Raw genomic sequence first — 43,374 nt, 5'->3', positions numbered from 1 at the left:
CGTGTAATACAGTAAATGGGCGCTGCGAAGCGCCTTGCTGCGCCCGGAAGGGCTGAAAAATGAAGAAAATGGATCAAATTTCGACGCGGGTCGTTTTTTGAAAAGTACTGACGGCTCGATAGCCGGAAAACATCCGGCTATTTCAGACCATCCCTAGAGATTTGTAATCGAAATAATATGATTAGCCACAACGCTTATTCCACGTCTGGCGAATGTGTGGGTGTATTGCTCATGACTTATCTCATTTGTAGCTATATATAAGTAATCCTACAGGCTAAATGTATTATCGGGTGTCAGCGCAATAAAATTGTGAGGTCAAGTGTTAAGTGGTAGCCTGCTTTTTAAGCAAGATACTTAAAGTTTCGATTGGTGCCACTGACGCTTTATTTCCTGCCACTGGATGTCTGACAACCACTTGTCCGCCACGGGAAAGAAAATATTTTCCTCAGTATCCATATGGTCGTAGTATTTCTTGATGAAGTCATCGATAGTGTCGGCGATTACTCTTGCCTCCTGAGTTGACGCCTCCAACGTCTTGAGCTGTCCAGCAATTCGCTCAAATGCTTGATGATCTCGTTCGATATCCTCGACCCGTTGGTGGATCGGTGCATCAGTTGCTAGCAAGGCCCGCCGAATAAGCTCTTCATTTTCATGGTGGTGCCGCTCTGCATCACCATGCAAGGCTTCCAACTGCTTGAACAACGGCTTGCAGTCATCGGCACCCGCAGATCCATGCCTTATCCTCCCCAGTAATTCTTTGATCTGAGTAATTTGGATAGCCACCTCATGATGATAGGAGTGCAGTTCTTTCAATAAGACGTTCATATTAAATCCTCATTGCTACACCAAATCATCACAGATTTAATTTTATTAACCACCAATTTCCAAGGATGGCCGCGCGTACCAGTGCGCATTTAATCTGTTCATTATAGTCTGGTGCAAAACTATCACCCCCAAAAAAAATTGCCAGCCTTGGAAGATTTTGAAATATCAACTTGATGTTTATATGCGCTGCAAGAAAAAGCAGACTCACCAAGATCGCTTGCTGACTGACCTTGAACAGCTGCTGCCCTGAGCACAATTGGAGGTGCAAGTGGCTTCGTTCTATAGCGACATTATAGGCGCGCGTTGCGCCCTGCAATTGGGTTGCCTAGCAGACCAACTTGCTGGAGCTCAACGCCGCCAAGGAAGCGGCCTGGGCGGGGGAGCAGGGGCGAAGGTTTGCCGTGGGCACCGACGGAGCTCGCTCCCAGACGCAACGTACACGGTCTTGGACCGAGCAGATCCACGGGATCATTTCTTCGTTGCATGCTCAGTGCCCACCGCCCACGTCTTCATCGCCACCAGCCTGGATGGCTTCATCACTCGGCCCGACGGTGACATCGACTGGCTTCTACGACGTGACGACCCGTCCGAAGACCACGGCTATTCAGCCTTCATCGCCGACAAGGACGTGATCGTGATGGGGCGCGGGAGCTATGAAAAGGTGCGGACCTTCGACACCTGGTTCTACGACCGTCCCGTGGTGGTGCTGTCCGAACAGTTGGCCGATTCGCCGGTGCCCGAGGCGTTGAAGGGCAAGCTACGTTTCTCCAATCTGGCCCCCAAGGATTTGATGGTGGAGTTGGAGAGCCACGGCATGCAGCGCGTTTATGTGGATGGCGGGCGGGTGGTGCAGTCGTTCCTGCGCGAGGGGTTGGTGACCGATATGGTGATCACCACCGTTCCTGTGTTGATCGGCTCGGGGCGGCCGTTGTTTGGCGGGCTTGAGCGGGATGTGGATTTGAAACTGGTCTCCAGCCACTGCTTTCCTTCGGGGCTGGTGCAGTCCACCTACCGATTGGTTCCATGATTGGCTGACTCAGGGCAGGGCAGTGGTTTGGACGCCTCATGGCAACAACGTCGCACCTGTGACAGGAACAATGCCTGTACCCAGTGGCGCTAAGCTCGATTGTCTACCTGAGGCCGGGTAGCCCTGGGGCACAACCGGTGGGGCTTGACAGCCCTGGGATACTGAAAGCGTAGCCGCATCCATTGCGGCACATCCCGTCACGACGCAAAGGAAGGTGCTCTCCATGCGCAATGAAGAACTCAAGGCCTTATTCGACCAGCAGGCCGCCAGCTACGATAAGCAATGGGCGGGAATGGCGCCCATCCGTGACGCCCTGTACACCCTGCTCGACGCCGTGTTCGCTGACTTACCGGAAAATGCCCGGGTACTCTGTGTCGGCGTAGGCACCGGGGCGGAACTGGCTCACTTGGCCAAGCATTACCCCGGCTGGCATTTCACTGCCGTTGACCCCTCGGGCGCCATGCTCGATATCTGTCGGCAGAAAGCGATGAAAGAAGGCTTCCTCTCGCGTTGCAGCTTTCATCAGGGTTACCTTCACGCGCTTCCAACCGAGCCTGACCACGACGGTGCTACCTGCTTTCTGGTGTCTCAGTTTTTGCTCGAGCCACCAGCCCGTATAGCATTCTTCCACGAGATCGCCCGCCGGCTTAAGCCGGGCGCAATACTGGCAAACGCCGACTTAGCCGCTGACATCGAATCACCTGCCTATGAGGCGCTACTGCGCAACTGGATGACGCTGATGTCTTCTGCAGGCGTAGAGCCGGATATGCTGGTCAGAGCTCGTGCCGCCTACGCCCGAGACGTGGCTATCCTGCCGGCACAGCAGGTCGCCGGTTTCATCGAGACCGCAGGGTTCGAGGCTCCGGTGCAGTTCTTCCAGGCCGGGCTGATGCATGGGTGGTTTTGCCCGCGTAAGCCAGACATCGTCTTGAGTTAGACATGACTTTGACTTTGACTTTGACTTTGACTTTCAACGCACACGGTCGCGGCTTTGCGCGGCCAGGTCCAGGGCTTTTTGCATGTCCAGCCGCGCCGAGCGACCGACGTCTTTGTCGTTGAGTTGGTAGCGACGCTCCGACGGCAGGATGGGGGCGGTGAGGTCTTCGGCGTCCATCCGTTCGAAGTCGTGGTTGTCGCCGATGGTCATGGCGCTGCGGCGTAGCAGCATGCGCAGTTGCTCGGGTTGCAGTTGCGGGTTGATGGACAGCATCGCCGCCAGCAGTCCCGCGACCATGGGGGTGGCGTAGGACGTGCCGCAATGCACTGCGCCTTGCTGGCCGGCGTTGGTCGTCGAGGCATGGGCGCAAGCGGCGGCGGTGATGTCGACGCGCATGTCGATGTTCGAGGAGCTGCGCTTGACCGCATAGGCCGGGTCGTCAACGGCGACACCGGTATGCTTGCTGCGCTGGTGCCCGCCGACCACCAGCAACTGCTCGGTGATGAAGGAGGAGGGCAGGCGGTATTCATCGCTACCCGAGAACGAAGCGCCATTGCCGGCGGAGTTCACCACGATCACGTCGGGATGTTCCTTGCGCAGCCAGAGGAAGAACTCCTCCAGCAACTCCTCGTACCCGCCCATGGCGATGCCCGAGCGCAGCAGCGAATCGACGTCATCGTCTTTGACGTCTTTTGCACCGACGCGGTGGATGCCCCAGCTCCAGTTGAGCACGCGCACACCGTCCTCCACCAGGTTGACGGAGGCGGCGATGTTGGCGGTGATCCCGGCATCGGAATTACGTTCGACGATGACTTCGAAACCGCCGCTGGTCTTGTCCAGTCCGCGGAGAAAGCCGGTGTTGCCGCTGTCGTCCCAACGCGCGGCGAGAATGCCGGCGACGGTTGAGCCGTGGTTGTCCGGCTTGTCTGCATCGCGGGCGTAGACACAGGTGCGCGGCGGTGAGCAGGCGCCGAGGTAGTCTGCGAAATCCGTCGTGTCGAAATCCACATCACGCTCGATCAGGCCGATGCGCACTGGTTTCGGCTGGATGGGCGGCTGTCGTCCGGGGATGCGTCGTTGGTAATAATTCACCGCGTCGAGAAAGCGATTCGCGGCCCACTCATCGGAGTCCAGGGCTGGCTTCTTCGGTTCTTCAGGATGGGTTGCGGCTTGCTCGGTTTCTTCGGCCGAGGACTCTTCGATGACCACGGCGTCCACGCTGGTCTCGCTGCCCAGACGCAGCACCAGGGCATCACGCTGAACCAAGTCTTTGGCCGGCAGGCGAAGTTGGTACAGGTTCAGCGGCGCGATGCTGCCGACCACCGTTGCCCCGTACTTGCGGGCCAGGCGCTCGGCTTCCTGGCGGCCATCACGGTCTTCCTCGATCAGCACGCTGACCAGGTCGACGTAGGTGGTCAGGCCATCCATGTTCTTCGCCACTTCGTCCGCTCCGGCGGCCAGTACGTGACTGTTGCGCAAGGTCAGCCAGGCGGCATTACTGGCACGCTGACCGTCCTGCAGCCAGAGCGGGCCGCTCTGGTAGTCGGCGCTGTCCAGGCGTAAGCGAAGGTTTTCCTCTTCGCGCTGGATCGCGTCCGCGGGTATCACCTTTGCCCCCAGCTTCAGTTGTGGCGTTCCATCGCCCAACCCCCGCGCCGTCAGACACCAGTGCTGGTGCTGGCTATCCAGCAGGTCGCCACAGCGTTTCAGGCTTTCCAGGCGCAGTGGTTCCGGTGCAGCGGTTGCCGGGCCGGCAGCCAAGGTGAACAAGGTCGCGAGGGCAGTGGATCGTAGGAGCATGGGGCAGGTTTCTTTGCCGAAGTCTTGTTGCTCCGACCGTTATGTCGCTCGCTTCGTTCAGCGGGATAACGCTACCTAGCGATGACGCCTCGTCGTTCAGAAGCTATCGAGGCGCACTTCAACACCTGCTTGCACCGTATTGCCTGTGATGATTGACCGCTGGCGTCAGCCACTGCGATGAGCAACGAAGTTGTTCGGCGAATGGCAATCATCGACGACATGCCTCGTATCCTGTGTAGAATCCGTTTTTTCCAGTTTTCAAAGGATTGAACCCATGATTACTTGCCATGTCAGGTATGTCATTGATCCCTATCAGGTTCCAGCTTTCGAGCGCTACTCCCGTCAATGGATTGAAGGGGTGACCCGAATGGGTGGCGTCCATCATGGCTACTTTCTCCCCGCCGAAGGCGCCAACAACATCGCATACTGTCTGTTCAGCTTTTCCAGCCTGGCCGACTACGAAAACTATCGAAGGAAAGCCGAACAGGATCCGGAGTGCATTGAATGGGTGACCCAGGCGACGGAACAACGATTCATTCTGAGTTATGAGCGTAGTTTCCTGCGCCCTGTCCTTGATTGAGCGGGTGGATGCATTGAATCAATGCCAGATTTCAAATCAGCGCGCAAACCGACATCACAACGACACGGAGTGTCACACCATGAAAACCATTGATCGTGTTTTGCTGGGCTCTGGAATACTGATTCCTTTCTGGCTGCTTTTGGGTGTTGCACTGACTGCGCGGGCCTACCCGGGCTACAGTCATCTGGATCAGGCCATGAGCCAACTAGGCGCCGTGGGAGCGCCGACCCACAGCTTCTCTGCTTGGGTGAACAATTTTGCGCTGGGTGTGCTGTTCGTGCTTTTCGCAGTAGGCGTGGCGAGACGGTTCAAGGCATCGCGGATGGCCTTGTTTAGCGCGGCACTGATTCTCATCCATGGCCTGGCAAGTTTTACGGCCGGCTATTTTTCCTGCGATCAAGGCTGTGCGCCGGTTCAACCGTCGGTCTCGCAACAGAGCCACAATCTTGCGGGGCTGGTGATGTTCATCTCGCTCACTCTGGCGGGAGTGTTGTGGACGTTCCTTGGCAAGCCGCTGCTTTCATCTTCCAGGTTCGCAATGTTCTCGGCGATCTGCGTCGTCCTGGCCATCGTGACGGTTGTGCTGATGGCGACGGCATTGGCCGACGGTCATTTGTTCGGGCTGTACCAGCGAATCAATTACGGGGTTTCGGTGGTCTGGATTGGGTCATTGGCCGTAGCTGCCCTTCAGAATGAGGCCGATGTGAAGGCAGCTTACGTCCGTTAAAGTCCTACATCACACCGAAGAACCTATCACGCTCGCAGCGCCTAGATGGACCTCTGGTTAACGCGTTTGGAGAGCGCTTCGGCGCTTTCCTTGCGCTCGGAGTAGCGATCTACTAAATAGGCTTCTCTACCGCGCATCAGCAAGGTGAACTTCATCAGTTCCTCCATGACGTCGACGACCCGGTCGTAATAGGACGATGGCTTCATACGCCCGGCTTCGTCGAACTCAAGAAAGGCTTTGGGGATGGAGGATTGATTGGGGATCGTGACCATGCGCATCCAGCGACCCAGTACGCGAAGTTGGTTCACGGTGTTGAAGGATTGCGATCCGCCGCATACCTGCATCACTGCCAATGTCTTGCCTTGGGAAGGACGGACCGCGCCCAGTGCGAGGGGGATCCAGTCGATCTGTGCCTTGAACACCGCCGACATCGAGCCGTGGCGTTCAGGCGAGCACCAGACCTGGCCTTCCGACCACATCACCAAGTCGCGCAGTTCTTGCACCTTGGGGTGGTCGACGGGCGCATCGTCCGGCAGTGGCAGCCCGGACGGATCGAAGATAGCGGTTTCGGCGCCCATGAGCGCCAACAGGCGCGCCGCTTCGCGGGTCAGCAACTGACTGAAAGAGCGCTCGCGGGTTGATCCGTACAGTAAAAGTATGCGCGGCTTGTGCTGTGGCTCTGCGCTCTTTTCGAGCTTTTCCGGTGTCGGTACGTCGAAGAGTGACAGGTCAAGATTGGGGAATTCATGCGGGGTTTCGCTGGAGAACTCAGTCATTACGCAGCTCCGATCCGGTCCGGAATATATGGAAAAAAGTATATTCGTATTTCCATATATTTATCGCAAGCCGCAATTGGCTAACCGCGCAAAATTCTGCCGATGGAAACTGATATTCCTTTTGGGAATGCCGTGCATAAAATTAATGAATTTTTATTATCCCTAAGGGAGGCGTAGCTTGATTCCAGGACACGGAGAACTGCGCATTGAAATCATCCTCGTTTAATTCAGCGGAAAAATTTGATACTTCACGGGCCAACGAGTACGGCCGACAGAGCCGCATCGCGCTCGCTGGGTACGACGCCTGCCAGGACCTGGCGGCGTGCATGCTGGCGGCGACCCTTGGGACCGTGGGGGCGGCGAAAATACTGGTGGTGGGCGCCGGCGGTACGGCGCAAGAGATCATTGCAATGGCCAAGCTGGAGCCGGGTTGGCGCTTCACTGCCGTCGATCCGTCCGGGCCAATGCTGGAGGCCGCGAAGCAGCAATTAGCCGCAAACAACTTGCTCGAAAGAACCGCCATGCATCTTGGGCATGTTGAAGACCTGGTCGCCAACGGGTCGTACGATGCTGCCACCTTGATCGGTGTACTCCATCATCTCGATGGGGATGAAGCCAAGTTGAAAATATTACGGTCCATCCAGGCACATCTAAAGCCGGGAGCGCCGCTGATTGTCGCCGGGAACCAATATGCGTATGCCAGCCAGCCGCTACTCCTCGCGGCCTGGGGGCAACGGTGGCGACAGCATGGTGCCAGCCCGGAAGAAGTGACGGTCAAGCTTGGAAAAATTCTTCAAGGCGCCGACCCTCCACATTCCGAGGCGGCGGTTCAAAAGCTGCTGAATGATGCAGGATTCGGCAGTGCTACCCGGTTCTTCAGCAGTCTTTTCTGGAGCGCCTGGTTAACGTGCAAAACGACCTGAGGATGGAACTTCAGCGACGTGGATCAGCTTTCCGGCGGCGTGATGGGGGCGTCACCGGCTTCAGCCGCCAGCTTCAGTCGGTCGGCTTTGCTGATGTATTGAGTCTTGTTTTTGGGGGCCAGCTTGGCACTGGCTTTTTTGGCGTTAGCCTTCAATAACTGGTTTATTTTCTTGCGGCGATTCATATTGTTCTGCTCAGCGTGTCAATGTTCGGATGGTATCAGCTTTCCGTTTTTTCAGGATCTTTCCTGACTTTGGCAATGGGCCTCACACGGCGCTCGATAATGATTGAGTCATTTGGGATCTCCAATCGGATCGCCGTTTCCTCGGTGCGCATTTCAATGAGCGTCGAATTGCCAACACCTCGGAAAATCACCGTCGCATTGTCAAAGCTTTTGTAGTTTTCCAGCGCTGAATCCTTGGGGGCTGGCAACAGGTTGGCGTAAGGCGGTTTCACGAGAATCGTTGCCCGTTCTATGCGTATTTGCGCGAAGCTCATGGCCACTTGCAGCAAGTCCGAGGTCACGCCCCCCATGAGAAGGGGCGTCAGCAGGATGACGCCAGCGATCACCGCCCTGGTTCTCTTCAAGCGTTTCATTTCGGCGTGAGGATTCTGCTCAGGATGCTCGAAATCGACGACTTCAGGTGCCGATGGCTGCGCTGCTTTTATCTTCTTGTTCTGCTCCAGATAGGCGGAGTAAATGATGTACTGAGCAATGGGCAGCAGGATGAGCAGAATGTGTTCCAAGGGGCTTTTGCGGGTTAGGACGTAAATGGTTACTGCCCCGCATAATCCAAAAAATACCAAGAAGAACGTTATTTTTGGTCGCTTGAATTCCAGTACGGGTTTGTCACCGGTGACTTTTCCATGTAACCAGGCGAAGCCTCTAAGCACCGGAATGAAGAGTGGGGAAAGCAATACCCCGGCTGCGGTGACGGAGACTGAAAAATAAACACAAACCAAGCCAAAGCAAAATGCCGCGACCAGAAATAACAGACTGTCTCCGATGGATACGCCCTGTGGGTAGTGACCGTTGCTCAACAGGTAGCTGACGATGCACGTACCACCAATCAGTAATCCGATTTTTGCCGACAGGGAGAGTAGTTTTGTCGCGATATCAATCTGCTTTTCGAGTCCCGCAGTTGCTTCTGCCATCATTGGCTCCTCCTTGATATTACGCAGCAGATGGTCGTTTCCCGGACGCATCTATCCGTAGTTAGCATAGCGATGCTTTCGTTTTTCGTGGCGTGTGAGTGCCCGGAGGGTAGGGACGAGGCTGGCGAATGAGTCGGCACTGCGTCAAACTTTCACGAGGCGCGTTATGACCCACGACATTGCCGTAAACCGTTATGGGAAACTGTCAATGAGCCTGCGGCCCTGTATGACCTGATGATCGCGACACCGGTGCTGGCCTGGTTGATGCTGGAGCGGCTACAGGCTGATCGGCCTGCGGGTGGCGGCGGGTCTGTTCCATCATTACTGGGTGGGTGGTAATACCTTGGCGCGGATGCAGCCGGGGCGAAGCCGCTCTTGACTACTCGGCTGACGGCGATGAGTGCCGCGCTCGAAACGCCTGTCTGACGCAGCCCAATTGCGCCGGTTTGTCAGGTATGTTTGCTCGCACGAACATAACTGACAAATTGGCGTTCCTGTTTCTGTGTTCCCCGCAACTCTTTGAGGAACCTAGTCTCTTTGTCACTTCAGATTGCTCTGGAAGAAGCTCGTCAGCTTATCGAACGGAATGAGGTTGACCCGATCATAAAGATCGACATGGCCAGCCCCCGGTATGATGACAAGTTCCTTGGGTTGACCAGCGAGCTTGTAAGCTTCCTCGCTGAACTCCCTGGAGTGCGCATCGGCGCCAGCAATGAATAACATCGGATGAGGCGAAATGGTCTCGATGTCATTGAGCGGGTAGAAATTCATGAACTTGATGTTGCTTGTCAGCGTCGGGTGCGTGGTCAGGTCTTTGGACGAGCTGGATGGCGTGAACTCACCGCGCGGGGTGCGGTAGAAGTCATAGAACTCACGTTGGATAGGATGAGTGTTTTCATCCAACCGATGCACCGTACCGCTGGTGTAAAGCGTTTCACCGCCCGCGAACTCCACATTACGCTGTTGTGTGGCCTGCGCGATGATAGCCCGGCGCTGTTCAAGCGTTTGGGAGTGCTTCAATCCGTTGCGATTGACGGCTCCCATGTCATACATGCTCACCGTTGCGACGGCTTTGATGCGTGGGTCAATCTTGGCTGCACTGATCACGAAGCTGCCACTGCCGCAGATGCCGATTGCACCAATGCGCTCTTTATCGACCAAAGGCTGGGCGCTGAGAAAGTCTACTGCGGCGCTGAAGTCCTCGGCATAGATATCCGGCGAAACCGCATTGCGCGGCTGCCCCTCGCTTTTGCCCCAGAATGACAAGTCCAGGGAAAGGGTCACGAAGCCTCTTTCTGCCATTTTCGTGGCATAGAGGTTGGCGCTCTGTTCCTTGACCGCGCCCATCGGGTGGCCTACGACAATCGCCGGATTTCTGGCCTTGCCATTGAGTTTCTTCGGAATGAACAGGCTGCCGGCTACGTTCATTTGATACTGGTTCTTGAAGTTGACCTTCTGTACGGTCACGTCGCCGCTGGTATAGAAGTTATCTGCGCCGTTGGACATATCGGCTCCTATTGCTGAGAGCGAACTGATAAGAAGGGTTAATAAAACGATGATCTTTTTCATTGGGGATCCTGTCGATGCGGAGTCATCAGTTTTTGGAAAACGTCACTTGCACACCCCGCCGACCCAGCGCTTGAGCCAGTTTCGCGGTGTCATCCACTTGCCCCAGACGGGTGTAGGCGTAGGCAGAGTTGAAGTTCGTGTAAAAGACGACCAAGGTGTCCGGGCCGTACAGCATCAGGTCGCCATTGCGGATCGTTCCCGGCGGGTTTGCTTCAGTAGGTAGCGCTTGGGGAAGGGGGGCGTATTTCTCGTTATGGTTGAGATCGTTCATCTCCAACGTCAGCGGCAAGAGCGTGACAAACGCGCGGGTAGCCGCGTTGTCGGCCAGGGTGATGGCGAAGCGTTGTTCGCCGACGGTCATCCACATCGCGGTTTTCTCCGTTTTCGAAGATGCCGATGCGGCACCATTCATCGTTGCGTAGCTGCCAAGCACGAGCATCACCGCCAGCAAACCAAGCCGGGCCGATTTCATCGCCGTTGCGCATTTATTCCTGTTCATGGCGTTGATGGTGACTTGGGAACGGTTATGTGACTAGCTAATGAATGCTTAACAAGGCTATAAGCAAGGCTAATTAATTGGCTTAGATGTGTTTCACCATGATCAAAAGAAATCTCAATGACCTGTTGTCTTTCGTCACGGTTGCGCGCGAAGGCAGCTTCACGCGCGCCGCCGGGGCATTGGGTGTCACACAACCTGCACTGAGCCAGGCAATCAACGGCCTGGAAGCACGCTTGCAGATCCGGTTATTGACGCGGACCACTCGCAGCGTTTCGCCGACCATCGCTGGCGAGCGGCTGCTGCAAGCGATAGGCAATCGCTTCGATGAAATACAAGCAGAGCTGGATAGGCTGACGGAAATGCGCGACAAGCCCGCAGGCACCGTACGCATCACCTGCGGTGATCATGTCTTGCGCACGACCTTGCTACCCAAACTTACCGGGCTGCTGCACGACTACCCGGATATAAACGTTGAATTTGACGTGTGTTACGGATTTCGAGACATCGTGGCGGATCGGTTTGATGCTGGTGTGCGCTTGGGGGACACCATCGACAAAGACATGGTTGCCGTTCCGATAGGCCCTCCATTGCGGATGGCTGTCGTCGCTACGCCAGCGTACTTCGCTGCTCACGCCATTCCCAAGGCCCCCCGCGATCTGATGAGCCATCGCTGTATCAACCAGCGCATGCAAACATCAGGCGGGCTCTATGTCTGGGACTTTGAGCGGCGAGGCAAACAGGTAAACGTGCGAGTTGACGGCCCGCTCATTTTCAACACCTCGACTCATATCGTGCAGGCGGCAGTGGCCGGGCTGGGCGTTGCCTACCTACCAGAAGAAGAGTTTGAACCGTACCTGCAAGAAGGCCGGCTGGTGCGAGTGCTGGAAGATTGGTGTCCGCCGTTTTCAGGCTACTATCTGTACTACCCCAGCCGACGACAGTCTTCACCTGCATTTACATTGGTTGCCAATGCATTGCGCAAAGCCATCTAAGAAAGGCGATTGACAGTTCAGTGGGTGAACCAGGACTTTGCGCATCGTCCACCGGGCCAAGTGATCAAGTAGTCGCTTTCAGAACACGTTTCGTCGTCCATGTGCAATCGCCAACCCCCGGGAGTGGCAAGCTGTGAGGATGCCCCGGACCAAGTGCGCCAAAAGACACTGGCCGGAGAGCGAGAATGGCGATCGGATGTGCCACGCTACCGTGACGTGGGCCGCACGCCCCAGCCAAGACTCCGGACGGCTGCCGCTATGCGGCGGTGTCGTTCGAGATGCCGAGGTACGTTTATGCCCGATGAGACGCTTCACCTGCCGTTGATCCACAGCGTGCTTGCGCGCGAAAAGGACACCCCTGGTGCCCTGTTGCCTATTCTGCATGCCATCCAGGCAGGCTGCGGGTATGTCCCCGACAGCGCCGTCCCGGAGATCGCCCACGCCCTCAACCTCAGCCAGGCTGAAGTGCGCGGGGTCATCAGCTTCTACCACGATTTCCGTACCACGCCGCCAGCGCGCCATACCCTGCGTCTGTGCCGGGCGGAGTCCTGCAAGAGCATGGGCGCCGATACCCTGGCTGCGCAGTTGCGCGAGCAATTGGCGCTGGACGATCACGGCACCAGTGCCGATGGCAGCATCAGCCTGCGGCCGGTCTATTGCCTGGGGGCCTGTGTTTGCTCGCCGGCCCTGGAACTGGACGGGGAGCTGCATGCGCGGATCACGCCCGAGCGTCTGCGTCAGTTGGTCAATGACTGTATGGAGGAGGGCGCATGCTGACGCTCTGTATCCCCCAGGATTCGGTAGCCCGTGCCGTGGGCGCGGACAAGGTGGCCGATGCGTTGGCCCGTGAGGCTGAGCGTCGACAACTGCCGTTGACGGTGTTGCGCACCAGTTCCCGTGGCCTCTATTGGTTGGAGCCGCTGGTGGAGCTTGAAAGCGCCGGCGTCCGGCTGGGCTTTGGCCCTGTCACACCGGCCGATGTGCCGAGCCTGCTGGATGCGCTGGCAGGCGATCCCGGCAGCCATCCACTGGCCCTGGGGCCGGTGGAGGAGATTCCCTATCTCAAGAGCCAGCAGCGCCTGCTGTTCGCGCGTGCCGGCATCACGCAACCGTTGTCCCTGGATGACTACCGTGCCCAGGGTGGCTTCCTGGGCCTGGCCCGGTCCATCCAAATGGAGGGCACGGACGTGGTCGCCAGCGTGCTGGATTCCGGCTTGCGTGGTCGGGGCGGTGCGGCGTTCCCCGCGGGCATCAAGTGGCGCACCGTGCGTGATGCCGCGGGGGCGCAGAAGTATGTGGTGTGTAACGCCGATGAAGGCGACTCCGGCACCTTCGCCGACCGCATGCTGATGGAAGGTGACCCCTTCCTGCTAATCGAAGGCATGATCATTGCCGGCATCGCCGTAGGCGCGACGATGGGCTACATCTACGTGCGTTCGGAGTACCCGGCCGCCGTCAGTACGCTGAACGAAGCGCTGCGCATTGCTCGTGACGCCGGTTATCTGGGCGCGAACGTGAGCGGTAGCGATTGCGCCTTCGACATCGAGGTTCGTGTCGGGGGCGGCGCTTATATCTGTGGCGAAGAAACCGCATTGCTGGAATCCCTCGAGGGCAAGCGCGGCACGGTTCGCGCCAAACCGCCACTGCCAGCGATTCAAGGCCTGTTCGGGCTGCCTACCCTGGTGCACAACGTGGTGACCCTGGCCTCGGTGCCGATCATCCTGGAGAAGGGCGCGCAGTTCTATCGCGACTTCGGCATGGGCCGCTCCCTGGGCACGATGCCGTTCCAACTGGCCGGCAATGTCCGTCAGGGTGGCTTGGTGGAGCGGGCCTTCGGCCTGAGCCTGCGCGAACTGGTGGAAGGCTATGGCGGCGGTACAGCCAGCGGTCGGCCGCTGAAGGCCGCGCAAGTGGGCGGGCCGCTGGGTGCCTGGGTGCCGCCTTCGCAATTCGATGCGCCGCTGGACTACGAAGCGTTCGCCGCCATGGGCGCGATGCTCGGCCACGGTGGCGTGGTGGTTGCCGACGACAGCCTGGACATGGCCCAAATGGCCCGGTTCGCCTTGCAGTTCTGTGCCGAGGAATCCTGCGGCAAGTGCACGCCGTGCCGGATCGGCTCCACCCGCGGGGTTGAAGTGGTGGATCGCTTGATCGCCAGCACCGAAGCCGGTGCTCGCCAGGAACAGGTCCTGCTGCTGCAGGATCTGTGCGACACCCTGCAATACGGTTCGCTCTGTGCCCTCGGTGGGATGACGTCCTACCCTGTCGCCAGCGCCCTCAAGCATTTCCCCGCCGACTTCGGTCTGGCGACCACGGAGGCCGACCAATGATCAACATCTTCGACCCCAGCAGCGATATCGACCTGGGCACCCCGGCGCGCGAAAGCGACGTGCAGATCAGTCTGACTATCGACGGGCGCGAAATCAGCGTCCCCTCTGGCACCTCGGTCATGCGTGCCGCGGCCTTGCTCGGCACCACCATTCCCAAGCTCTGCGCCACCGACAGCCTGGAAGCCTTCGGCTCCTGCCGCATGTGCCTGGTGGAGATCGATGGCATGCGCGGTTATCCGGCGTCCTGCACCACGCCGGTAACCGAAGGCATGGTGGTTCGCACGCAAACCTCCAAGCTTGGCACGCTGCGCCGCAACGTAATGGAGCTGTACATTTCCGACCACCCGCTGGACTGCCTGACCTGCTCGGCCAATGGCAACTGCGAATTGCAGACTGTGGCGGGGCAGGTGGGCCTGCGCGAAGTGCGCTACGGCTACGAAGGCGCCAACCACCTGGCCGAGGCCAAGGACGTTTCCAACCCGTATTTCGATTACGACCCGAGCAAGTGCATCGTCTGCAATCGCTGCGTGCGTGCTTGCGAGGAAATCCAGGGCACCTTCGCCCTGACCATCACCGGCCGCGGCTTCGATTCCCGGGTGGAAGCGGCCGGCGGTGACAACTTCCTCGATTCCGAGTGCGTGTCCTGCGGCGCCTGCGTGCAGGCGTGCCCGACAGCGACCCTGATCGACAAAAGCGTCGTGGAGATCGGCCAGCCGGAGCGAAGCGTCATTACCACGTGCGCCTACTGCGGTGTGGGTTGCTCGTTCCGCGCCGAGATGAAAGGCGAACAACTGGTGCGCATGGTCCCGGACAAGAACGGCCAGGCCAACCACGGCCACTCCTGCGTCAAGGGCCGCTTCGCCTGGGGCTACGCCACGCACCCGGACCGCATCACCAAGCCGATGATCCGCAAGCACATCAACGACCCGTGGCAGGAAGTCAGTTGGGATGAGGCGGTCACTTATGCCGCCAGCGAATTGCGCCGCATCCAGCTCAAGTACGGGCGTGACTCCATTGGCGGCATCACCTCCAGTCGCTGCACCAACGAAGAAACCTATCTGGTGCAGAAACTGGTGCGCACCGCGTTCGGCAACAACAACGTCGACACCTGTGCCCGTGTTTGCCATTCACCTACCGGTTACGGCCTCAAGCAGACCTTGGGCGAGTCCGCCGGCACTCAGAATTTCGACTCGGTGATGAAGGCCGACGTCATCCTGGTGATGGGCGCCAACCCCACTGACGCGCACCCGGTGTTCGGTTCCCAGCTCAAGCGCCGCTTGCGCCAGGGTGCACGGCTGATTGTCATCGACCCGCGGCGCATCGACCTGGTGGATTCGCCTCACGCCCGTGCCGAGCTGCACTTGCAGCTGCGTCCGGGCACCAACGTGGCAATGCTCAACGCGTTGGGCCATGTGATTGCCACCGAAGGCTTGATTGACCAGCCTTTTGTCGAGGCACGCTGCGAGGCGGCGGACTTCGCTCGCTGGCGCGATTTCGTCAGCCTGCCGGAAAATTCCCCCGAGGCCCTGGGCCCAGTGTGTGGCGTGCCTGCCGAGCAGATCCGCGCCGCCGCACGGCTCTACGCCACCGGAGGCAACGCGGCCATCTACTACGGCCTCGGTGTCACCGAGCACAGCCAAGGCAGTACCTCGGTCATGGGCATCGCCAACCTGGCCATGGCGACCGGCAACATCGGTCGCGAAGGTGTCGGGGTGAACCCGCTGCGAGGACAGAACAACGTTCAGGGTTCCTGCGACATGGGCTCATTCCCCCACGAGTTGCCGGGCTATCGGCACATTTCCAACGAGGTGGTACGTGCCGAGTTCGAGCAGGCTTGGAACGTCACCCTGCAACCCGACCCGGGCCTGCGTATTCCCAACATGTTCGAGGCGGCCCTGGACGGCACCTTCAAGGCGCTTTATTGCCAAGGCGAGGACATCGCCCAAAGCGACCCCAACACCCAGCATGTGACGGCCGCGCTGTCTGCTTTGGAATGCGTGATCGTCCAGGACATCTTCCTCAACGAGACGGCCAAGTTCGCCCATGTGTTCCTGCCGGGCAGCTCGTTCCTTGAGAAGGACGGCACCTTCACCAACGCCGAACGCCGCATCTCCCGCGTTCGCAAGGTGATGGACCCGTTGGCCGGCAAGGCCGATTGGGAAGCCACCATCGCCCTGGCTGACGCCCTGGGCTACAAGATGCATTACAACCATCCTTCGCAAATCATGGATGAAATCGCGCGTCTGACGCCGACTTTCACCCGCGTCAGCTACGCCGAACTGGATCGTCACGGCAGCCTGCAATGGCCTTGCAACGATGAAGCACCGGACGGTACCCCGACCATGCACATCGACCAATTCGTGCGCGGCAAGGGACGCTTCATGCTCACCGGCTACGTGCCCACCGAGGAAAAGGTCAACAGCCGCTATCCACTGCTGCTGACCACCGGGCGCATCCTCAGCCAGTACAACGTCGGCGCTCAGACTCGGCGTACCGACAACGTGGCCTGGCACGAGGAGGACCGCCTGGAAATCCATCCGACCGATGCCGAGAACCGTGGGATTGTCGACGAAGATTGGGTGGGTATCGGCAGTCGTGCCGGGCAGACGGTGCTGCGCGCGAAGGTGACCGAGCGGGTGGCACCGGGCGTGGTCTACACCACGTTCCACTTCCCTGAATCGGGTGCCAACGTGATCACCACCGACAACTCCGACTGGGCCACCAACTGCCCGGAATACAAGGTGACGGCGGTCGAGATCGTGCGGGTCAGCCAGCCTTCGGAATGGCAGAAGCGGTATCAGGCCTTCAGTGATGAACAGGGACGCTTGCTGAGGGAACGTCGTCATGCCGAGAAAGCCGAGGTGCGTCGATGAGCTCTGACAGCTTGATCAAGATGGCCAACCAGATCGCTCAGTATTTCGCCAGCGAGCCGGATCACACATTGGCGGTGAATGGTGTTCGCCAGCACATCAAGAGCTTTTGGACGCCGGCCATGTGCCGCGATTTGGCAGCCTGGCAAACGAAACACCCTGATGCTGTCCTGCACCCGTTGGTGTTGGCGGCGTTAACGGAGTTCAAAGAAACGGCTTAGCGGATGTCCTGCTGAACCTGCACACAGCCCCGGCCGGCGCCCTCGTCAACGACGAAGGGAGCCGACCGGGGTTGTGTGCATTTCAGTTATTGGTTATTGACGGTGATGTAGGGGTCCCACGTGTGGGTCTGGCCAATCTGGTTCAGGTCACGGTCCAGCAAAACGAAGGTGATGGTGTACCAGAGTTTCCCCGGATTCTCAGCCGTCGATTGCCACATGGTATAGATCACATCCGTTTTGGAAATGCCGCCGGGGGCAGCCTTGTTCAGATAGGGCACCACACCAGGGATGTTGAAAGAGTTCGGCTTCGACATGGTGCCCTTGTAGTCACCGCCCTGGTGAGGGTCGCCGCTCTCGACATCCTTGATCAAGGCGATGCGATCGAAGTTGCGCGACAGTGTGGTGGCGCGCCAGCGGATGTTGTCGCCGGGCTGTACGTCGAACCACAACTCGTTGCCGCCTTCGCCGGTGTTGCCGCTGGCATGGCTGTCGACGGCATCGCGGGTCACCAGCATGGAAATCGCACCGCCTACGTCGTTGGGGTGGGCGAGCAGGTAATCGGCGTCAACGTTGACGAGCACATCAATGGTTTGGGTCGATCCAGACATGTTGTTGCTCCTTGAGGGTAATGACGTTGGCGACCGCCCTGGTAAAGGGTGTCCGGCCACCCGGTCCCTGGGTGCGGTCTAGGGAGGAACGATAGGTGATGGCTTTGTAGTGTCAAATTTCGAATTCTTGACGCTGGCGAAACGAAGTGCAGCGCAGCACAACCAAGGCTTTGATTTACCTTTGTCGTGGCCGATCTCTTAATGGGCTTTTGGATGTTTTCTGAGGATATCAGTGGGTAAAGGCGCACAATCATTATCGGTGATTACTTCTGATCCTACGGAACACGGGAGGAGTTACCGACCGCGGTTCCGTTGCGGGGCTGTTCCGCCGTCCAGTGCGGCAATGAAGTGATGCATCAGGGGGCGCTGTACATCTTCTCGATGGATCGGCGCTCAAGGGGCCATAGCAGCAAACCATTCAACGTGTCCAGCAGCGCTTTGCCAGTTGGTACGCTCGAAGACGCTACAAGCTGTCCCGGTGTGCAGAGTGTTAACGCAAGTCATCACTGGCTGGGCGATATAACAACGGTCGTAGGTACTAGCGGAAATTTTCAAATTAAAGTTATAAGATGACCTTGAACGATTCGCATCGATCAAAAAAACGCATTGACATTTAGCTATATGAGGCTAGGATGAATCCACACGATAAATACATAGAGCAATCCAAAGCGTTTGCGGGTGAACCTCGAATCCTAATCCTTCAATGGCTTAAGGAGCCCCGTGCGCACTTCTCTCATCAAGTTACGGGTGATCCCGCGGCGATCGGTGTGTGCGTAACATTGATCACTGAAAAACTCGGTATGAGCCAGCCAACGGTGAGTCGGCACTTGGATCTATTGAGGCAAGCAGGGTTTTTGCGTGTGAACAAAATTGGCAAATGGGCATTTTATTCAAGAGACGAAACTGCAATCGATGAATACAAGGCGTGGCTGACACAGCAAGTCTGATGGAAATGGAGTTTGTTTAGTATGGATAGCGGCGTTTTTGGCGGACTTATGGTCATGTTGTGCTGGGGGGTTTCAGACTTTATTCAAAGTCTGATGATTCGTCAGTTAGGTACCGCAAAAACAATGCTGGTTCGCAATATATTTACCTTTGTGGTGGCCTCCCTCTTGGGGGCATATTTGATCATTTCACACCAGCTCAGGTTCGACGCCAACGCCGTGTTGATCATCACCTGCAGCTCTGCCGCCTATGTATCCGGCTATTATTTCTACATGCGAGGGTGTGAAGTCGGAAACTTGTCCTTGGTTTCTCCGATTGCTTCTACCTATAGCTTGGTTACTATCTTTTTCTCCATCATTTTCCTACAAGAAAGGTTAGCCCCGGCTGCCTGGATTGCCGTGTCCATTATTTTTATTGGCATTGTCATGACATCCGGCAATATCTTCCGGTCACTGCGTGGCGGCTCGCAAGGATTCCTCCAGGCCATCTTGGCCATGGCCGGCTTTGGCGTGGCCTTTTTTATCCTTGGTTTTTCCGCAAAGACACTTGATGTCACGAATGCTTTCTTTTATTCGGCATTAACTCAGGCTGTTCTTTTTGCTTCATTGGCACTGATCAGGAACGGCAAGCTGGAAAAAGGAGACGTGACTCGGCGTCGCGGGTGGATTTTCTTTGCGCACTCTTTATTGGTCAATGCAGGCTGGGTGTTTTATATATTCGCCTCCAAGATGGGGGATCTGTCGTTAGTGACGCCTATCAGCTCGGTGTACTCCGGTGTTACTGTGTTGTTAGCTATCGCGATCTACAGAGAGATAACGACGGTGGTGCAGAAGGTTGGAATAGGTACCGTTCTGGTTGGTGTCTTTTTACTAAGTTACAAATAATCGAAACTTATCCTGTTGCCACTACTCGCTTTAAAGAATGACTAATATTGCTGTGCTGAATGCATCGGCTGGTCATTTGGTACTGCATGCATAACCCATTTAAGTTCTATGTACCGATTGCGGTAGAAGGAGTTCTTGGAATGATGCAGCTGTCAATACACCCCATCAATTACTCATCCGTTCCACTGGACCTTGTTGCTAGAATCGATACATGGGCGAATCAGTACCCCGAGAGAATAGCAATAATGTCTCGAGGACAGCCGATTGCCTACGCTGAACTTTCAAGCCGAAGAAAGGCGCTCGCCAAGCACCTTGTCTGCGAAGGCTTTGGATTGGGGAGCAAGATTGGGATCTACTTGCCCAGGGAACCTGATCTGATCGTCGCGCTGACAGCGGTCCTGTCGATAGGGGCAATCTTTGTTCCGCTCCCCCCGGATTCGCCGTTACAGCGTAATGAGCTTATCGCCACGCTCGCCAACCTCGATGTCGTGATTAAATCTCAATCGGTTGATCTTTCACGATGGCCGGTGGGCGCTTTTTTAGATATTGAGGACGTCGATTGGAGCGATTCGACGCTGCCCTTTGACCCCGTGGTCGATGATGCTTCGCTTGCCTATATGTTGTTCACGTCAGGCTCAACGGGTCTCCCAAAGGGCGTGATGGTCCGTCGGCAAAATCTTGCCTATTTTTTATCTGCGATGAATGAGGTGATCAATTTTTCGGCATGGGGCGCGCTGGTTTCCACGACGACCTACGGCTTTGATATTTCCATCCTGGAGTTTTTTCTGCCCTTGGCTCAAGGTGGAACGCTGTACTTGGCCAGTGAGCAACAGGCCAGGGATGGACAGGCGATCGCGACATTACTTGATCAATGCGACCGTGCGCTGCTTCAAGCCACCCCAGCCACCTGGAGACTGCTGATAGCAGCAGGGTGGCCCCGCACCTGCGCCGTCGGAGCGCTGTGTGGCGGTGAAACATTGCCCGTCGAGCTGGGTAAGAAAATCTTTCAGTCGGCGCGGGCGGCATGGAACCTTTATGGGCCGACAGAAACAACGATTTGGTCTTTCTGTCACAGATTACAGGCCGACGATTTTACCGGCTCTGCCACAAGTATTCCCATAGGCCAGCCATTGCCTGGCACTCACTTTCGATTGTGTCCGTCAGATGACCCCTTAGAGTCCGAATTGGTGATTGAGGGGCCTGGGGTCAGTGCCGGTTATTTCAATCGGGACGATCTGACGGCGGAAAAATTTCAGACAACTGAAGCAAAGAGCGGCACTTCAGTGGCTTACTACACCGGCGATCGGGTTCGCCGGCAGCCCGATAACTCCCTGGTTTTCATCGGACGTAAAGACCGACAACTGAAGTTGAACGGTTACCGTATCGAGCCGGGCGAGGTCGAGGCCGCCCTTGATAAGTCCGGCCTCGTCAGTCAATCGGTCGTCACCCTGGTGGAGCACGCTCATGATGACCACAGGCTGGCCGCCTATGTCGTGCTGGATGGCAGTGTGTTGGGGCAGCAACGCGATGCGGATGCCGGGGTCTGGCTTGACGTGTGGGAGGCGGCTTATCTGTCGGCGCAGAAAAATGAGATCGCCAGTGCCGAAAGTGGTTACACCTCAAGTTTTTCCGGCGAGTTGATCCCGGACAGCGATCTGCGTGAATGGGTGCAGGCGACAGCTTCTCGTGTTCTGGCTTTCTCAGACCAATCAGTACTGGATGTAGGCTGCGGTATCGGGATGACTGGAGCCGCACTGCTGGAAAGAGGCGTCCGGCGTTATGTGGGCTGCGATGCTTCTGAAGCGGCGATTGAGTCCGCGCGACGACGGCTGGAGGCGGGCGGTAGCAATGCAGCCGCATTCGTGCTGGTTAAAATGGCGGCCCATGAGCTTGATGCGCTGGGTGAGGCACCTTTCGACGTGGTACTTCTGAACTCCGTCATTCAGTACTTCCCAGGCATTGATTACCTTGTCGATGTACTTCAGAAAGCATCCGCGTTGTGCAAAGACGGCGGCGTGATTGTGATCGGTGATGTGCCCTACGAATCCCTGAAACACGTCTTGTCCGCTGCCGCGAGTCGTACCCGCAAAAAGTTACAGCGTGCACTCCCGGTGATCGGAGAAGGGGAGTTGTGGCTCGATCCTTTGCAAATCAAGCAAGTGGCCTACACGCTTGAGCGAATCGTCAACGTAGAGACCGAGTTGCGAGCAGGACAAGGTAGCGATGAAATGACTCGTTATCGTTACGACGTCATCATAAGGCTCGACACGGATGAGCGAACGATCTTAAAACCGGTGACACGCTACTCGTATCAACATGAGCGTCTGCACGAGCAAGACCTGAGTCAATGGTTGGCATCCGCCCCTTCGGCGTTTGTGCTGACAGGTGTTCCAAACGCTAGAATCAGCCTGGACCTCCAGCTTTCCAGAAGCGCTCCCTCAAACATCCCAGACGAAGCTTGCGACCCTGAATACATTCGCCGCTGGGCCGCCGACCGCCATCGTCAAGCCAGGGTGCGCTGGAACGAGAGTCTCCCCGCGGGAACGATGGACGTATTCGTGGGGCCGCATAACAGCCTGGATCCCACGTTTGAGCCTCGCCCTAGCGTGGGTGGCGAGCGGGCTGAGCAAGCCTTTGTCAGGGAAGTCGATGACCTTGCTAGCCGGCAAGATGTCATCGAGAAACTCAAAGATTCCCTCCGAACCCATCTTCCCTCGTACATGATTCCCGCCCATTTTGTTTTCCTGGAGCACTTTCCGCTCACGTTCAACGGAAAGCTGGATGTCGCAGCACTCGAGCGGTTAGCACCTCAGGTCCAACCCAGGCCATCGCACGCAGACGATCCATCGTTGTCGGTAAAACAACGCCTGACGCGAGTATGGTCCGACATCCTGATGACCCCTTCGGTACATCCCATGCGGAGTTTTTTTGCCCAGGGAGGCTCCTCTCTGCTCATCGTAAACCTGACCAGGACGTTGAACGATGCCTTTGGCTTGAAGCTTCAGGTCACTGAGCTTTTTGAAGACAACTGCATCGATGCCCAAACGCGTTTGATTAGCCGAAAACTGGGATTGGATGACGCCTCGTCCTCGAAGTTGACCCCTTCTTCCAGTACGAGCCGCAGGAACGCAGCCATTAAATCAGCGGCTCGTAAACGCCAGAAGCAGCTATAGGCGCCGCGTGGCTAAGTCACCATCAATTTGGGAGAGAACAGGATGAGCGAGATCAGATATCACGGAAATGAGATTGCCGTTATTTCCATGGCTTGCCGATTCCCGGGCGCCGACTCCATCGAGCAATTCTGGGAAAACTTAACATCGGGTCACGAGTCCATTGAGGCTGTTTCTCTGGGCTCTTTGCTGGAAGCTGGTGTTCCGGCTGAACGGGCTAATCGGGAAGACTACGTTGCCATGACGGCCCGTCTGAATAATGTCGATCGGTTCGACGCTGGTTTTTTCGAAATGACAGCACGCGAGGCAGCGATTACCGACCCCCAGCATCGACTGTTACTTGAGTGTGCCTGGGAGGCGTTGGACGCCGCGGGATTGAGTAAGGACCGTGAGGCATTGAACATTGGCGTGTTCGCTGGCGCAGGTCACAACGGTTACCTTCACACCAATGTTATGGGGGAGAAGGACGCCTGCGAAACCGGCTTTTTGGACAGCAGTGCCGGTTTCATGAGTTTGTTGGGTAACGATAAGGATTATCTGTCGACGCGGATTGCTTATAAGTTGGGGTTGCGTGGTCCCGGTCTAAACATCCAGACGGCGTGCTCGACTTCGTTGGTCTCGATTCATATGGCGTGCCAAAGCCTGCTCCTGGGCGAGTGTGATGTTGCATTGGCCGGGGGCGTGACCGTTCTGGTGCCCCATGCCTTGGGTTATGTCTACCAAGAGGGGATGATCCAATCGCCAGATGGGCACTGTCGGGCGTTCGATTCCGCCGCCCGGGGCACGGTTTTTGGAAGTGGCGCCGCACTGGTCACTCTCAAGAGGCTTAGCGATGCACTGGAAGCGGGCGATCCCATTCAGGCTGTCATTAAGGGATCGGCCATCAATAACGACGGTTCCAACAAAGTCAGCTTCGCCGCCCCCAGCTCCCGAGGACAAGCCCAAGTCATTGAACGGGCACTTGAGAATGCGCAGGTGAGCGCCGCGACTCTCGACTTTGTAGAGGCCCATGGTACAGGCACCCCATTAGGCGATCCGATTGAGTTCAAAGCGCTGATGGATGTGTTTACACAGCACGGCGCCAAGGCAAACACCTGTGCATTGGGTTCGGTGAAAACCAACATCGGCCATCTCATCGCAGCCGCTGGCGTGGCGGGTTTTATCAAGACGGTGTTGGCTCTCAAGCACCGGACAATTCCCGCCACGCTGCACTTCAAGAGCGCCAATAAAGACATCCATCTGGACGGCAGTCCGTTCTTTATCAGCACCAAAACCCTTCCATGGCCGACCACCGATTCACCCCGCCGCGCAGGCGTCAGCTCCTTTGGGGTGGGCGGTACGAATGCCCATGTTGTTCTTGAGCAGGCCCCCCTGACGTCGGCGCCTTCGCTGAACGAGTCCGGCGGCCCCTACCTGCTGGCTCTTTGCGCCAAGGATCGTGGCGCCCTGGCAGACCTCATCGACCAGTACCGCGAATTGCTCGAACGCCCGACTGTGTCGTCGCTGCGTGATATCTGTTACAGCGCCCGTGCCGGACGGGCAGAATTCCCTTTTCGATACACCGTGTCGGCTCGAGGGTCAGAAACCCTTCTGACAAAACTCCAACAAGAAGACAACGATATTCACTGGGTCGACCCTGCCAAGGAGACCGGGCTGGTGTTCGTGTTCACGGGGCAAGGTGCCCAGTTTCCAGGCATGGGCAAAGATCTCTACCCGCATAACGAGGTGTTTCGAGCTGCGATTGATCGTTGCGATGCGATTGCGCAAACCTGCATGGGAATATCCCTGCGCACGATCCTTTTTCCTGCACCAGGCGATGAAGCTGGGCTTATAGATCAGACACGCTATGCGCAACCTGCCTTGTTTGCGTTGGAGTATTCCCTTGCTCAGGTTTGGCTGAGCTTTGGCGTTGTCCCCGATATTGTGCTTGGGCACAGTCTCGGTGAGTTTTCGGCAGCTTGTGTGGCGGGTGTGTTCAGTCTTGAAGACGGTATGGCCCTGGTCGCCGAACGTGGGCGCCTCATGCAGTCGCTCCCCCTGGATGGCGGAATGTCAGCCGTCTCGTTGAACCACGACGAGGTGAGCAAGTTGCTGGCTCAGCATGCCATTGATCTGAGCATCGCCGCCGTCAACGCCCCGGGCAACGTGGTGGTTTCCGGCGCCCTGAGCGAGTTGAGCAGGCTCTACCCGGTGCTCGATATGCTGGGGACCAAGTACACGCGCCTGAATGTCTCCCATGCGTTTCATTCCGAACTGATGGAACCGATACTCAAGCCCTTTGCTGGCGTTCTGGGGCGCATCAGAATGTCGGCACCCCGCTATCCACTGATCAGCAACGTCAGCGGGGAGATAACCCAAGAGCGCCTGATGACGTCGGAGCATTGGCTTGACCATATTCGCCAGCCGGTACGTTTCATGGACTGCATCCGGGGCGCATTCAAAAAAGGTGGCCGCACTTTTCTGGAGATCGGGCCAAAGGCGGTGTTGTCGACGATTGGCGCGGCATGCCTGCAACCTGATGACGCCGACCAGACCAGGTGGATAACGAGCCTGAACAGCAAGGTCGCTGATCGCGAACAAATGCTCGAAAGCGCGGGGCACTTGTTCGAGGCCGGGATTGAACTTGACTGGGAGGTCCTTTTAGAGGGCTCGACGGCGACACGCATAGACACGCCAAGCTATCCATTTCAGCGGGTTCCCCATTGGAAAGGCCCCGGCGTTTCGGCAAAGCCTCAGTGGATGACGGCTGTGGACTGGGTGCAGCAACCCATCAAAGCGCAAGTAACCCATGACGATCAGAACGTCACCGGGGTCTGGCTGTTCATTGGAGGGACGAGCGAACTCGTCCAGGGTATCCAGAACGGCCTGTCAATTGGTGATGAACAGTTGGTTCGCGTTATATTCGCGGCCGATTGCCGTCGGATCAGCGCCAATATCTGGCACATCAGGTCCGACTCCCCCTCCGATATCCACGAGGTGTTCCGAACGCTGCTCATATCAGCGCGGAACCCGCTCAGAGGCGTTATCCACCTCGGAGGGACCGAGCAACGTTCTGCAGACAACCCTCCTTTAGGTAGCGAAGACTTTGGTGCCCTGAATGCCGGTCTCTACAGCGTGTTGGCTACGTTGCAAGCGCTGGCGGCCAGCTCCAGATCAGAGGCCGCCAGGCTCTGGATCGTGACGCGCGCAGCGGTAAACGTGCGTTCCGCTGCTTCGTCGATCAACGTTTCGCAAGCCACACTTTGGGGACTGTCCAAAGTGATCGCCCAGGAAGAACCGGCTGTTTGGGGCGGTTTCATAGACTTGCCACCGAGCATCGAGGAGGTCGGTGCCGATCTGTTTCTAGCCTCGCAATTGATTCTTGCAAATGGGCAGGAAGATCAATTCGCTATCCGTCATTCCAGCGTGCATGTGCCTCGACTCATAGACGTGTCGCCAGCTAAATCGAGGCCTGTGGCGCTAAGTCCGGATGCGACCTATTTGGTCGTTGGTGGGTTGGGTGGGCTAGGGCGCGAGGTCCTTGCATGGTTAGTGGAAAAGGGGGCCCGTCATTTGGCGGTGGTCGGACGCAAATCGCTGGAAGCGACTGGCTCGACCGTGTTGGAAACGTTTAGACGTCAGGGGGTGGATATCGACTACCTCATTATGGATATCGCATCCCGTGAGGCTGTTGAGCCGCTGATGTCGTACATAGGTGCTCTGCAATGGCCGTTACGGGGTGTGCTGCAGTTGGCGGGGACTGTTGAAGATGCGGTCCTCTCGAAATTGAGCACAACCTCTCTCAGGCATGTCTTGTCGCCGAAGCTGCAGGGCACCCAGGTGCTGGACCATGTCACCCGCGCCCAGTCGCTGGACTTTTTCGTAGGTTTCTCGTCAATTAGTGCGTCGTTGGGGTTCAAGGGGCAGGCGAACTATGTTGCGGCCAACAGTGCGATGGACGCCATCATGGAAAACCGCGTCAGTTCGGGGTTACCTGGTTTAAGCATCGCGTGGGGACCTTGGTCATCCGAAGGCATGGCCAGCCGGGTCGATAAGGTGTTCAAGAAGCGTTTGTCGACGTTAGGCATCAATTACATGACTGCGAAAGTCGGCCTGCAGAAGTTGTGGGACAACCTGGGGGCACAAGGTGTCGTCGGTATCGCACCGATCGACTGGGCGCCCTATAAGGCGCATTTACAATCCAGCGACTGGCCGTACCTATCGCTTATTGAAGCGCAACACTCAGCGGGCAAAACAATCGTGGAACGCGACACCGTCCCCTTTCTCGAGGCTGTGTTGTTGCTCGATGGCGAACAACGGCAGGCCTTCATCCGGAGCAAGTTGATGTCCGTTGCGGCCCGGGTTGCAGGCAATCTCGATGCCGACGCAAGTCCAGTGGACAAGTCGCTCACAATGATGGGTTTTGATTCGTTGATGACCGTTGAATTTCGCAACAGTCTAAAAAAACTCGGTATTAACTTTCCCCTGGACAGGCTTATCGTCGGTGCCACCCTCAGCGACATCAACGACTTCGTACTTGAGCAGCTTGAGGCGGTCCGTCAAGGCGACCCAACCGAGCGAGCAGGCAGTAGCCCTCCTGAGCGGCAGGAAGTGCAGACGCCAGACTGCGTGGTTATTCCGATGCCTAGACCAGAAGCAACGCTTCGCTTGTTTTGCTTTCCCTATGCAGGCGGCGGGCCCGCGGTATTCAAGGATTGGGCGGGTCGGTTGCCCAATCATATCGAGCTTTGCTTACTGCAACTGCCCGGTCGTAATGCACGGCTGAGGGAAAAATCGTACACCCGCATGGAAGAGCTGGTGACAAAACTGACACCTGATCTGATCCCCTACCTAGACCGGCCGTTCGCATTCTTTGGTTTGTGCTTGGGCGGCGTACAGGCATTCGAGGTGGCTCAACGCCTGGTCCATGTACATAACCTGCATCCGACACATTTGATTTTCGCAGGGAGTCGGGCACCGCACTTTTACAACGAGCATCAATTCGCTTCCGATGTACTGCAGTTCAATTACGAGTCGGATCGTGAGCCCGCGGTGAGCGATGACGGCGAGCTCATTGCAATGCTCAAGGAAATGAATTTTGCCAACAATCAAGCACTGTTCGATGACGCTGAAATGCGTGACTTGATGCTTCCCATCATCAAGGCTGACTATGAAATAAATAACACCTATCTGTATGAGGCCAGCCCCCGTCTTGAGGTCCCCATTACCTCGATTGGAGGGCGTATCGACCCTTACGCCACGGGGGTGCACATCACCGGCTGGCGTGAGCATACGACTCATGCGTTCAAGTCGGTGTTCTGTGCGGGGGACCATTACTTCGTGGAAGGGCAGCGCGACCTGATAGCCAGTATCGTGGTGGAAACCCTCGCCAGTTCCCCCCATTCAACAATCAGCCGCTCAGCAGAAACCGTCCATCAATAGGAGAGTTCAAATGCCTTCATTTTTCGTACGTACTGCACTGTGCTTCGTGCTGAGCCTGACCGCTCACTTGGCTTTCGCGTCATCTGACGCTCGCTCGATCCGGTTCTACGACGGCGGCTGGGAGAACATCCAGATCGACAATCATATCGCCATGTACATCCTCAAGCATGGATACGGTATGAACGTAGAGTCGGTAAGCCTTGATATTGCGCAAATGCAAAAAGCGATGGAAACGGGCGACATCGATATCAATATGGAGATGTTTACGTCACTGATGCCTCAGTGGGTCGAGGATCAGAGGGCAAAAAAAGCCATCCTCGATTTCGGTCCCACTTATGAGCGTCTCACGCAAGCATTCTACGTGCCCACCTACATGATCAAGGGCGATGCCAAGCGCGGAATCAAACCCATGACCCCTGATCTGAAACGTGTCGAAGACCTTCCCAAGTATGCTGAGGTATTCAAGCGCGCATCGGGGTCAGGCAAGGCCACTTGGTTAAACTGCATCAGTAGCTGGGCGTGTCGGGAAATCAACCTGATTAAAATGGCCACTTACGGGGTGGATCGCTCTTTTACGCCAGTGGAACTCAAGTCTGAGTCAGCGCTCAACGCCGCGATTATTTCAGCTTACGATAAGGGCCAGCCCTTCATGACCTATTACTGGGACCCTAGCCCTCTGATGGGTGAACTGGCCCTTACACGCCTTGAGGAACCCGCCTACAGCGAAGCCTGCTGGGAGGCCGTCAAGGATAGCCTTGCCCGGTTCAAGGAGGGCGTCGGGAGTCGACAAGCGTGCGCATACGCAGATATCGCCCTCAACAAATATACGTCCGCTAAATTCGCCAAAGAGCATCAGGCTGTCATCCCTTTCTTGAAGTCGATGTTCGTTGGAACCGACACCATTCGGACGCTGGCAACACGAATGGTCTCCAACAAAGAAACCCCTGAGCAAACGGCGCGTTATTACTTGCGTAACCATACTGCCGATTGGAAGGGGTGGGTGCCTGAGGAGGTGTTCAAGAAAGTTTCCGAGACGCTGTAAGCACCGAGGTACGGCCGAGCGCTGTGTCCACGCGGTAAGGCTATAAAGCAGTGCATGCGGTGTGTTTGGCGAAGCGGGGTAGCTGGTTTGAAGCTGCTTCGCAACGCCACGGGGAAGTGACGATCAGGTGTCGGATTGCTGGGCCGTCCAGTGTTTCATTTCTTCGGCAATGAAGTAATGCACCAGGTCGCTGTACATCTTTTCGATGGCATCGGCGCTCAAGCCTTCGGCCTCGGCCCATGCGCGTCGTGTCGCCAGCATGGCCTTGAAACGCGCCGGCGCCTGCACCGAAGCTGCGGATGTCTTGAACTTCGAGGCCGCGAGCACGTATTGAAAACGCTTGCCCAGCAGCGTGATGACCGCCTGGTCGAGGGCATCGATTTCGCGTCGAATGTCCTCCATGTTTGCGCATTGCGAGGGTTGCAACGGGTCCATGCTGTGAGCTCCGCTTGTTGAGCAAGACCGGCTCACCGTGAGCCGATCTTCTGATGGAGTTTAGAAGCACCAATCCTTAGCGCGAACGACACGACAGAAGGCGCCTGCCAGGGTTGCGTTGTGATGGGCGACGATCATTTCTGCCTTCAATTCAGGCGTGTCGGAACAGGTATGACCGTCGGCGATCAGGACCGCGTCGAACCCCAGGTCCCGGGCGGCTCGGCAGGTGCTGTCGACACAATACTGGGTTTTCATACCGGTGATGACCAGGCCTTCAGCATCGCAAGCCTTTAACCGCTCCGCCAGGCCCGTCTGGATGAAGGCGTTGGGGCGGCTTTTTTCGAAGATGACTTCATCACCCTCCAACTGCAGTTCCCGCACCAGTTGCGTCAGCGGGCTTGCAGGTTCGATGGGCGAGCCAGGCGGGCCGACGTGGCGAACCAGGAAAATCGGTGCCCCAGCCGCCCGGGCCTTGAGCAGCAAGCCATTCAACGTCTCCAGCAGCGCTTCGTCGGCCCAGGGTTTATCCGGGCCGTGAAACAACCCAACTTGCATATCGAGAATCAACAGCGCGTGCATGGTGCTTTCCTTGCGTGTGGGCCAGCGACGCAAGGGCAAAAGAAAAGGCCCTTACCATCGCTGGCGGGCCTTTGAGATACGTGTGTTATTGGCTCACGACACCTCACGACCCGCCTTGGCGGTCGTGGTTGTGGTGGTCGAGGCGATCTGTGGCAGGTTCATGGTGCTGACAGTAGCTTCCGGTCATCAGGTTTGGCAAGTGGGTATGTCAGCTTGCTTGCGAAAGCGGTCGATCGTTCCCGCGCTGCTGCGTGGGTACGATCGGGTCGTGGGGGCTGTGAAGATCGTTCCTCACGCTCCGCGTGGGAATGCCGCCAGGGACGCTCCGCGTTCCGCTTCTGGAGGGTGACGCAGAGCGTCACGGGATGCATTCCCACGCAGAGCGTGGGAACGATCAATTGTGCCGTCGCTATCGCGAGCAGGCTCGCTCCCACAAGTTTTTAGCCTTCGAGCCCGCGCTGTTCGATCACGCCGAACACATCCGCCACATCCTGCACCAGGATCCGGGCGACGTTGGTGATGGTGTTGATGTCGCTCGATGCCGAATCACGCAGGCTGCTGCACGCCACCAAAGTCAGGTAATCGAGCGTGGCGTGCAGGCGTTCGCTGGCGCAAGCATGGAGTTCGGGGAGTGGGGCTTGGGTGTCGATCAGCAGGACGGGATGGGTGGTGGCGGTTTGGGTCAGGGGGGTGAAGCGTTGATCCAAAGGATTCTGGCGCATAGTTACTAATTTCCTCATATCAAGAAAGATAGCTACTGCAATTCGCTGCGAAACGAACGGGTGGTAGCTGCATGTGGGTTCGCAGACCGAGGATACGAGGAACTCGGCAGACCCGAAGATCTCCCACACACAGCCACCATAAGTGACGTTGAACGCCAAACGCGCCCATTGTTACTTTTATGATGCCTGGTTGCCAGCGTATCTATCGGGCTGCGAAACCCAGTCACCGGCCAAAGCCAGCGACGACCCAACTATAGAAGTCGATCCCAGCCCCCACAACCGACCTGTAGGACGCACGCTCCCCCTGTGGCGAGGGAGCTTGCTCCCGCTCGGCTGCGCAGCAGTCGCAAAACCGGTACCTGCGCAGTACCTGGCGAAATAAGGTGTCTGGTTTGGGGCCGCTTCGCAGCCCAGCGGGGATAAATCCCCTCGCCACAGAGGTAAATTCCTACGAGATTTTCGGACCGCCGTTGGCCGCGCTCCAAAGCGCATAAGGCATCTCCCGGCTAACGCAATTCCCCTGTGGGAGCGAGCTTGCTCGCGATGGCATTCGATCAGTCAACATTGATGTCGGCTGACAGGGCGCTATCGTGAGTAAGCTCGCTCCCACAATGGGTTAGCAACCAATCAACAAAAACCTGCGTATCAGCCACCGCATCCCTGGACACCCCGTAGTAATAGCGGGCTAACGGCAGGCGCAATGACGGCAGTGGACAGGTCAGCCGCTCGTTGGACAAATCCCTACCCAGCAGCGAAGCCGGACACAGCGCCACGCCCAGCCCATCGACGGCGGCCTGCAGTACGAGGTGCATGTGATCGAATTGCAGGGTCGGCAGGTTGTTCAATGGCTCGATCCCTGCGTGTTCCGCCCAGTCTTGCCAATCGCTGCTGCGCGTCCTGCCCGATAACAAGGTGTGCCGGGCCAGGTCGGGCATGCTTTCCAATGGCACGCTGTGCAACAACGACGGTGCGGCGACCAGCAGCAGGTCGTCTTCCAGCAGCACCGTGGGCTGTACATGGGGCGACCAGCCGGCGTGCCCGCGGCGGATGACCACGTCGAACGTTTCCCGTGATGGATCGGGAGGCCGGGTGCTGGTGACGACGTCGGGCTTGATGTCCGGGTGGCGCGCCATGAAGTCCGGCAGTCGCGGGATCAGCCAACGCACCGCGAAGGAGGGGCGCACGTTGATGGTCACTTTGCGCTGGGCAGCACTGCGTGTCAGTGCGGTGGCGGCGTTGGCGATCTGGGTCAGGGCCTCGCTGACCTGCTCGTAGAAAACCCGACCGGCCGGGGTGAGCAAGGACTGGCGGGTTCGACGTTCGAACAGCAGTACGCCCAAGCGCTCTTCGAGCAACTTTACGTGGCGGCTGACGGCGCTGTGGCTGACGTGCAGTTCTTCGGCGGCGCGGCTGAAACTCTGGTGGCGAGCGGCAGCGGCGAAGGCGCGTACGGCGTTCAACGGGGGGAGGTTGGCGATCATGTGTCTAATTTAGTCACATGTGTGGCGCAATTAAAGCGTTTGTCAGCGTCCCGGTGCCACGCCACCCTGAAGGCCACAGCAATTCGCCTTCAATGTGGAGTGATGCATGGCCGGTTACGGACTTTTTCTGATCCTGGCGACCCTGACGGTGCTCAGCCCGGGCCCCGGTGTGGTGCTGACGCTTTCCAATGCCTTGCGCCATGGCTGGCGCGGTGCGCTGCCGGGCATCTTCGGGATCGCCTCAGGCGCGTTTATCGTGGCGGGTATCTGCGCTAGCAGCTTGGGGTTGATCCTGGCCGCCTCGGCGACGGCCTTCACGCTGTTGAAATACATCGGGGCGCTGTACTTGTTGTACCTGAGCATCAAGATGTGGCGCACCCAACGCTTCGTGCCTGAACTCACGGTCACGTCCACGCGCCCGTGGCGGCGATTCGGCGAGGCGCTGTCGATCCAGTTGCTCAACCCCAAGGCCGGGTTTTTCTTCCTGGCCGTGTTCCCTCAATTCATCAAGCCGGAGGGCGATTACTACAGCCAATTCTTCTTACTGGTGTCGTCCTATAGCGTGCTTGTCGTACTGGTGCATTCTGGTTATGCGCTGATGGCCAATGGCGCCAGGGGCTGGCTCTCTTCAAGCCAGGGCGCCAGGGTTGTCGGCAAACTGTCGGGCATCACCTTCCTGGGTTTCGGCGTGCTGATGGCGTCTGCCAGCAAGTGACGAGTACAGCTCAACGCCGCCCCGTGCGCGTACTCACATCCACCCACACCGCCAGCACCAGAATGCTGCCTTTGACGATCATCTGCCAATAACTGTCGACGTCGAGCATGGACATGCCGTTGTCCAGGCTGCTGATGACCAATGCGCCGAGCAGGGCACCATAGACCGTGCCGGAGCCGCCGCGCATGGAGGTGCCGCCGATGAAGCAGGCGGCGATGGCGTCGAGTTCGCCCATGTTGCCAGCCGAGGGTGAACCGGCGGCCAGGCGTGCGGTGTTGACCACACCGGCGAGGGCGCACATCACGCCCATGATGCCGAAGATCCACAATTTCACGGCCTGCACGTTGATGCCGGACAGACGCGTGGCTTCCATGTTGCTGCCCACCGAATAGACACGTCGACCGAACACGGTCTGGCTGGTGACGTAGCTGAATACGCCCAGCAGGATCAGCAGGAGCAACACCGGCACCGGGATGCCGTCGTAACTGTTGAGGGTATAGACGAACCCGGCCAGCACCGCGCCGATCACCACCACGCGCAACACGTCACGCACCAGGGAGTGGGCCGCCAGGCCATGGAGGGCACGGTTGCGCCGTTGCTTCCAGGTCAGGAACAGGGTCAGGGCGAACAGCAGGATGCCCAGCCCGGTCCCAACCGTGTGCGGCAAGTAACCCTGGCCCACGTAGACCAGTTCTGGTGAGACCGGGGCAATGGTGGTACCGCCAGTCACCCCCAGCAGGACGCCGCGAAAAGCAAGCATGCCACCCAGGCCAACAATGAACGACGGGATGCGCAGGTAGGCGGTCATGTAGCCGTTGCCCAAGCCGATCACTAAACCGCACAAGGCCACCAAGCTCAGGTTCGCCAGCAGCGGGATGTGATAGACCACATCGAGAATCGCCGCCAGGCCACCCAATAGCCCAAGCAACGAACCCACCGACAAATCGATTTCGCCGCTGATGATCACCAGCACCATGCCGCAGGCTAGGATCCCGGTGATGGACATCTGCCGTAGCAGGTTGGAGAGGTTGCGCGGGGTCAAGAACCCGCCGTCGGTCTGCCAACTGAAAAACAGCCAGATCAGCGCCACGGCGATCGCCAGCGCGAGCATTTTGTAGCGGGAAAACAGCTGTTTGACCTGATTCATCTACGCGGACTTCCGATCATTATTGTTATGGCCATCAGGATGGCTGAGCGCGGCGGCGAGCACCTGTTCCTGGGTCAGTTCGTGGTTGATGAAGTCGCCGCGCAACTGGCCTTCGCCGATCACCAGGACGCGGTCGCAAACCCCCAATACTTCGGCCAGTTCCGAGGACACCATGATGATCGACACACCTTCGGCCGCCAGCGCACCCATCAACGTGTAGATCTCATACTTGGCGCCGACGTCCACACCGCGGGTGGGTTCATCGAGAATCAGCACGCGGGGTTTTGTCAGGAGCATTTTCGCCAGCACGGCTTTTTGCTGGTTGCCACCGGAGAGGCTGGTGATCGGCAGGAACGGGCTCGCGGTCTTGAGGTGCATGCGTGCGATTTCCTTGTCGATGCTGCCCAGCTCGGCTTCGGCGTCGATTCGCGTCAGTTTTGCGTAGTTGTCGAGCACCGCCAGGGTGATGTTCTGGCCCACGCCCAGGTCTGGAATGATGCCTTGGCGCTTGCGGTCTTCGGGGACCATGCACAGGCCGGCGCGGATCGACTTGAGCGGCGTGCGCGTGTCGATGTGTTGGCCGCCCAGCCAGACTTCAGCTTCGTAGCGGCCGGGGTAGGCGCCGAACAGCGCCGAGACCAGTTCCGTGCGACCGGCGCCGACCAGTCCGGCGATGCCAAGAATTTCCCCGCGCTTGAGAGCGAATGAAATGTCGTCGACCCGTTTGCGCTTGGGGTTGTCGACGTCGTAGCAGGTGACATGACGCGCCTCGAAAATCACCTCGCCGATGTCATGGGGTTCGGTGGGGTAGAGGCTGCTCATTTCCCGTCCGACCATTTGGGTAATGATCTTCGGGATGTCCATGTCCGCCATGGCGGTCGTGGCGATGTGTTTGCCATCGCGGATCACCGAGATGGTGTCGCACACGGCGGCCACTTCATCGAGCTTGTGGGAGATGTAGACGCAGGCGACGCCCTTGGCCTTGAGGTCGCGGATGATGTCCAGCAGCACCTCGATTTCCGAGCGGGTCAGGGCCGAGGAGGGCTCATCGAGGATCAACAGCCGCGCCTGCTTGTTCAGCGCCTTGGCGATTTCCACCAGTTGCTGGTAGCCACCGCCGTACTGCGAAACCGGCAGCGAGACGTTCATGCCCGGCACTTTGAGTTCACGCATCAGGGCTTCGGCACGGTGGATCATCGCCGGGTAGTTCATGCGCCCGCCGGGCAGCGTGAGTTCGTGGCCCATGAAGATGTTTTCAGCCACCGACAGGTCGGGGACCAGGGTCAGTTCCTGGTGAATGATGACGATCCCGGCGGCTTCGGTTTCGCTGATGGACTGTGCCTTGAGCGGCTGGCCGTCCCAAAGAATTTCACCCCCCCAGGTGCCGTAGGGGTAGACCGCCGACAGCACCTTCATCAGCGTGGATTTGCCGGCGCCGTTTTCACCGCACAGGCCGACACACTCACCCGGCCTGACCTTGATGTCGATGCCGTTCAGGGCTTTGACACCGCCAAAGGTTTTGACGATGCCGTTCATTTTCAACAGGTAATCGGACATGGCAAGGACTCATGAAAAAGGGCTCATACATCAGCGGGTGGGGTTACTGTCGCCGCCGATGCCGGTCGGTCAAGCAGAGCCCCTGTGGGAGCGAGCCTGCTCGCGATGGCGGCAGCACATCCAACATTGATGCAAGCTGAACCACCGATATCGCGAGCAGGCTCGCTCCCACAGGTCCCACCACTTGATTGCCTGGTCAGATCACTGCCCGGCGATCTGCGCCTTGGTATAGAACCCGTCCTTTTCCAGCAGGTCGATGTTGTCCTTGGTCAACGGCGTAGGGGTGAGCAGGATGGTGTCGACTTTCTTGCTGCCATTGTCGTATTGCGAGCTGAAGGTCGGTTTCTCGTTACGCGCCAGTTGCACCGAGAGCTTGGCGGCTTCGGAGGCGATCAGCTTCAGCGGTTTGTAGACGGTCATGGTCTGGGTGCCATCGAGCACGCGCTTGACCGCCGCGAGGTCGGCGTCCTGGCCCGAGATCGGCACCTTGCCGGCCATTTTCTGGGCGGCCAGGGCCTGGATAGCACCGCCGGCGGTGGCGTCGTTGGAGGCGACGATGCCATCGATTTTGTTGTCGTTGCGGGTCAGGGCGTTTTCCACGATGCTCAAGGCTTCGGTGGGGTTCCACTCCTTCACCCACTGCTGGCCGACGATCTTGATGTCACCCTTGTCGATGGCCGGTTGCAGCACTTTCATCTGGCCTTCGCGCAGGACCTTGGCATTGTTGTCCGTAGGGGCGCCACCGAGCAGGAAGTAGTTGCCCTTGGGGGCGGCCTTCAGCACGCCGCTGGCCTGCATCTCGCCGACCTTTTCGTTGTCGAAGGAAATGTAGGCGTCGATATCGGCGTTGAGGATCAGTCGGTCGTAGGACACGACCTTGATCCCGGCCTTCTTGGCTTCGGCGACGGCGTTGGTCAGGACGGTGGCGTTGAATGGCACGATGACGATCACATCGACGCCACGGGAGATCAGATTTTCGATCTGCGAGATCTGCTTTTGCTCATTGGCATCAGCGGACTGGACGAAGACCTTGGCGTCGAGTTTTTCCGCCGCCGCGACGAAGTAATCACGGTCCCGCGACCAGCGTTCCAGACGCAGGTCATCAATGGAAAAGCCGATTTTCGGGTGGGCCGCATCGGCCATGACCGGAAGCGAGAGCAGGGCGAGGGTGCCGGCGAGCAGGGTACGTTTGACTGTTTTCATGTGGTGCGTCCTTTTATTGTTGTTTGAAAGACACGGCCTGACGATGAGCGTGATACCGGGTAGAACTGTAGAGCGTTGCAGAGCGCCGTGGGCACAGATTTGTCGCGCGAATGTAACAGCCCCTGCGCCCCGACCATTGCCCGTTGTCAGGGGTAGATGAACCGATTGACCACGTTTTCGAGCATCTCCTGGCGACCGCTGACGGCTTGGGGATTCAGGTCATTGGTGAAGGCATGCTCGGCCAGTGATTCAAGGCTGAATTCACCGGCCAGCACCGCTTTGCCGAATGGTTGTTGCCAGCCGGCGTAGCGCTGGTTCTTGAACTGTTGCAACTGATCGTTCTGCACCATGGCTGCCGCGCGCTCCAGGGCGAGGGCGAGGACGTCCATGGCGGCGACGTGGCCGTGGAACAGGTCGACATCATCGACGCTCTGGCGCCGGACCTTGGAATCGAAGTTGAACCCGCCATTGCTGAAGCCCCCGGCCTTGAGGATTTCATAGGTGGCCAGGGTCATTTCCTCGACGCTGTTGGGGAACTGGTCGGTGTCCCAGCCGTTCTGCGGGTCGCCACGGTTGGCGTCGATGCTGCCGAAGATGCCCAGGGAGACGGCCGTGGCGATCTCGTGATGGAAGCTGTGACCGGCCAGGGTCGCGTGGTTGGCTTCGATGTTGACCTTGATCTCGTTTTCCAGGCCGAACTGTTGCAGGAAGCCGAACACGGTGGCGCTGTCGTAATCGTACTGGTGCTTGGTCGGCTCCTGGGGCTTGGGCTCGATCAGCAGGTCGCCCTTGAAGCCGATCTTGTGCTTGTGCTCGACCACCATGCGCATGAAGCGGCCCAGCTGTTCGCGCTCGCGTTTCAGGTCGGTGTTGAGCAGGGTTTCGTAACCTTCACGGCCGCCCCACAGCACGTAGTTGGAGCCTTTGAGGCGCTGGGTGGCGTTCATGGCGCTGGACACTTGGGCGGCGGCGCAGGCGAACACTTGAGGGTCCGGGTTGCTGGCGGCGCCGGCGGCAAAACGCGGGTTGCTGAAGCAGTTGGCGGTGCCCCACAACAGCTTGATCCCGGTCTCTTCCTGATGACGCTCCAGGTGGTCGACCATCTGGGTGAAGTGGTCGCGGTACGCTTTGAGCGAATTGCCCTCGGGGGCGACATCGGTGTCGTGGAAGCAGTAGTAGTCGATGCCCAGCTTGGAGAAAAACTCGAAGGCCGCTTCGGCCTTGCCGATGGCCACTTCCATGGGATCTGCGGCGTGCTGCCAAGGGCGCTTGAACGTACCGGCACCGAACACATCCGACCCCGGCCAGACGAAGGTATGCCAGTAGCAGACCGCCATGCGCAGGTGCTCGCGCATGGGCTTGCCGAGCACCAGTTTGTTGGCGTCGTAGTGACGGAAGGCAAGCGGCGAGTCGCTGGCGGGGCCCTCGTAGCGAATCTTGTCGACACCGGGGAAGTACGGCATGGGCGATTTCCTTTTTATTCTTGGCGGTGCCCCGATACTAACGCCGGCCCAGTGGCTGCTGATTATGAAAATCACCAATGAGCAGTTCGATTTTGCGTATTGAGGTTCGCCGCTTGCGCGCCTAGTCTGTGCGCATCGGCCCAGGGTAAAACCAATGAAAACCGTCCCGCCCGTTCACCGCATTGCGTTGTTGTTCAATGGCAGCAAAATCTACGACCGCGGCATCATCAGCGGCATCGGCAACTACCTGAGCAGCACGCGCGCCTCCTGGGACTTGTTCCTTGAGGAGGATTTTCTTTGCCGCTTGAAAGGCATCGAGCGCTGGCAGGGCGACGGGATCATCGCCGACTTCGACGACCCACTGATCGGCGAGGCGCTGGCCGGGATCAAGCTGCCGGTGGTGGCGGTGGGCGGCTCTTATCAGGATGAACGTGCTTACCCGAAGGGCATTCCCTATGTTGCCACCGACAATGACGCGTTGATGACATTGGCCTACGAGCACTTGATCGAGGCCGGGTTGACGCGTTTTGCCTGTTTCAGCCTGCCTGAGGCACAAGCCAATCGCTGGGCCCAGGAACGGGAAAAAGCCTTTCGCCGGCTGGTCCAGCGCGATGGCCTGCATGCCGAGGTCTATCGCGGCATGGGCACCAGTGCACCGCTGTGGGACAGCGCCGTCGAACAGCAGATCGCCTGGCTGCAAAGCCTGCCCAAACCCATCGGCATCATCGCCGTCAGCGACGCCCGCGCCCGGCAGCTGCTGCAAGCCTGCCTGACCGCCGGGATTGCTGTGCCTGAGCAGGTGGCGTTGATCGGCATCGACAACGACCCTCTGACCCGCAGCTTGACACGAGTGCCGCTGAGCTCGGTGATTCAGGGCACCGAAACCATGGGCCGCACCGCCGCGCGCCTGCTCCATCAAATGCTGCACGGCATGCCGTCCACCGGCACACAGATTCTGATACCGCCGGACGCGATCAATGTGCAGGTGTCGAGCCTGCATCAACCGTTGGGCAACCCCTATGTCATGCAGGCACTGCTCTTCATCCGCCAATACGCCTGCCAGGGCATCAAGACCGCCCAGGTGGCGGCCTATGTGGGAGTGTCGCGTTCATCGCTCGAAGCGCATTTTCGCAAGGAGCGCGGTTGCAGCGTCCACGACGAAATCCTGCGCTTCAAACTGGCCGCCGCCGCCAACGGATTGGAAAACACCCACTCGCCGATTGCCGACATCGCCCAGAATTGCGGCTTCAAATCGGCGCAATACCTGCACACCGTGTTTCGCCGCGAGTTCGGCTGCACCCCTCGGGAGTATCAGCAGGGAGCAAATGCGGCCACTCACTGACCTCTGCCGAACCGCTCTTGATGAGCTGACACACCACCCAGTAGCTCTTGTGGCGAGGGAGCTTGCTCCCGCTGGGGCGCGAAGCGGCCCTGAAACCTGGCATACCGGTGCGTCAGGTTGATTGAGTGGATGCCATAGGGGCTGCTGCGCGGCCCAACGGGGATAAATCCCCTCGCCACACAGGAGTGACCCACCACAAGGGGTACACCTGCGCGTCTTCGTTGTGGCAAGGTTGCGGGCTTCATCGAATATTTAGGGACGGATGGAATGACGCTCAGGGTGATGGTGGTCGGTGGGTATGGAAATTTCGGCAGTATCGTTTCCAGACACCTGGTGGTGATGTCAGGTGTAGAACTGGTGATTTCGGGGCGCGATGCCCAAAAACTGCAGCGCAAAGTCGATGAGTTGAACGCTCAATCGGGCTCGGTGTGTGGAAGTTGGTGCGGCGACGCCATGGACGCGGGCTTCAAATCTGTCCTGGGCTTGATGAACATCCAATGGGTCATCCATACCGGTGGCCCATTCCAAGGGCAAACCTATGCCGTTGCCGAGAGCTGCATCGACGCGGGCGTGAACTACTGCGACCTGTCCGATTCCAGGGCCTTCGTCACCGGTATTAGCGCACTCGACGCCCGGGCAAAACAGGTAGGCGTGGCGGTCCTCAGTGGTTGCAGCTCAGTGCCGACGCTTTCGGCAGCCCTCATCGATCAGCAGCGGGATCGCTTTAAACGCATCGACACGATCGAACATGGTATTTCCTCTTCGGCCAAGATGCCGGGGTTGTCCACCGTCGAAGGCGTTCTGGCCTATGCAGGCAAGCCGATCAAGCAACTCCGGAATGGCCGGGTACATGAGGTCCTGGGATGGCAGGACCTGACGCTTCGTAGAATGCGTTATATGGGGACCCGGGTACTGGCCAATGTCGACGTGCCGGACATGGATATCTTCGCCAGCCGCTATGGTGCCCAGACCCTGAGCTTCAAGGCCGGCTCAGGCCTGAAGCTCGGCGGCATTGCCAACTACCTGCTGGCCCAGGCAATGAGGATGGGGATGGTACGTGACCATGCCCCTTGGGCCGCCAGGCTTCATCGGTGGGGGCTCTGGTTCGAACGATTTGGCGATGGCAAAAGCGCAATGTACATCGACGTCCATGGCATGGGGGCCAATGGCGATCCGTTGTCGATGAACGTGCAGCTCACCGCCATGAACGACAAGGGGCCGGAGATTCCCAGCTGCGCAGCCGTTGCCTTGGCGGCAAAAGTCGCCCAAGGGTATCGGCCCGAACCCGGTGCTCGGGCCTGCGTGGGTGAAATCACCGTCGACGAATACATGGCCGCCATCAACGACCCCGAAAACTTGAACCTGTCCGTTCACTTCTCTGAGGAGCAGGGCTGACAGATGCTCTATCTTTGCCTGAAGTACCTCCACATCATTGCTGCCATTTTCCTTTTCGGCTTCGGCATGGGGTCCTATCTTTACCTGATCGCGGCCAGCCGCACCGCCAACCCTCAGGTCATTGCCCACGTGGCCAGGACGGTCGTCCAGTTCGACACTTGGATTACCACGCCGGCGGGCTTTATTCAGATAGCGACGGGCTATCTGTTAATGAGACTGGCCGGACTTCCCCTGACCGCGGAATGGATAATGACGTCGTTGATCATTTTCTTTTGCGTGGGGGCGCTGTGGCTTCCTGTGCTGGTGCTTCAGAAGCGTTTATACGTGATGGCTTCGAGCGCGGTTGGGGACGGGCGGGCGCTCGATGATCGATACTCATCCGTGTATCAGAAGTGGTTCTGGATGGGCGTTTTTGGATTTTTGGGGATGTTTGTCATTGTGCTGATCATGGTGACGAAGATGACGCCACCTCAGTGGATCGAGCTACTGACGGGCTAAGTACCGATCCGTTCCACCGGATTGCTCCCAGGCGTTGGAGCCTTCAAAAAACGCCGCTCATGATCCGGGCTCGGCAAAAGGCACACGTCGTATTTGCCAAACAGCCGATAACGATTCAGGGCAATGTGATCATAGGCCCAGTCCCGAAGCCTGTGGGGGACGTAGCGCAGCAGCTTCACCGGGCGCCAGGCCCAGGGCAGTAGGGCTACGACTTCAAAAATCGCCTCCGAACGCACCCAGTAATGCTGATCGCGAACCACGGCCATGGTGTCGAACTGCTGCAAGGGCAGGCCCGCCCAGGCAAGTAGGGCTTGCCCTTCGGGCGACTGTACGGAGGCCAACCGCACGCGTCGGGCGTGGTCATGGCGGATCAGGAATTTCGCCCAGCCATTGCACAGTTTACAAACGCCGTCGAACAGGACCACTGTCTCGCCTGGCTTGAGCAAGGGCGCGGGTGAAGGGCGGGTCTGGGAAATGGGCATGATTGAGTGTCTATAGGGCGCTTGGTTACCCGGATAATACACCTGCTCCAGCGTCCAAGGGCGTCCCGAAAGGGCGCTCGACCATGATGACTTCAAGGGCATGATCCGATCCATGAGCGATGACATCTACAACCTGTTCACACGCTTCCAGACCCTCGGTCCTGGCATCGGCCCACGGGAGCGGGCGCCGATGCTGGCTCAGGAACTGGCTTGTGTTCGCCACCTTGCTGTTCATGGCGACGTGGATCGTGCACAACGTCTTGCGTGATACGCGCGACCCGACCAAGCGTTATCGGGCGTCGATGCCCGATCAAGGGTTGGTCGAACTCGAACACCATACCTGGTTTCCGGCATCTGCCTGTGGTCCAACTATGACCCGGTTGCAACACCCTCATGCAATGGTCCGACGGCAAAGTGAAGTACGTGCAGGGCAGCGGTGTGTCGCAATGGATCCTGGCCCGGACTGCGGCGGGGCATTGGCTGGTGCTCAAGGAGCAATTTTCGGGCGACTTCAGCTACGGGCGAGTAGGGCAAATGCCCGCACCGGACAAGCTGCTGCAACCCCGCCAGCAACTGGCGATCGCTTTCGCCCCCGGCACGAACCTGCAACTGGGCCGACGTTTCGACGGTGCGCCGATGCCATTGGTGGAAGCGCCGTACTGGCTGTCTGCCGATGAACTCAAGCGCCTGGACGAGGCCGCTCATCACTGGGATTTTCTACCGCCGAATCGCTATGGGGTGGTCAATGACGAGGATGCCGCGTGGGTGCAACGGTTGCTGAACAGGGCGCAAGCGAGCGTTGGGCCTGTAGGAGCTGTCGAGCGAAGCGAGGCCGCGATCTTTCCCAGAGTCTTGAGCCACAAGTCAAAGATCAAGAGATCGTCCGAACGCGGCCCGAGCCTTTGGCAGCTCCTACAGAGCAGCCCAGCGGGAGCAAGCTCTCATCAAACAAAATCCATCCCCTTGTTCTTTAAGCTTTTTTAAGCCGCAACCAATCGGACACCCAGCTTTGTAGCCTTGCGCTGCAAAGCTCTAAGCTGACGATCACGGCTT

The 43,374-nt window shown here is 58.2% G+C and carries 38 protein-coding genes and 2 pseudogenes; 23 read left to right on the top strand and 17 right to left on the bottom strand.

All coding sequences use genetic code 11. The annotated features are described in order from the left end of the window. Window positions 1–354: 354 nt before the first annotated feature. Complete coding sequence (locus AACY42_RS25395; RefSeq protein ID WP_339483101.1) at window positions 355–825, bottom strand: hemerythrin domain-containing protein; 471 nt, start codon at window positions 823–825, stop codon at window positions 355–357. A 329-nt stretch (window positions 826–1,154) separates the two neighbouring features. Between AACY42_RS25395 and AACY42_RS25390 the strand changes: the two are divergent. From AACY42_RS25390 to AACY42_RS25380, 3 genes and pseudogenes are all read left to right on the top strand, one after another. Continuing rightward, window positions 1,155–1,313 (top strand): annotated as a pseudogene (locus AACY42_RS25390) (methyl-accepting chemotaxis protein); the annotation flags it as partial. Between the two features lie 2 nt (window positions 1,314–1,315). Further along, window positions 1,316–1,852 (top strand): dihydrofolate reductase family protein, encoded by a 537-nt coding sequence (locus AACY42_RS25385; protein WP_339483100.1) that lies wholly within the window; start codon window positions 1,316–1,318, stop codon window positions 1,850–1,852. Between the two features lie 223 nt (window positions 1,853–2,075). Then, entirely contained in the window at window positions 2,076–2,789 is a 714-nt protein-coding gene (locus tag AACY42_RS25380) for a class I SAM-dependent methyltransferase (protein ID WP_339483099.1), read from the top strand. A gap of 33 nt (window positions 2,790–2,822) precedes the next feature. Here AACY42_RS25380 and AACY42_RS25375 read toward each other — a convergent pair whose 3' ends face one another. Continuing rightward, complete coding sequence (locus AACY42_RS25375; protein WP_339483097.1) at window positions 2,823–4,589, bottom strand: S8/S53 family peptidase; 1,767 nt, start codon at window positions 4,587–4,589, stop codon at window positions 2,823–2,825. Between the two features lie 274 nt (window positions 4,590–4,863). On the opposite strand from AACY42_RS25375, the gene AACY42_RS25370 reads away from it, so the two are divergent. After that, window positions 4,864–5,169: an NIPSNAP family protein gene (locus tag AACY42_RS25370; RefSeq protein ID WP_339483096.1), complete on the top strand. Its 306-nt coding sequence runs from the start codon at window positions 4,864–4,866 to the stop codon at window positions 5,167–5,169. Window positions 5,170–5,248: 79 nt separating this feature from the next. Further along, window positions 5,249–5,896 (top strand): DUF998 domain-containing protein, encoded by a 648-nt coding sequence (locus AACY42_RS25365; protein WP_339483094.1) that lies wholly within the window; start codon window positions 5,249–5,251, stop codon window positions 5,894–5,896. A gap of 41 nt (window positions 5,897–5,937) precedes the next feature. Here AACY42_RS25365 and arsH read toward each other — a convergent pair whose 3' ends face one another. Then, window positions 5,938–6,672 (bottom strand): arsenical resistance protein ArsH, encoded by a 735-nt coding sequence (gene arsH, locus AACY42_RS25360; protein WP_339483093.1) that lies wholly within the window; start codon window positions 6,670–6,672, stop codon window positions 5,938–5,940. A 206-nt stretch (window positions 6,673–6,878) separates the two neighbouring features. Here arsH and AACY42_RS25355 point away from each other — a divergent pair, with 206 nt between their 5' ends. Then, window positions 6,879–7,595 (top strand): class I SAM-dependent methyltransferase, encoded by a 717-nt coding sequence (locus tag AACY42_RS25355; RefSeq protein ID WP_339483091.1) that lies wholly within the window; start codon window positions 6,879–6,881, stop codon window positions 7,593–7,595. Window positions 7,596–7,618: 23 nt separating this feature from the next. Here the strand turns inward: AACY42_RS25355 and AACY42_RS25350 are convergent, their stop codons facing one another. Continuing rightward, window positions 7,619–7,780 (bottom strand): DUF2986 domain-containing protein, encoded by a 162-nt coding sequence (locus AACY42_RS25350; RefSeq protein ID WP_339483090.1) that lies wholly within the window; start codon window positions 7,778–7,780, stop codon window positions 7,619–7,621. 35 nt (window positions 7,781–7,815) lie between these two features. Then, complete coding sequence (locus AACY42_RS25345) at window positions 7,816–8,754, bottom strand: hypothetical protein (RefSeq protein ID WP_339483088.1); 939 nt, start codon at window positions 8,752–8,754, stop codon at window positions 7,816–7,818. 180 nt (window positions 8,755–8,934) lie between these two features. On the opposite strand from AACY42_RS25345, the pseudogene AACY42_RS25340 reads away from it, so the two are divergent. Beyond that, window positions 8,935–9,130: pseudogene (locus tag AACY42_RS25340) on the top strand (cytochrome B); the annotation flags it as partial. Window positions 9,131–9,291: 161 nt separating this feature from the next. Here the strand turns inward: AACY42_RS25340 and AACY42_RS25335 are convergent. Continuing rightward, window positions 9,292–10,320 (bottom strand): alpha/beta hydrolase, encoded by a 1,029-nt coding sequence (locus AACY42_RS25335; protein WP_339483087.1) that lies wholly within the window; start codon window positions 10,318–10,320, stop codon window positions 9,292–9,294. Window positions 10,321–10,345: 25 nt separating this feature from the next. Continuing rightward, the gene (locus AACY42_RS25330; protein ID WP_339483085.1) at window positions 10,346–10,792 is read right to left on the bottom strand and encodes a cyclophilin-like fold protein; all 447 of its coding nucleotides are present in this window, start codon (window positions 10,790–10,792) and stop codon (window positions 10,346–10,348) included. A gap of 125 nt (window positions 10,793–10,917) precedes the next feature. Here AACY42_RS25330 and AACY42_RS25325 point away from each other — a divergent pair, with 125 nt between their 5' ends. The 5 genes from AACY42_RS25325 (at window position 10,918) to AACY42_RS25305 (ending at window position 17,232) form a co-directional block, all read left to right on the top strand. Next, the gene (locus AACY42_RS25325; protein ID WP_339483083.1) at window positions 10,918–11,811 is read left to right on the top strand and encodes a LysR family transcriptional regulator; all 894 of its coding nucleotides are present in this window, start codon (window positions 10,918–10,920) and stop codon (window positions 11,809–11,811) included. Window positions 11,812–12,105: 294 nt separating this feature from the next. Further along, entirely contained in the window at window positions 12,106–12,588 is a 483-nt protein-coding gene (locus AACY42_RS25320) for a formate dehydrogenase subunit gamma (RefSeq protein ID WP_339483081.1), read from the top strand. Then, window positions 12,582–14,141: a formate dehydrogenase beta subunit gene (locus tag AACY42_RS25315; protein ID WP_339483080.1), complete on the top strand. Its 1,560-nt coding sequence runs from the start codon at window positions 12,582–12,584 to the stop codon at window positions 14,139–14,141. The genes AACY42_RS25320 and AACY42_RS25315 overlap by 7 nt, the downstream gene beginning before the upstream one ends. Beyond that, window positions 14,138–17,014 carry a formate dehydrogenase subunit alpha gene (gene fdhF, locus AACY42_RS25310; protein ID WP_339483078.1) on the top strand — a complete coding sequence of 959 codons (2,877 nt, stop codon included), beginning with the start codon at window positions 14,138–14,140 and terminating at the stop codon, window positions 17,012–17,014. The genes AACY42_RS25315 and fdhF overlap by 4 nt, the downstream gene beginning before the upstream one ends. Continuing rightward, the gene (locus AACY42_RS25305; protein WP_339483077.1) at window positions 17,011–17,232 is read left to right on the top strand and encodes a formate dehydrogenase subunit delta; all 222 of its coding nucleotides are present in this window, start codon (window positions 17,011–17,013) and stop codon (window positions 17,230–17,232) included. Before fdhF ends, AACY42_RS25305 begins: the two co-directional genes overlap by 4 nt. An 86-nt stretch (window positions 17,233–17,318) precedes the next feature. Here AACY42_RS25305 and AACY42_RS25300 read toward each other — a convergent pair whose 3' ends face one another. Continuing rightward, window positions 17,319–17,840 carry an AidA/PixA family protein gene (locus AACY42_RS25300; RefSeq protein ID WP_339483075.1) on the bottom strand — a complete coding sequence of 174 codons (522 nt, stop codon included), beginning with the start codon at window positions 17,838–17,840 and terminating at the stop codon, window positions 17,319–17,321. Between the two features lie 632 nt (window positions 17,841–18,472). Between AACY42_RS25300 and AACY42_RS25295 the strand changes: the two genes are divergently transcribed. From AACY42_RS25295 to AACY42_RS25275, 5 genes are all read left to right on the top strand, one after another. Then, entirely contained in the window at window positions 18,473–18,787 is a 315-nt protein-coding gene (locus tag AACY42_RS25295; RefSeq protein WP_339483073.1) for an ArsR/SmtB family transcription factor, read from the top strand. A 21-nt stretch (window positions 18,788–18,808) separates the two neighbouring features. Then, a complete protein-coding gene (locus AACY42_RS25290) occupies window positions 18,809–19,669 on the top strand; it encodes a DMT family transporter (protein WP_339483072.1) in 861 nt (286 codons plus the stop codon). A 140-nt stretch (window positions 19,670–19,809) separates the two neighbouring features. Further along, a complete protein-coding gene (locus AACY42_RS25285) occupies window positions 19,810–22,842 on the top strand; it encodes an AMP-binding protein (protein ID WP_339483070.1) in 3,033 nt (1,010 codons plus the stop codon). Between the two features lie 42 nt (window positions 22,843–22,884). Next, a complete protein-coding gene (locus AACY42_RS25280; RefSeq protein ID WP_339483069.1) occupies window positions 22,885–28,260 on the top strand; it encodes an SDR family NAD(P)-dependent oxidoreductase in 5,376 nt (1,791 codons plus the stop codon). 10 nt (window positions 28,261–28,270) lie between these two features. Beyond that, window positions 28,271–29,302 (top strand): glycine betaine ABC transporter substrate-binding protein, encoded by a 1,032-nt coding sequence (locus AACY42_RS25275; RefSeq protein ID WP_339483066.1) that lies wholly within the window; start codon window positions 28,271–28,273, stop codon window positions 29,300–29,302. Window positions 29,303–29,425: 123 nt separating this feature from the next. On the opposite strand, the gene AACY42_RS25270 is transcribed toward AACY42_RS25275, so the two are convergent. The 4 genes from AACY42_RS25270 to AACY42_RS25255 all read right to left on the bottom strand — a co-directional run bounded on the left by AACY42_RS25270 (window position 29,426) and on the right by AACY42_RS25255 (window position 32,519). After that, window positions 29,426–29,737 (bottom strand): isochorismate lyase, encoded by a 312-nt coding sequence (locus tag AACY42_RS25270; protein WP_339483064.1) that lies wholly within the window; start codon window positions 29,735–29,737, stop codon window positions 29,426–29,428. 60 nt (window positions 29,738–29,797) lie between these two features. Further along, on the bottom strand, window positions 29,798–30,316 hold the full coding sequence (locus AACY42_RS25265; RefSeq protein ID WP_339483062.1) for an isochorismatase family protein: 519 nt from the start codon (window positions 30,314–30,316) through the stop codon (window positions 29,798–29,800). 440 nt (window positions 30,317–30,756) lie between these two features. Beyond that, a complete protein-coding gene (locus AACY42_RS25260) occupies window positions 30,757–31,038 on the bottom strand; it encodes a hypothetical protein (RefSeq protein WP_014338612.1) in 282 nt (93 codons plus the stop codon). 554 nt (window positions 31,039–31,592) lie between these two features. Further along, window positions 31,593–32,519 carry a LysR substrate-binding domain-containing protein gene (locus tag AACY42_RS25255; RefSeq protein ID WP_339483060.1) on the bottom strand — a complete coding sequence of 309 codons (927 nt, stop codon included), beginning with the start codon at window positions 32,517–32,519 and terminating at the stop codon, window positions 31,593–31,595. Between the two features lie 106 nt (window positions 32,520–32,625). Between AACY42_RS25255 and AACY42_RS25250 the strand changes: the two genes are divergently transcribed. Then, on the top strand, window positions 32,626–33,234 hold the full coding sequence (locus AACY42_RS25250; RefSeq protein WP_339483059.1) for a LysE family translocator: 609 nt from the start codon (window positions 32,626–32,628) through the stop codon (window positions 33,232–33,234). A gap of 10 nt (window positions 33,235–33,244) precedes the next feature. Here the strand turns inward: AACY42_RS25250 and AACY42_RS25245 are convergent, their stop codons facing one another. The 4 genes from AACY42_RS25245 to xylA all read right to left on the bottom strand — a co-directional run bounded on the left by AACY42_RS25245 (window position 33,245) and on the right by xylA (window position 38,604). Continuing rightward, window positions 33,245–34,381, bottom strand: a complete 1,137-nt coding sequence (locus AACY42_RS25245; protein ID WP_339483058.1) for a sugar ABC transporter permease — start codon at window positions 34,379–34,381, stop codon at window positions 33,245–33,247. Then, window positions 34,382–35,938 carry a D-xylose ABC transporter ATP-binding protein gene (gene xylG / locus AACY42_RS25240; protein ID WP_339483057.1) on the bottom strand — a complete coding sequence of 519 codons (1,557 nt, stop codon included), beginning with the start codon at window positions 35,936–35,938 and terminating at the stop codon, window positions 34,382–34,384. Between the two features lie 201 nt (window positions 35,939–36,139). Beyond that, window positions 36,140–37,141: a D-xylose ABC transporter substrate-binding protein gene (gene xylF / locus AACY42_RS25235; RefSeq protein ID WP_339483056.1), complete on the bottom strand. Its 1,002-nt coding sequence runs from the start codon at window positions 37,139–37,141 to the stop codon at window positions 36,140–36,142. A 146-nt stretch (window positions 37,142–37,287) separates the two neighbouring features. Further along, window positions 37,288–38,604: a xylose isomerase gene (xylA, locus tag AACY42_RS25230; protein ID WP_339483055.1), complete on the bottom strand. Its 1,317-nt coding sequence runs from the start codon at window positions 38,602–38,604 to the stop codon at window positions 37,288–37,290. Window positions 38,605–38,758: 154 nt separating this feature from the next. Here xylA and AACY42_RS25225 point away from each other — a divergent pair, with 154 nt between their 5' ends. From AACY42_RS25225 to AACY42_RS25215, 3 genes are all read left to right on the top strand, one after another. Beyond that, window positions 38,759–39,946 carry a XylR family transcriptional regulator gene (locus tag AACY42_RS25225; protein WP_339483054.1) on the top strand — a complete coding sequence of 396 codons (1,188 nt, stop codon included), beginning with the start codon at window positions 38,759–38,761 and terminating at the stop codon, window positions 39,944–39,946. A gap of 267 nt (window positions 39,947–40,213) precedes the next feature. Further along, entirely contained in the window at window positions 40,214–41,341 is a 1,128-nt protein-coding gene (locus AACY42_RS25220) for a saccharopine dehydrogenase NADP-binding domain-containing protein (protein WP_339483053.1), read from the top strand. Between the two features lie 3 nt (window positions 41,342–41,344). Next, window positions 41,345–41,839, top strand: coding sequence for a DUF2269 family protein (locus AACY42_RS25215; RefSeq protein ID WP_339483052.1), 495 nt, complete (start codon window positions 41,345–41,347; stop codon window positions 41,837–41,839). On the opposite strand, the gene AACY42_RS25210 is transcribed toward AACY42_RS25215, so the two are convergent. After that, entirely contained in the window at window positions 41,836–42,321 is a 486-nt protein-coding gene (locus AACY42_RS25210) for a thiol-disulfide oxidoreductase DCC family protein (protein WP_339483051.1), read from the bottom strand. The two genes, AACY42_RS25215 and AACY42_RS25210, sit on opposite strands and share 4 nt — an antisense overlap. 112 nt (window positions 42,322–42,433) lie before the next feature. Here AACY42_RS25210 and AACY42_RS25205 point away from each other — a divergent pair, with 112 nt between their 5' ends. Both AACY42_RS25205 and AACY42_RS25200 read left to right on the top strand, forming a co-directional pair. Next, window positions 42,434–42,589 carry a hypothetical protein gene (locus tag AACY42_RS25205; RefSeq protein WP_339483050.1) on the top strand — a complete coding sequence of 52 codons (156 nt, stop codon included), beginning with the start codon at window positions 42,434–42,436 and terminating at the stop codon, window positions 42,587–42,589. A gap of 125 nt (window positions 42,590–42,714) precedes the next feature. Beyond that, complete coding sequence (locus tag AACY42_RS25200; RefSeq protein ID WP_339483049.1) at window positions 42,715–43,305, top strand: hypothetical protein; 591 nt, start codon at window positions 42,715–42,717, stop codon at window positions 43,303–43,305. Window positions 43,306–43,374: the final 69 nt, after the last annotated feature.

Source organism: Pseudomonas sp. RL_5y_Pfl2_73, assembly GCF_963970515.1.
Taxonomy (GTDB): domain Bacteria; phylum Pseudomonadota; class Gammaproteobacteria; order Pseudomonadales; family Pseudomonadaceae; genus Aquipseudomonas.
The sequence above is the reverse complement of the archived record's forward strand: the minus strand, read 5'-3'. Positions and strand labels throughout refer to the sequence as shown.

Bases quoted from the DNA above. Each gene is read 5' to 3' on its own strand.
- AACY42_RS25265 (WP_339483062.1), bottom strand. From the start codon at position 30,316: ATGCACGCGCTGTTGATTCTCGATATGCAAGTTGGGTTGTTTCACGGC.
- AACY42_RS25295 (WP_339483073.1), top strand. From the start codon at position 18,473: ATGAATCCACACGATAAATACATAGAGCAATCCAAAGCGTTTGCGGGT.
- AACY42_RS25320 (WP_339483081.1), top strand. From the start codon at position 12,106: ATGCCCGATGAGACGCTTCACCTGCCGTTGATCCACAGCGTGCTTGCG.
- AACY42_RS25345 (WP_339483088.1), bottom strand. From the start codon at position 8,754: ATGATGGCAGAAGCAACTGCGGGACTCGAAAAGCAGATTGATATCGCG.
- AACY42_RS25270 (WP_339483064.1), bottom strand. From the start codon at position 29,737: ATGGACCCGTTGCAACCCTCGCAATGCGCAAACATGGAGGACATTCGA.
- AACY42_RS25220 (WP_339483053.1), top strand. From the start codon at position 40,214: ATGACGCTCAGGGTGATGGTGGTCGGTGGGTATGGAAATTTCGGCAGT.
- AACY42_RS25290 (WP_339483072.1), top strand. From the start codon at position 18,809: ATGGATAGCGGCGTTTTTGGCGGACTTATGGTCATGTTGTGCTGGGGG.
- AACY42_RS25245 (WP_339483058.1), bottom strand. From the start codon at position 34,381: ATGAATCAGGTCAAACAGCTGTTTTCCCGCTACAAAATGCTCGCGCTG.
- AACY42_RS25375 (WP_339483097.1), bottom strand. From the start codon at position 4,589: ATGCTCCTACGATCCACTGCCCTCGCGACCTTGTTCACCTTGGCTGCC.
- arsH (WP_339483093.1), bottom strand. From the start codon at position 6,672: ATGACTGAGTTCTCCAGCGAAACCCCGCATGAATTCCCCAATCTTGAC.
- AACY42_RS25380 (WP_339483099.1), top strand. From the start codon at position 2,076: ATGCGCAATGAAGAACTCAAGGCCTTATTCGACCAGCAGGCCGCCAGC.
- AACY42_RS25305 (WP_339483077.1), top strand. From the start codon at position 17,011: ATGAGCTCTGACAGCTTGATCAAGATGGCCAACCAGATCGCTCAGTAT.
- AACY42_RS25330 (WP_339483085.1), bottom strand. From the start codon at position 10,792: ATGAAATCGGCCCGGCTTGGTTTGCTGGCGGTGATGCTCGTGCTTGGC.
- AACY42_RS25300 (WP_339483075.1), bottom strand. From the start codon at position 17,840: ATGTCTGGATCGACCCAAACCATTGATGTGCTCGTCAACGTTGACGCC.
- AACY42_RS25260 (WP_014338612.1), bottom strand. From the start codon at position 31,038: ATGCGCCAGAATCCTTTGGATCAACGCTTCACCCCCCTGACCCAAACC.
- AACY42_RS25215 (WP_339483052.1), top strand. From the start codon at position 41,345: ATGCTCTATCTTTGCCTGAAGTACCTCCACATCATTGCTGCCATTTTC.
- AACY42_RS25395 (WP_339483101.1), bottom strand. From the start codon at position 825: ATGAACGTCTTATTGAAAGAACTGCACTCCTATCATCATGAGGTGGCT.
- AACY42_RS25370 (WP_339483096.1), top strand. From the start codon at position 4,864: ATGATTACTTGCCATGTCAGGTATGTCATTGATCCCTATCAGGTTCCA.
- AACY42_RS25350 (WP_339483090.1), bottom strand. From the start codon at position 7,780: ATGAATCGCCGCAAGAAAATAAACCAGTTATTGAAGGCTAACGCCAAA.
- AACY42_RS25335 (WP_339483087.1), bottom strand. From the start codon at position 10,320: ATGAAAAAGATCATCGTTTTATTAACCCTTCTTATCAGTTCGCTCTCA.
- AACY42_RS25210 (WP_339483051.1), bottom strand. From the start codon at position 42,321: ATGCCCATTTCCCAGACCCGCCCTTCACCCGCGCCCTTGCTCAAGCCA.
- AACY42_RS25250 (WP_339483059.1), top strand. From the start codon at position 32,626: ATGGCCGGTTACGGACTTTTTCTGATCCTGGCGACCCTGACGGTGCTC.
- AACY42_RS25200 (WP_339483049.1), top strand. From the start codon at position 42,715: ATGCAATGGTCCGACGGCAAAGTGAAGTACGTGCAGGGCAGCGGTGTG.
- xylF (WP_339483056.1), bottom strand. From the start codon at position 37,141: ATGAAAACAGTCAAACGTACCCTGCTCGCCGGCACCCTCGCCCTGCTC.
- xylA (WP_339483055.1), bottom strand. From the start codon at position 38,604: ATGCCGTACTTCCCCGGTGTCGACAAGATTCGCTACGAGGGCCCCGCC.
- AACY42_RS25205 (WP_339483050.1), top strand. From the start codon at position 42,434: ATGAGCGATGACATCTACAACCTGTTCACACGCTTCCAGACCCTCGGT.
- AACY42_RS25315 (WP_339483080.1), top strand. From the start codon at position 12,582: ATGCTGACGCTCTGTATCCCCCAGGATTCGGTAGCCCGTGCCGTGGGC.
- fdhF (WP_339483078.1), top strand. From the start codon at position 14,138: ATGATCAACATCTTCGACCCCAGCAGCGATATCGACCTGGGCACCCCG.
- AACY42_RS25225 (WP_339483054.1), top strand. From the start codon at position 38,759: ATGAAAACCGTCCCGCCCGTTCACCGCATTGCGTTGTTGTTCAATGGC.
- AACY42_RS25275 (WP_339483066.1), top strand. From the start codon at position 28,271: ATGCCTTCATTTTTCGTACGTACTGCACTGTGCTTCGTGCTGAGCCTG.
- AACY42_RS25365 (WP_339483094.1), top strand. From the start codon at position 5,249: ATGAAAACCATTGATCGTGTTTTGCTGGGCTCTGGAATACTGATTCCT.
- xylG (WP_339483057.1), bottom strand. From the start codon at position 35,938: ATGTCCGATTACCTGTTGAAAATGAACGGCATCGTCAAAACCTTTGGC.
- AACY42_RS25325 (WP_339483083.1), top strand. From the start codon at position 10,918: ATGATCAAAAGAAATCTCAATGACCTGTTGTCTTTCGTCACGGTTGCG.
- AACY42_RS25255 (WP_339483060.1), bottom strand. From the start codon at position 32,519: ATGATCGCCAACCTCCCCCCGTTGAACGCCGTACGCGCCTTCGCCGCT.
- AACY42_RS25280 (WP_339483069.1), top strand. From the start codon at position 22,885: ATGAGCGAGATCAGATATCACGGAAATGAGATTGCCGTTATTTCCATG.
- AACY42_RS25285 (WP_339483070.1), top strand. From the start codon at position 19,810: ATGATGCAGCTGTCAATACACCCCATCAATTACTCATCCGTTCCACTG.